This window comes from Acidovorax sp. DMC1, assembly GCF_056314325.1.
The window spans coordinates 111,304-165,422 of record NZ_JBQUYO010000008.1 but is presented as its reverse complement, the minus strand read 5'-3'; the positions used below and the strand labels follow the sequence as shown (position 1 = coordinate 165,422).

Genomic DNA, 54,119 nt, shown 5'->3' with positions numbered 1-54,119 from the left:
CTGCCCCAGTGGCTGTGGACGCACACCAGCCTGCTGCTGGGCACGCTGGGCTATGTGCTGTTCTGGGCCAGTGTGCGGACCCTGAGCGGGCGCCGGCGGGTGCCCCTGCCGCTGCTGGTGGCAGTGCCGGGCGGCTGGCTGGCGCTGGGCATTGCCACGCAGTTTCCGCTCGACAACCTGCTGCGCGCGGGCGCCTTCCACCTGACGGCCGCGCTGGCGCTGGCGGCGGCCGCCCACGAGGTCTGGCGCGACCGCCACACCGAGCCCCTGCCCTCACGCGGGCTGCTGGCCGGGCTGTTGCTGACCAGCGCCGGTCTGTTTGCACTGCAGCTGTTTCTCATCGCCACGCACGCCACCAGCCCGGTCGGTTTTGCCCGGGCGTTCTACGCACAGATGTTCTGCCACTTTGGCGTTGCACTCATGGTGTCGTCCTTGTCCAACGAGCGGGCCGAGGTGCGGCTGCAAAAGGTGGCCCAGACCGACACGCTCACCGGCATCGGCAACCGCCGCTGGCTCATGTCCATGCTGCCGACGCAGCTGCCGGTGGGCAGCGCCATCGCCCAACTGGACCTGGACCATTTCAAGCACATCAACGACCGCTTTGGCCATGCAGCGGGCGACCGCGTGCTGCGCGCAGCGGCCGAGGCCCTGGGCGGCGAGTTGCGGGGGTCGGACCTGCTGGCCCGCTGGGGCGGTGAAGAGTTTCTGGTGTACCTGCCCGATGCCAGGCCGAGCACGCAGCCGCCGTGGCCAAGCGCCTGTGCCGCGCGGTGCAGAGCATCCGCCTCACCGAAGCCGGGGAGGACATCTCTGTGACCATGAGCATCGGCATGGTCTGCGTGACCTCTGGCGGCGGGAGCTGGGCCGAATGGCTGGCCGCGGCCGACCAGGCGCTGTACGACGCCAAACATGCAGGCCGCAACCGCGTGGTGGTGGCCGCTGGGCGCAAGACCTGAGCCCCACCTGCCGCACAATCCCGCCCCATGCCTGCCGCCCACCAAGCCCCGTTGAATGAAGCGCTGGAACTGGCGTTCAACCTCGCCCCCGTGGGCATGTGCGTCACGCGCGAGCGCCACATCGAGATCTGCAACGAAGCCTTTGCCCGCATGTTTGGTTATGAACAGGCCGAGCTGCTGGACCAGCCGCTGGCGCCGCTGTATCCGTCGCTGGACGAATTCACCCACACCGGCAACCTGGGCCTGCCCGCCATGATGGACACCGGCAGCTACAGCGACGAGCGCGTCATGCGCCGCCGCGACGGCACCCTGTTCTGGTGCCATGTGGTGGGCCGGGCGCTGGACCGCGCCCAACCGTTTGCGCGGGCAGTGTGGATGTTTGAAGACATCTCGCACCGCCGCGTGGTCAGCACGCCGCTCACGGTGCGCGAGCGCGAGGTGGCCCAGCACATCGTGACCGGCGCCACCAGCAAACAGATTGCCCGCCACCTGAACATCAGCCACCGCACGGTGGAGGCCCACCGGGGGCGGATCATGCGCAAGCTGGGCGCCACCAGCACCGGCGAATTGGTGGCCCTGCTACTGGGCATGCCCTGACACCGGGGGCCATACGCCCCCGCACACGCCCCTGCACGCCCCCCTCGCACGCATCCGCAGCCCACATGCCGCCCGCCCTGCCCCGCCTTTTTGCCCCTGCCCGGACCGTCCCCCCGCCCGTGGGCTGGGCAGGTCTCGCGCTGCTGATCTTTGCCGCCTGCCTGGTGGGCATCTTTGCGCGGCCCATCGGCTTTTTGTCGGCGTTCTGGCCTGCCAATGCACTGCTGCTGGGGCTGCTGGTGCGCTACCCGCATCTTGCGCGGCCGCCCGCCTGGGCGGCGGCCGCAGTGGGCTATGTGGCGGCCGACCTGGTCACCGGCAGTGCCTGGGGCATGGCCCTGTGGCTCAATGCCGCCAACCTGCTGGGCGCCACTGCCGGCTGGCTGGTGCTGCGGGGGCTGGACGAGCGCATCCTGCGGCTGCAGCGCACTGTGGCGGCGCTGTATCTGCTGCTGGCAGCCCTGGCGGCCAGCGCGGTGGGTGCGCTGGCAGGCTGCGGCGCGGCACCGGTGTATTTCGACTCCCCGTGGACGGACCTGCTGTCGCTGTGGTTCAGCACCGAGCTGATGAACTACATGCTCATCGTGCCCGTGGTGCTGGCCGCACCGCGCGCGGCAGATCCCCCCTCGCACACCCAGGACACCCCCCTGTTCTGGCGCGTCGCACCCGTCAGTTCGCTGGTGCTGGCCGAGGGCATCCGCACGCTCATCGGCGGGCCCGGCATGCTGGCTTTTGTCGTGCCGGGGCTGCTGTGGTGTGCGCTGAGCTACAGCGCCTTCACCTCCAGCCTGCTGTCGCTGGTGGTGTGCCTGTGGACCATGGCGGGTGTGGCCACGGGTGTGCTCAATTTCACGCCGGCCCATGCGGGCGATGTGTTCTCGCTGCGTGTGGGCGTCACGCTGCTGGCCTTGGGGCCCCTGGCCGTGGCCTGCGCCAGCGCGGCACGCGCCGAGGCCCTGCGCCGCCTGCACCATGCCGTGCGCCATGACGACCTGACAGGCGTGCTGGCACGCCGCGCACTGCTCAAACAAGGCGATCGCCTGCTGGAGCGCTACCAGCGCGAATCCACCGGGCTGGCGGTGATGATGGTGGACGTGGACCACTTCAAACAGGTGAACGACCAGCATGGACACGGCGCAGGCGACCGGCTGCTGGTCAGCATTGCGCAGACCATGGCGCGCGCACTGCGCGCCGACGACGTGCTGGGCCGCATGGGGGGCGAAGAGTTTGCCGCCGTGCTGCCCGGCGTGTCCCCCACCGAGGCCCAGGCCATTGCCGAACGGGTGCGCAGCGCCGTGGAACGGCAGGCGCTGGACGCGACGCTGGGCGGCCCCCAGCGGGCCACCGTCAGCATCGGCCTGGTGCACAGCGCCACACTGGGCGCAGAGGCCGATATGGACACCCTGCTGCTGGCCGCCGACACGGCGCTGTACCGCGCGAAGGCCGAGGGGCGCAACCGGGTGATGGTGGGCTAGGCCAAGCCCCGCATTGGCCGCACCGCGGCCTGCCTCACTCCTGCGCCAGCTTCACACCCGCCCCGGTGCCGCAGGCGTGGCAAAACCGTGCAAACGCGCTCTTGCGGGTGTTGCAGTGGCCGCAGTGGTCGAACAGGCCGATGCCGCAGTGCGGGCAAAAGTCGATCTTCTCGTTCTTCAGGTCCACGGGCCGCTCGCAGCCGGGGCACACGCTCTTGGCCAGGCGGGCCAGGGCCACGTCATAGCTCAGCTCCTTGCGGCGCTCCTGGTCGGGCAGGGCCTCGGCCAGCTTCTGGCGCTCCAGGTAGCGGTTGAGCGCCTGGATGGCGTAGCGCCCCACCACGGCCGTCACGGCAATGCCCACCACGTAGCGCACGTAGCCGCCGTAGCTGGGCAGGTAGGGCACCAGCTCCACAAAGAAGGCAAACAGCGCAAAGAAGATGAAGCCCCACACAAACGGCCAGTAGGTGCTCTTGCGCTTCTTGACGAACAGCCAGCCGGCGGCGGCCAGCAGCGGCAGCGTGAGGGCCAGGCGGTACAGGAACACGCGCAGCTCGACCTTGCGGCGCTCGGCCGCGAGCTTCACATAGCCGTCAGACTCCATCTGGTTGAGCTGCTCCTGCCGGGCGGCTGCCGCCTGCCGGGCATCGAGTGCGGCCTGCTGCTGCGTCTCCACCGCCTGCTGGGCCTTGCGCTCCACCAGCTTGAGGGCATCGAGCGCCTGGGTGCGCGCGATCACCTCGGGGTCCTGGTCGGCGCGCTGCGTGGCGCTGCGCGTGGACAGCCAGTTGTTGAAGCTCTCCCGCTCAGCCTGCACCTCGCTGCGCACCTTGCTGCGCTGCAGCTGGGCCTGCTCCAGCGCGGTCTGCGCGTCCTGCTCGGCCTGGCGCGCCGTTTTGACCTCGGCGCGCAGCTTGTCGGCAGCGGCCTTGTCCAGAAAGTCGTCCACCCGCAGCGGGGTCTCGACCTTGGGCAGATCGCCCACGATGGTGCCGCCCAGCCCGATGAGGAAGCTGGCAAACACCAGCGCTACCAGCCACAGGCCACGACGGAACCATTTTTCGGACAGTCTCAGGGACTTGCTCATGTTCTTCTCCTCGGTGGCGCTGTGCGCCGGGTTGGGTGCGCGCGGTAGCGCACCGGCAAATGCTCTTCTTTTTATAGCTGCTAGCGCATATATTGATTGCGCCTGCTGGCATTTTGATTCAATTTTTGATCGCCAGCACCACCGGTGCGGCTGCCAGCTGGGTGCGCTGCATCCAGGCCAGCACCGAGTCAACGGTCACGGTCTCGATGCGGTCCGAGAACCGCTTTTCGTTCGGATGGTCGTCAAACGCAATGTTGGCCGACCCGACCCGCCCGCCCATGCGCGTGAGCGGCCCCAGCCTGAGAGTCGTGGGCTCGTAGCCCTTGAACTGCAGCCAAGCCTGCGCCTGGTCGCGCGAGCGCACGGTGGCGGGCTCCATGGCCATCGCCAGGGTCTCCAGCGCCCACTGGTTGGACTGCTGGTATTTGCGCCCCCACGCGTAGCTGACCATGCTGTAGGGCAGGTGCTGCAGCGTCTTGGTGCGGCCCTTGTCCTGCAGCACCGCCAGCAGGCGCTGCTGCACCTCGGGCGTGGGCACTGCGTACACGGCCTCGTAGCGCCACAGGTCGTCCAGAAAGAACTCGCCCAGGCCCTGGCGATACAGGTGGCCCACGGCTGTGCCACATTCGTTGAGCTTGTGCGCCACGCGCCAGGGGCCTTCGGCCGTCTTGTAGGCCCAGCCAAAGTGCGAATAGCGCAGGCCGTATTTGGAGAGGTCCTGCCCCGCACGGGCCAGGGCCACCACCTGCACGCCCGACTTGGCGTGCTCGGCATCGAGCGCGGCCAACGTCTGCTCGGCCAGCTTCATGCCGCGCTCGATCACCTGCGGCGGCACGGGCTTGCGCGATTCGCACGAGCGGCCCGCGTGGGCCGGGGTGGCTGCCAGCAGCGCGACCCCTGCGAATAACACCATGCCCACCACGGCAGGGATGCGCTGCGCGGGGTCGCGGCCAAGGTTCAGGGCTTTCACCATCGTGCTACTCCTCATAGCCGCTCGTTGTGCAACAAAGCGCGGCCAATGGCATTGGGTACGAAGGCAATGGCCTCGCCCGCCGCCGACAAGATCACGCCCGTACCGATCACGCTGCAGGTGACCACTGTGCCCACCGCGTAGGCCGAGCCCGCCACACCGCGGCCGACCACCTCCACACTGACCTGGGCGCCGTCCGAGGCGCGCTCCAGCAAATACACCGTACCCACGGCCGAGGCTTCCACCGCCCGCACCGTCAGCACCGCGCCGCCCACCGACAGCGCCGCCGGCACTGTCACCACCGCACCGGCGGCCGCCGAGGCCACCGACGCTGTGCCCACCACCGAGGCCACCGGCAACATCGACAGCGCGGCAGAAGCCTCGCTCTGCGCCCGGGCCGGTGCAGCGGCCACCAGGGCCGCACACACCACACCGGCCGCCAGCAGGGCGCGGGGCAGGCGCGCCGCAGAGCCCCACGAAGAAAACACGGCATTCATCATCATTCACTCCTCAGGGTACGGCCCGCCCACACACCCCAGGTGCGGGACAGACCGGGTCGAAAGACCAGAAAGAACCAGAAAGAAACTCGTCCAGAAGGGTGGCGGGTTGCCACCTGTGCCCACCGGGTGCGATCAGTTCGCGCTGCTGTTCTGGGCGGCAACTTGGGCCGCTTCGCGGCGGCCTTGCAGGCGGGCTTCGAGCAGGTCGGCCTCATGGCGGTCGCGCAGCATCTTGGCCAGCGTGAAGGCGGTGGTGATGAGGTACAGCCAGCTCACGCCCAGAAACGCCTTGTAGGTCACGTTGATGTCCATGCTCAGCAGGCCCCAGCCTGTCAGGCCCATGGCCACCGCAAAGCCACCCCACACCACCAGCTTCCACATGGGGGTGTCGCCACCGCCACGGCGCGAAGCGCTTTCGTTGTCCCGCACAAACTTGGCCAGCACAAACGCGGCCGAGAGGCAGAACACGTAGCCCATCACCATGAACGCCTGCTCCAGTTGCTCGCCGGGCAACCATGCCAGGCCCACGGCGCACAGAAAAACCGCGATGCCGAACGAGACCCACACCTGCAGCTGCCAGGCCTTGGTGTCACGCTGAACAACGATGGGAGAAGAAGACATTGCTGTGGTGCCCGAAGGGCGTTGGTTGAACACGGAGCGAATGGTGCCCAGACGTAACTTGCGTGTCTGCATTGAACCGTAACAGTGGCCACCGGCAGGCCAACCGGTATCGTTTTGCGATACTTTTTCTCAGAAAATGGGGAGCAAGCCGTTGTTCAGGCCCTACGCGGCCCTCGCCATGCACCTGCGCGACAGAGGCAGCAGGCAGGGCCACAGAGAATGGCGGCCTCTCCGGGCAAGGCAGCTTCTGCCTGCCCCAGGACCTTGCACTTTTGACGGACGGAGCTCCCACCATGACCAAACCTTTTGACCTCGTCGTCCACGGCGCCACCGGCTTCACCGGCCGCCTGGTGGTCGAGTACCTGCTGCAACGCTACCCCGCCGGCAGCGGCCTGCGCTGGGCCATGGGGGGCCGCAATGCCGACAAACTCGCCGCCGTGCGCGACGAAGTGGGCGCCCCGGCCGACACCCCGCTGGTCGTGACCGACACCAGCAACCCCGCCAGCCTGCAGGCGCTGATGGACGCCACGCGCCTCGTGCTGACCACGGTGGGCCCGTACCAGCTGTATGGCAACGAACTGGTGGCCGCCTGCGCAAAGGCCGGGGTGGACTATGTGGACCTGTGCGGCGAGCCCGCCTGGATGCGCCAGATGATTGACGCGCACGAAGCCGCCGCCAAAGCCAGCGGCGCGCGCATCGTGTTCTCGTGCGGGTTCGACTCCATTCCGTTCGACCTGGGCGTGTTCCTGCTGCAAAAGGAATTCCGCCACCGCTTCGGCCACCCGGCGCCCCGCGTGCGCGGCCGGGTGCGCAAGATGAAGGGCACCTTCTCCGGCGGCACGGCCGCGAGCCTCAAGGCCACCATGGCGGCCGCTGCCAGTCAGCCCGGCGTGCTGGACCTGCTGAAAAACCCCTTCTCGCTCACCCCCGGTTTTGAAGGCCCACGCCAGCCCTCGGGCAACAAGCCCATGGTGGACGAAGCATTGGGCGATGGGGTGTGGGTCGCACCTTTCGTGATGGCCGCCATCAACACGCGCAACGTACACCGCTCCAACTTCCTGCTGCAGCACGCCTACGGCACCGACTTTGTCTATGACGAAATGCTCATCACCGGCCCCGGCGAAAAGGGCGAGGCCATCGCCAATGCGGTGGCGGGCGACAAGTCGCTGGGCTCGGACAAAGGCCCCAAGCCGGGCGAAGGCCCTTCGCGCGAGGAGCGCGAGAACGGCTTTTACGACGTGCTTTTTTTGGGCACCGACGACGCAGGCCGCACCCTGCGCGTGGGCGTGAAGGGCGACCGTGACCCGGGCTACGGCTCCACCTCCAAGATGATCACCGAAGCGGCCGTGTGCCTGCTGCAGGAAGCCACGGAAACGCCTGGCGGCATCTGGACCACCGCCCCGGCGATGGGCGACCGGCTCATCGCGCGGCTGCAAGCGAATGCGGGCCTGGACTTCGCGGTGGAGACGCCTTGAACGCACCCCAGGCCGACGCCCGCATCGGCTGAGGGCGCGGCGCGTCACGGGAGCGCTGCAGCACGCGGCGCCGCCCACCAGTCCGGCGCCTGCCCCGCAGCGCGTCCCGTGGCGCGCCCTTTTTTGTCGCCCCCTACTTCACGCCCCCACCGCCCTGCAACCCGCCCAGCACGCGTGTGACCAGGGACTGCAGCGAGCCGTCGTTCTGAAAACCGGCAGCCTCCGCGCGCGGCGTGTGCAAGGCGGGCAGGCGGCCGAACAGCGTTTCGATGGGGGTCTCGGGCGCGTACCCAATCCACTCGGCCGGATCGGCATCCACCGCGCGGGCAATTGCCTGCACGACCTCCTCCACCGACGCGCGCAGCACCGGGGGTTGCCAGCACCGTTCGGCCGGCATGCCCTCTGTGGGCAAGCGTGCGGCATGCACCAGGTTGTCCAGGCAGCACTCCAGCGACATCCACCACGCCGTGGCCCGCGCCGACACGGGGCAGGTGTACGCCTGCCGTGCCCGCAGGGCATGGAAGATCTGGCTCATGAATGCGGAGCCATGGCCCGTTTCTGCCGGGGGCCGCGCCACGATGCCGGGCAGCCGCAGGCTGCGGCCATCGATGTCGCCGCGCCGGGCGTAGTCGGCCAGCAGCAGCTCCACCATCCACTTGTGCACCCCGTAGCTGAGCGTGGGCTGCGGCCACTGGCCCTCATCGACCGCCTGAGCGCCCAGCGCGCCATACACCGCCACCGAGCTGGCAAACACCAGCCGCGGGACGGGCGCCCGGCCTGCGCGCACCGGGCGCGCAAGCCCTTCGCACAGGGCCACGGTATCCAGCAAATTCGCCTGCACGCCCAGCGCCGGCTCACGCTCGGCCAGCGATCCCGGGACACTGGCCAGGTGGAATACGCAGTCGGGCGGATGGTCTTTCAGAGCGTCGAACAATGCGCAGTCGGCAAAGCTACCGATGTGCCAATGTACGCCCGGTGCGCAAGGCGCAACAGGCCCGACGCGGTCCACCAGCGTCAGGCGCAAGGGCGTGCCGGGCACGAGCGGGGCGGACTGCAAGCGCTCGGCCAGGGCGGCACCAATGAACCCGCCAGCGCCGGTGACGACCACATGCATCAACGTGCCCCCGTGCCTGCAGCCACCACACGCTGGTGCACCACACCAAAAGGCCCCTCACGCCCATCGGGCCAGCGCGCCTGCATACGCACGGTATCGCCGTAGCGGATGAAGGGCGTCTTGGCGGTGCCCTCGTCCAGGATTTCGATCACACGCCGCTCGGCCAGGCAGGCAGAGCCCGCATCGCGCGCCTGGTTGGACACGGTGCCCGAGCCGATGATGGTGCCTGCCGTGAGCCGCCGTGTGCGGGCCGCGTGGGCAATGAGCTGACCAAAGCTGAAATTCATTTCGCCGCCATGGGGGTGACCAAACCACTGGCCGTTGGACTCCACATGCAGCCGCAGATGCACCCGCCCACCCTGCCAAGCATCGCCCAGTTCGTCGGGGGTAACTGCCAGCGGCGCAAAGCTGGTGGAAGGCTTGGCCTGCAAGAAGCCAAAGCCCGTCTTCATCTCGTGCGGGCCCAGCGCGCGCAGGCTCCAGTCGTTGATCTGCACCACCAGGCGCACGCTGTGGATTGCCCCTTCAGGCGTCACGCCCATGGGCACCGGTCCACAGACGACGCCGAACTCGCCTTCAAAATCGATGCCGTCGGCCTCGCTGGGCATCGGAACGTCGTCGTGCGGGCCCAGAAAGTCGTCGCTCGCGCCCTGGTACATGACCGGGATGGTGTCGAAGTGCGGAATGGGAGGGGTGTTGAACGCGCGCTCCATCAAGCGGCCATGGTTGAGGAAGGCTGATGCATCCAGCCACTGCGGGCTGCGCGGCAAAGGGGCGCTGCAGGCCACAGGGTCGAACGCCAAGACACCGGCCGCCGTGCCTGCCTCCAGCGCTGCAGCGCGCTCGCGCAAGGCGGGCTCAACAACCTCCCAGTTCTGCAAGGCTGCCAGCAAGTTGGTTGCTATCGGGGCGGCATCGACGGCCTGCAAGCCGGTGGAAGAAACCAGTACCAGGCGGCCGTCCAGGCTGCCATCTTTCAACGTTGCAAATCGCATCGCCAGTCCTATCAAGAAGAAGGGGTTTCCAGTCGCAGCCCCGCCGCCCGGATCACGCGGGCATAGCGGTCGGTCTCTGCCGTCAGAAATGCGCCGAACTCGCGCGCACTCTGGGTGGGGGCATCGGCACTGCCCAGCAGGGCCAGCTTTTCGCGCAGCTCGGGCTGGGCCAGGATGCGAACGCATTCGGCGTTGAGCCGCGCGATCGCCTCGGCGGGCAGGGCAGCAGGCGCCAGCAGGCCAAACCAGCCGGTGACCTGAAAGCCTGCCAGGCCCGGTGTTTCGGTCACCGTGGGCAGATCGGCGGGCAAGGCGGGCGAGCGCTGTGCGCCCGTCTGGGCCAGCAGGCGAATGCGCCCATCCTTGACCATCGGGGCCACAGACAGGGCGCTGTTGAACATGAGGTTGACCTGCCCGGCCGCCAGATCATTGAGGGCGGGCGCCGCGCCTTTGTAGGGGACATGCAGCAACTGCACACCGGCCTGCTGCGCCAGCATCTCGCCCGCCAGGTGCAGCACATTGCCAACCCCGGCCGATGCGTAGCTGACCTGCCCGGGCTTGCGCCGGGCCAGATCCATCAGATCGGGCAGACTGCGCACCGGCAGAGCTGCTGGCACCGCAATCACCATGGGTCCGGGGCTGGCCACCAGGGCTACGGGGGCAAAGTCGCGCTGGCTGTCATACGGCAGCCGGGGGTAGAGGCTGGCGTTGATGGCGTGAGCGGCGCTGACCCACAGCAGCGAATGCCCGTCGGTGCTACGGCCCACGGCCTCCGAGGCAATGATGCCGTTGGCACCCGCGCGCGACTCCACCACCACCGGGCTGCCCAGGGCCTGGCCCAGCTTGTCGGCCAGCAGGCGAGCCACCAGGTCGGAGCTGCCTCCGGCCGCGAAGGGCAGCACGATGCGCAGCGGCCGCGTGGGCCAGGTGGCGGCCCAGGTGCTCATGGGCAGTGCCAAGGCACTGGCCACCAGGGTTCTTCGGTTCAGGATGCCGTGCATGGTGTCAACTCCCATCGCTGATGGTGGTGCCGCCATCCACCACCAGGTTGTGTCCGGTCACAACAGCCCCGGTGGGGCTGGCCAAAGAGACTCATTCGACCTTGATCCCCGCTTGGCGAATGGCCAAGCCCCACCGCTGCGATTCGCTCTGGATGAACTCGCCGAATGCAGCGGGCGCCAGCGGCGCAGGCTCCAGGCCCAGCGGGCGGTAGCGGCCCAGCACCTCGGGGGACTCCAGCGCGGCCACCACCGCCTTGTGCAGCAATTCGACCACCGGCGCAGGCGTGCCCGCGCGCACCATCACACCGTTCCAGCCCGGGATGTCGAGGTCCGCATGCCCGGCTTCGGTCAGCGTGGGCACCTGGGGCAGCACCTGCAAGCGCTGCTCGCTGCCCACGCTGACCAGCGCGCGCAGCTTGCCTTCGCGCACCAGCGGCAGGCTGGATGCCACCACATCGCACATGAAGTCCAGGCGCCCGGCCATCAGGTCCTGCAGCGCGGGCGATGCGCCCTGGTAGGGCACATGGGTCATGCGCGAACGCGTCTTGATGCGCAGCTGCTCGGTCCACACGTGGGGCTGGCTGCCCTGCCCGTATGAGCCATAGTTGAGCCCATCACCCGCAGCCGCCACGCGCAGCAGGTCGGCCAGTGTCTGGAACGGACTGCCCGCAGGCACAACCACGACCAGCGGCGACTTGAACAAGCGCGTCAGCGGCGCAAAGTCCTTGAGGGGGCTGAAGCTCAGCTTGGCGTACAGCGCCGGGTACATGGCCAGCGGGCCGATGTCGGCATACAGCAAGGTGTGGCCATCGGCAGGCTGCTGCTTGACGTATTGGGCCGCCAGTTGCGCGGCGCCGCCGGGCTTGTTTTCCACCACCACGGCTTGCTGCATGCGCTCGCCCAGCTTCTGCACCATCAGGCGCGACATCGCGTCGCCAAAGCCCCCGGCCGGGTAAGGCACCACCCAGCTCAACGGTCGCGCGGGATACGGGGCCTGCGCCCAAGCCCAAGGGGCCACCGCTGCGGACACTGCAGCGCCCAGCCATTGACGGCGCGTGCTCATGAATGCTCCTTGGCAGGTGCGGCCACCGACGCATCAAAGCGCCCGTCCACCAGCACAAACAGCATGCGACATGGCGCGCCCGAACGGTTGGCCCAGGCGTGGTTGGTGCCACGCTGCACCACCACGCTGCCAGGGCGTAGCTGCACTTCGCCTTCGTCCAGCACCAGCGTCAGCTCACCTTCGATCACCACGCCGTAGTCCACCGATTCGGTGCGGTGCATCAGCGGGTGGGGGGAATCGGCCTGCACCGTGGAGGCCGCCGCATCGCCAATCTGGCTGAAGGCGTCGTGCATGTGCTCGGCACCCCGCGCGAGGAACTCTGGCGTATCGGGCGGAATGTCCACGAACCGGATGCGTGTGCCGCTCTGCGGGGGCGGCAGCACGAGGGGCCCAAGCGTCGGGTCCGGGCCGTTGTCCACGACAGCGGGCGACTGTGCGGTGCTCCAGACCTCATGGAACACCGTACCGGGAATGGCCGCAATCTCGACCACGGTGGGCAGCGGCCCCTCGCTGGAGACCACGGCACGGCCTTGGGCGTTGTGGCCAGTGACCACGCGGTGGATGGATGGAAAACCCATGAACGGACTCCTCAGTCTTCAAAAATGGCGACCGCGCGCGTCCAGCCTGCCGAGGCGCCGCGGATCTTGTGCGGAAAGCAGCTGATGGTGAAACCCGTGGGCGGCAGCGCCTCCAGGTTGTGCAGTTTTTCCAGGTGGCAGTAGCCAATGTCGCGGCCCGCCTTGTGGCCCTCCCAGATCAGGGCCTTGTTGCCCGTTTCGGCCACGCGCTGGGCGGTGTACGAAAACGGCGCATCCCAACTCCAAGCGTCGGTGCCCGTGAGGCGCACACCGCGCTCCAGCAGGTACATGGTGGCCTCGTAGCCCATGCCACACCCGGCGCCCAGGTAGTCCTTGTGCCCATAGCGCGAACCTGCGCGGGTGTTGACCACCACGATGTCGAGCGGCTGCAGCGTGTGGCCGATGCGGGCCAGCTCGGCCTCCACATCGGCGGCGGTGGCGACATAGCCATCGGGCAGGTGGCGAAAGTCCAGCTTCACACCCGGCTGAAAGCACCATTCCAGCGGCACCTCGTCAATGGTGATGGAGGGGCGGGCACCGCCATTCTTAGCATCCTGCGTGGAGTGGAAATGCCACGGCGCATCCAGGTGGGTGCCGTTGTGTGTGGTCAGCGTGACCCATTCGGCGGCCGCTGCTTCGCCGTCGGGGTAGTCCTCGGGCTGGGTGCCCGGGATCATGGCCATGAATTCGGGCAGCGTGTCGGCGTGCTTCTGGTAGGTGATCTTGGGCGCCAGGGGCGGTGGATCGGAGAGGACATCGTTTTCCAGGTAGATGGAAAGGTCCACAAAGCGGCGTTGGGGTTTGGTCATGGCAGTGGGTGCACAGCTCACTCGGGCACCACACCCACGGTGCGGGCGAGGGCCTGGTGGATCTGGATTTCGGATTGGTAGAACTGGTCCAGGGCGGGCAGCGACAGCGGCTCCTGGGGCTCGGTGCCATTGGCACGCAGAAAGCTCTGGACCTCGGCGTCGCGCAGGGCCACACCGAAGGCCTGGTGCAGGCGATGCACCGCCGCATCGGGGGTATGGCGCGCCACCAGCAGCGCACCCCAGGCGGTGTATTCAAAGCCTTTGAGCGCCGCAGACTGCTGGCTCAAGGGGGCAACGTGCGGCAGCAGCACAGGCGCTTTGGCGGCGGTGCTGCTGAAGGCGCGCAGCTTGCCAGCCTCCAGCATATTCAGCGCGGCGCCGCCCAGCGGCACAAAGGACAGATCGATCTGATTGCCCATGAGGTCTTGCACGACCGGCGGCACGCCCCGGTATGGCACATGCACCAGCGGCACGCCACACAGGCGAGCCCACTGCGTCCCCATCAGGTGAATCATCGAGCCTTGCCCGATGTGCCCAAAGGTCAGCGGCTTGCCAGCGGCCGCCGCTTGCCGCGCCATGTCCAGCAGCTGCGCATGGGTGGTGGCGGGCATGTCAGCCCGGCCTGCCAGCACGTAGCTGGTTCGCCCCAGCGTGCCGATGGCGCGCATCTGCTCGGGCTTGTAGCGCGCGCTGGCCAGTGCCAAGGGGGTGAGGATAGGCTCGGTCTGCGACGCCACGACCAGCGTTGCACCATCGGCAGGCGCGCTGAGCATGCGCTGCACACCGATGGAGCCCCCAGCGCCCGGCAGGTTCTCGATGACGATGGTCTGGCCCAGTTCCCGCTGCATCACCGTCTGGAGCTTGCGGGCGAACACATCGCTGGGGTTGCCCGCAGGTTGGGGCACGATGAAGGTGATGTGCCGCCCAGACTGCGCTCGGGCCCACGGCGCCGCCATGCCCGCTGCAGCCGCTACCAGGCAGGCCCGGCGGCTGAGCCCGGGCTGTGGCTGCAAGGGGGAAACTAGGCGGCTCATGCCATGCCTTTCGCTGTGGCTGCAATACCCGGAGCACGGTAAATGCGTGCGAATGCGTAGACCGCCACTGCGTCAATCACCAAAGCCGCCACACCCAGACTGCCATAGCCCCAGGCCTTGACCAGGGTACCCCCAAGGATGGGCCCAATGGCCGCACCGAACATGAGCATGGCAGGAGTCGCGGCCAGGGCACGGCCACTGGGGTCCAGCCGCGCCAGCACGCCAAAGGCAAAAGTGTGCGTGAAGATCATCACGGCCGCAAACACGGCGGCAGCCGCCGCATAGGGCGCGAACACGGGCGAGTTCATGATCACCACCACCATGAAAGCCTGCAGCGCAGGTCCCGCCAGCAGCACGTTGCGGGCTGCCCAGCGCTTTTCCAGCACCGCCGCCAGGGCCGCAGGGAAGAGGTTGACCACCCCCAGGGCAATGAGCACCCCGGTGACCGCCTGCATGCCATAACCACGGTCGCTGCCCACGCGCTCCAGAAAGCTGAAGGTCATGGACTGCACCAATCCCAGGGCCGCGATGCCTGCCACACCCCACCAGACGGCGGCAGGCAAGGGCGTGACAGGTGTCCGAGAAAGCGCCGCACCGCCCGCCATGTCAGGCGCAGGAAACGCCACTGCCGCAACCACCGCCCCCACGGCCATGACACCGGCAAATACATGGAACAGCGCCAGCCCGCCCTGCTGCGCCACCAGCACTGGCGTGCCGCCTAGGAACACGATGGCAAATACGCCCAGTGCCATGCCCACCAGCGCGAACAGGCCGTGGGGGTTCTGGCTGCGGGCAATGGTGCCGTGCGTCACGCTCAGGGCCGCGCCCGCCGCCACCCCGGCAACGCCGTGCAACAGTGCCAGCAAGGCAAACTGTTGCGTGGTGGAGGCTGCGGCAAAGGCCACGGCAGCGCAGGCAAACCCTGCGGTAGCCACGCTGCGCCCGCGCAGCAGCTGGAAGAACGGCGCTAGCACCAGGCTGGCCGCAACCGCCCCGGCCAGAAACAACGTGGCCAGCAGGCCCGCCTGCTGCGGGTCGAAGCGGTACACCGAGATCAGCGTGCCCACCCACACCGGCAACGCGACCAGATCGACCATGCCCGCGCAATGGCCCACCATCAGGGCCACACGGCCCCGCAGCGAATTGGTTGTGATCATGGCGACCTCGCTTCAGATGGGCTGGGCCAACGCCATGAGGGACTCCCGCATGATGCGCGAGTGCTCTTCCTTGTCGCCGCCGTCGATCTCGATCTCGCCCAGGCGCGCCGAGTTCTCCACCACCATGCGGCAGCGCTCCCAGCGGCGGCTTTCAAAGGCCGCCAACGCAGCCGGCACGTCGCCCGCTGACTGCGCCAGTTCATCGGCCAGCACCAGCGCATCCTCGATGCCGATGCAGGCGCCCGATGCCAGGTGGGGCGTGGTGGCGTGCACCGTGTCGCCGATCAGCACCACACGGCCACGCGACCAGGGGCGGGGCATGAGCAAGCCTTCCAGGGGCCGGTACACGATCTGCGAATCCGGGCCAATCTGGCTGCGGATGGCCTGCAACGTGGGGGCAGTAAAGCCCTCCAGCAGCGCACGCAAGGTGTCCACAAACGTTGCTGGATCGACATGGTCGTTGGTGGGTCGCGGCTCGGTGACGAAGAGGTACATCTCTGTCTTGGAGACCGGGTTCACGCCGGGCTTGATCTTCGGACCGAGCCACATCGTGGCCGTCTCGATCTCTGGCGGCCGGGGCAGCACGGCGCGCCACACCGCTTGGCCGCTGTAGCGCGGCCGAGCGGCGCTTTCAAACACGGCTTCGCGCACCTTGGAGTAGAGCCCGTCCGCGCCGATCACCAGGTCATAGAGCTGGCGCTGACCGTCGGTGAAAGTCACCTGCACCCCGTCGGCCTGCTGGTCGATGGCAGAGAAGGTGCAGCCCAGACGGACATTGGCGCCCGCTGCGCGGGTGGCCTCGGCGAGGATGCGGGCCAGCACCGGGCGCAGGATGGCGCCGCCGCCCGGCACATCGTCGCCCGCAATGCGGGGCGTGGGCAGCGTGGCCACCAGGGGGCCATGGGGCAGGTGCAGGTTGACGCCGTCCGAGGCGTTGCCCTGGGCCAGAAAGGCCTCCAGAACGCCCAGGCGCCGCAGCGCCCGCAGCGTAGCGCCGCCCAGGCTGATGCCGGCGCCATAGCTGCGCCAGCCGGGGTCGATCTCGACCAGGTCTACCTGGGCGCCTTGCTTGCGCAGCTCAATGGCCGCAGCCATGCCGGAAAATCCGCCGCCGATGACCAGGATGCGTTGGGAAGAAAGGCTCATGGGTTTGTCTCCTTATTCATTTTTTGGATTCGCCAGATGAACGTCGCCATTGGCTTGCAGGACCAGGGGTACGGGGGTGAGCGCATCGCCCAGGCACGGCCCCAGGGTGCACTCCCCGGTGGCGATGTCAAACAGTGCGCCATGGGCCGCACAGACGATGCGGTCACCGGCCGCGTTCAGATACCGGTCCTTGCGCCATGCCATCGGGACGCCATCGTGGGGGCAGACGTTGGCATAGGCATGCAAACGCAGGCCCTGCCGCACGACGATGACCGTGTCCTGGCCGTGGCCTGCGGGGTCAAAGCCCCGCGATGCACCGTCGGGCAGGTCGCTCCAGTGGCACAGCTTCATGGTGCCAGCTCAATGGTGCGCCTGCGCTGGCGGCGGGCCCGAGGGCGCCCACTTCTCGCGGTGCTGAAACAGGAACAGCTGCGAGGCATCGGCGCTCATCGGCACCTCCCGCGGCGCCCAGGTGTTGTCGTGCTGGTCCATGTCTGCGTCGTATTCGACATGGCAGCCCAGGGGCGAGTTGAAGTACCAGAACCAGTTGCTGCCGAACCGGTGGCGCCCGGGGCCCCAGAAGCTCTGGTAGCCCTTCTCCACAAAGCGGGTGCCGGCCAGCAGCAACTCGGTGGGGCCGCCCATGTGGAAGGTGAAGTGCTCGCAACCTTTCATGAACGGGGGCGTCTGGATCATGAACAGCGTGTGGTGGTCTTGCGTGCCAGCAGGGCGCAGGAAGGGGCCGACACCTGTGAACCGGTCTGTGCAGACAAAACCCAGGCGGGCATAAAACGCCTCAGCCTTGGCCGCGTCCGGAACGAAGTACACGACATGCGACAGCGAGCGGGGTCGCGCCACCAGGTCTGGCGGCAGACCCAGCGCGTTGGGAGCCCGCTGCGGCGCGGCCCCGGGGGCGTTGACGGATTCGGCAGGCAACGACAGAGGCTTGCGCACGGTGACCTGGAACGCGAGGGCAAAGCCCAGGTCGTCCGTGGTGCGCAGCACGTCGCCCTGGCGCACCACCACGCGGTCGCGGGTCAGTTCGGCCTCGATGGCATCGAGCGTGGCCGCGTCGGCTACGCCGTAGACGGTTTCGCGCAGCAGGCTGGCTGTGCCCAGCGAAGGCGGCAACGCCGGGTCGTCCTGAGCGCGTATCTCCACGGCTGTCCCGTCCAGTGCCTCGAAGCGCCCGCCCTGTGCCGTCACCCCGACCGGGGTCAGCCCGTAGTCCACCAGGTACTGCGCGCAGGCGGCGATATCGTCCACGCCAAAAACCAGCGCGTCGGGTCCAATGATGTTCATCTCTTGATCCTTTTTGTGGTGTCGGTGGTGCGGTGGGGCTTCAAGCCCTGCAGGCGGTGTGTCCGCCCAGGACTTCTGCCACCCAATCCGCGATGTAGTGGCCCGCATTGATGCTGTTGTCAAAGCTCGCGTGCTGCGAGCCGCCTTCGCGGTCGGTGAACACCTTGAGTTCTCGCCGGGGGCTGTTGACCAGCTGCTCGTAGGTGCGGTGCGCCCACTTCAGCGGGATTTGCGAATCACGCTCGCCGTGCGTGACCAGGAAAGGCACGCGGATCTTCTCGACCACGCCGTCCAGGTGCACGTTCTGCGCGATCCGCATGAAGTCGTCGATGTCCTTGGCACCCCATACCCAGCACACGTGGGCCCAGTAGTGCGGCACCGGGAAGTCGCCTTCTTTCTGCAAGCGGCGCTCTTGCACATCGCGCCAGTCGTGGTTCGCGCCCCAGGCCACGCCGCAAGCAAAGCGCGGCTCCATCGCCACGCTACGCGGGCAGTAGTAACCCCCCAGGGACACGCCTTCGCAGCCGATGCGTTTCGGGTCCACGGCGGGGTGTTGCTCCAGCCAGTCCACCACGCGGCTGGCCCAGTGCTCGGTGTCGTACCGCGCGGTCAGTCCGTGCAGGCGCAGGGCTTCGCCGGTCCCTGGCTGATCCACCACCAGGGAGGACACGCCACGGTGGGCCAGCCACGCAGGCAGTCCGACCAGGTGCTTCATTTCCTTGGTCGAGTCCAGCCCGTTGAGCTGCACCAGAATCGGCGCCCGCTGGCCCGGCCGGAGCCCCTTGGCCGGGTAATAGAGGGCAGAGAGGTGGGTTCTCTCGTACGGAATTTCCACGCGCTCCACCGGATCGCCCAGCAGGGCCGAGCCTTTGAGGAACAGCTCCAGTTCGCGGCGGTAGATGGCCAGGCGGCCCGGTGCGTTGTGCGCCTGCAGCCGCTCAGCGGTGATCAGGTAGCTCGCAGCGCGCCGGTACTTCTCACCGGCCGAAAGCATGCGACCCCGGGTTTCGTCTTCTTCAGCCAGTCCGCAGAGCTTGTCGGCCATGCGCACCCAGGTCTCGCGAAAAGCCTGCGTGCCAGCAGCATCCGGGGCCTTGGCGGCCTCTTGCAGGGGGGCGCACATCTCCTCGATTTCGCCAATGCGCGCGCCCATTTCAATGGCGAGATCAACGGACAGGTTCCAGACGTAGTTGGTGGGGAAATACTTGAACATCTATTTCAGACTCAGGGTTGGGAACTGCGGGGGCGCGGCGTGATGCCGATGCTGGCGAAGAAGCGGGCCGTGGCGGGGTCTGCGAAGTCGGGCACAAAGCGGAAGGCCCGGATTTGGCCGCCTTCGATGCGCAGCACATCGCTGCCGACGATGCGCTCCACGCCCGCCTTCTCGTACAGCGGGCTGCGCACCTCCAGCCGGGCGGTCAACTCACTGGCGCGCACCTCCACCGAAAGCACGGTGAGCCGTGCGCGCGGCTGCACCACGGTCTGGTCGATGTAGAGCGCCAGGCAGGCCGGGTTGTCCATCGGCGCAGTGCAAGCCGGGTAGTCCGATCGATCTACATCCGGGGCGATCAGCGCACGCACCGCACCCATGTCTGCCGCGTGCACGGCCTGCACATAGCGGTCGAAAACCGCCTGCGGCTCAGCGGGCGCGGCGGCACGGGCCAGCGCGCAGGCAGCAAGCAGGGGCAACGCCATCAGAGATTTGTGGGTCATTGTGCGCAATGCGAATGTGCGAGGTCAGTGCTTGATCCACAGCGGAATGGCGATCCCGATGCCCAGCACGTTGTTCTTGGTGGTATTGGCGGCGTAGATGCCCCGCTGGTAGCTCAGGCTCACGCTGAAGGGGCCGGCGTTGTAGTTGAGCGAGGGCCCCAGCGCAAAGCTGCGTGCGCGGTTGTCCTGGATGGTGGCGCCGCCTTGCTTGTCGTCCGTGAACTGGTGAAGGTACGAACCCACCATGCCCATCTTCCAGGGGCCGACGTTCCAGCCAGCGATGAATTCGCCCACATAGCCGCTGCCCGAGCGGTAATGGGTGGTGCTGTTTTCACGGTTCACCATCAGGCGGTTGATGAGGCCAATATCCAGGCCACTCGGATCGGTGTGACGAATCCCGAGCACCGGCTTGACCGAGGTGTAGCCGGTGGACACGCTGGGCCGGTGCGGGTCGTAGGAGCCATTGGGCAGCGCGATGTCCAGGCCCGCCACGGCATAGGTCTTGTCTGTCAGGCTCCAGCGCAGCACGGCGGGCGAGACGGTGATGTTGGCCACCCCGCTGTGCCGCTCGCTGTGGCCGGCGACGTCGGTGCGCAAGGAGACGGCAGGAATCACCAGCTGCGAATACAGCCGTGCGCCCAGCACCGTCATGTCGTAGGCCGCCAGCAGCCGCGTGGTGGCCGAGGTTGCGCTCAGCTTGAACGGGATGGGTCGCGTGTCGCCGTGGTTGTCATACAGACCGCTGGAGGTGGTGTGGTGCACCTGCTCCAACACAAACAACCCGGGAATGGGCGGCAGGCCAGCCACGTATTCGCCGGTCGATCCGACCGGGAAGGGCGACACGCCCCCTTCGAAAGCCTGGGCCTGGGGTGCGCTGAGCAGGCTCAGCAACATGCAGCCCGCCGCCTGCCCGGCGCGGGAAAGTACCGTCTTCATCGTTGTCTCCTTGTTCTACGCATCCAGCCAGGCTGGGCGTTTTTTCGCTTTGCTCGACAGGGCCTCGGTAGCACGGGTGGGCCCCTCATCGGGTCTGCCAGTTGGCAGGACGGGAGCGAGATTAAGATCGGCCTTAACTTAGATCAAATGGATTGATTCCATTCGCAGTATTGATCCCATGAATAGTTCAGGGACTCTGCGGGCCCCTGTTGCATCTGGCTGGGAGCGCGGAAGAAACCACATACCGTCATCGATGCCTGCTGCCCATGCGCTTTAACAAACTGGACCTGAACCTGCTCGTGGCACTGGACGCCCTGCTCACCGAACGCAGCATCAGCCGCGCCGGGGAGCGCCTGCACCTGAGCCAGCCCGCCACCAGCAACGCACTGGCGCGCCTGCGCACCTATTTCGACGATGAGCTGCTGGTGCAGCAAGGCCGCACCATGGTGCTGACGCCGCGTGCCGAGGGGCTGCTGGACCCCGTGCGCGAGGTCCTGATGCGCATCGACAGCACCATCGCAGAAAAGCCCCGGTTCGACCCCGCCACATCCACCCGCAGCTTCACCCTGCTCGTGTCGGATTTCACGACCACGGTGCTCATGCAACCGCTGATCGAGCAGCTGTTTCAGGAAGCGCCCGGGGTGCAACTGCACCTGCGTGCGCAGAACAACCGGCCGGTGGAGCAGTTGGAGGAATACGGGGCCGACGTCCTCATCATTCCGGAGCAATACGCCTCGCCCAGGCACCCGAGCGTCACGCTGTTCGAGGAAACCTACCTGTGCATCACCTGGGAGGGGAACCCCCACATCTCCGAAGCGCTGAGCTTTGAAGACTACTTGGCCGCCGGCCATGTGGTGGCCGACTATTCGGGCGCGCGGCACATCCCGGCGTTTGACGGCTGGTTTCTCGAACGCTTTGGCGTCAAGCGCCGCATCGAGATCTCGGCCCCCACCATGGCCGCCCTGCCCAGCCTGGTGATTGGCACCCACCGTGTGGCCACGGTGCACAAACGCATCGCCCTGCGTGCCGTTCAGCTCGGCCTGCCCGTGCGCATCTGGGAGCCGCCCCTGGAGATTCCGCCCATGCGCCAGAAGCTGCAGTGGCACCGGCACCGCGACAAGGACCCTGGGCTGGAGTGGCTGCGCGAGCGGGCCATGGCCGTGGCCGCGCGCATCTAGCCCACGCATGCCGCTGCGCTGCAGTGCGGTGCGTGGGGGGGGTGCGCAAAATGTCCCGTTTTGATCGGAAACCTGGCCGAACACCGCCGCCATAGCCGAGGTGTGCAAGCCACAATCGGAGCCCGTCCACGGCCACTTCCGCAACACCATGCCCTCTTCCCTGCGCCCCCGCGACCTCGCCCTGGCCCTGCTCGTCATCGTGGTCTGGGGCCTCAATTTCGCCGTCATCAAGGTGGGCGTGGCCGGTGTGCCGCCCCTGCTGCTGGGAGCGCTGCGCTACCTGCTCGCAGCCTTCCCCGCACTGCTGTTTGTCAAGCCGCCCAAGGTGCCGCTGAGGCTGTACCTGCTGTACGGCATGACCATGGCGGTGGGGCAGTTTGCGCTGCTGTTCACCGCCATCCACATCGGCATGCCCTCGGGCCTGGCGTCGCTGGTGTTGCAGTCGCAGTCGTTCTTCACCCTGCTGCTGGCCGCGTGGTGGCTGCGCGAGAAATGGCACGGCAACCAGGTGGCAGGCCTGGCGCTGGCGGGCTGCGGGCTGGTGCTGATCGGCAGCGCGCATGGCGCCTCCATGCCCCTGGCAGGCTTTGCGCTGACCGTGGCGGCGGCGGCGATGTGGGGCTGCGGCAATATCGTCACGCGTGCCGTGGGGCGGTATGGGCCAATGAACCAGTTTGCATTCATCGTCTGGTCCAGCGTAGTGGCGCCGCTGCCTTTTGTGGCGCTGTCGCTGTGGCTGGACGGGCCCGCCACGGTGTGGGCGGCCGTGCAGCACCTGTCCTTCCAATCGATGGCCGCCGTGGCCTATATCGCGTGGATTTCGACGCTGCTGGGCTTCGGGCTGTGGACCTACCTCATGTCGCGCTACCCCGTGAACCGCGTGGCGCCCTTCACGCTGCTGGTGCCCGTGGTGGGCCTGACCACGGGCTGGGTGGCGTTTGGCGAGCAGTTGCTGCCCGTGCACTTTGCAGGCGCCGGGCTCTTGATGGCGGGCTTGGTGGTCAACGTGTTTGGCGGCCCGGCCTGGGCGGCCATGATGGGACGGCTGCGCGGCGCCCAGTAGACGGTCGGTCGGACGCAGGCCGCTACACCGCCAGCGGCAACTCGGTGGTCGAGAGCACGTTGCGCAACACCATGAACGAGCGCACCTGACGCACGCCCGGCAGATAGAGCAACTGCTCTGCATGCAGGCGGTTGAAACTGTCGTTGTCGCGCGTGCGCACCAGCATGAAGTAGTCGAACTCGCCGGTGACCACATGGCATTCCATGCAGCCGGATACCTTGGCAGCCGCCTTTTCAAACTCGGCAAACGACTCGGGCGTCGAGCGGTCCAGCACCACCCCAATCATCACCAGCATGCCCGCACCCACCGCCTGGGGGTTGAGCAGCGCCACCACCTTGTCGATGAGTCCCAGGCGCCTGAGGCGCTCCACCCTGCGCAGGCAGGCGGGCGGGCTCAGATGCACCTTCTCGGCCAGCGCGACGTTGGACAACGACGCATCACGCTGCAGCTGGCGCAGGATGGCTTTGTCGGTACGGTCCAGCTCGGCCGAGACATCAGCCTGCGGCGCATTCTTGGGACGAACTTTTGTTGCGCTCATAGGTCACCCAGAGAAATATTTATCCCTGACATTCTGATCCATCAACCTGAAACACTGAAATTTGGGAAAATTTTGCAACCACTTGACGCGCGTGTTTTTCTACGATGAAGGCACTGCAAGCCCCCCCCGCTTGCGCCCCCTCTTCATCGACCGGAACACCGCCATGAACCTGCAGAAATTTGCCCGCCACCCGCTCACCTTCGGCCCCTCTCCCATCACGGCGCTGCCGCGCCTGTCGACCCACCTCGGCGGCAAGGTGCACCTGTACGCCAAGCGCGAGGACTGCAACTCGGGCCTCGCCTTCGGCGGCAACAAGACGCGCAAGCTCGAATACCTGATCCCCGAGGCCATCGCAGGCGGCTACGACACGCTGGTCTCCATCGGCGGCATCCAGTCCAACCAGACGCGCCAGGTGGCCGCCGTGGCTGCACACCTGGGCATGAAGTGCGTGCTGGTGCAAGAGAACTGGGTGAACTACTCCGACGCGGTGTACGACCGCGTGGGCAACATCGAGATGAGCCGCATCATGGGCGCCGACGTGCGCCTGGACGCAGCGGGCTTTGACATCGGCATCCGCCCCAGCTGGGAGCAGGCCATGGAGGACGTGAAGAAGGCCGGTGGCAAGCCCTTCCCCATCCCCGCAGGCTGCTCCGAGCACCCGTACGGTGGCCTGGGCTTTGTGGGCTTTGCCGAGGAGGTGCGCCAGCAAGAGAAGGAGCTGGGCTTCCAGTTCGACTACATCGTCGTGTGCTCGGTCACGGGCAGTACGCAGGCGGGCATGGTGGTGGGCTTTGCCGCCGATGGCCGTGCGCGCAAGGTGATCGGTATCGACGCCTCCGCCAAGCCCGAAAAAACCCATGCCCAGGTGCTGCGCATCGCGCAGAACACCGCCAAGCTGGTGGAGCTGGGCCAGGAGATCACGGCCGAGGACGTGATCCTGGACACCCGCTACGGCGGCCCCGAATACGGCCTGCCCAACGAAGGCACGCTCGAAGCCATCCGCCTGTGTGCGCGCCAGGAGGGCATGCTGACCGACCCGGTGTACGAGGGCAAGTCCATGCACGGAATGATCGATATGGTGCGCAAGGGCGAATTCCCCGAAGGCTCCCGCGTGCTCTATGCGCACCTGGGAGGGGTGCCGGCGTTGAACGCCTACAGCTTTCTTTTTCGCAACGGCTGATGCGTCCAGCGAGCAGCGACGGCTGGCACAACTGGCCGGGCTGTCGTTGATCTGAGCACCTGTTCAAAGGGCCCTTGACCGCCAGGCAAGGGCCCCGCCCGTTCCCCCAATCCAAGGAGCCCCCATGAAGTGCTTGCAGCTTGTCAGTCGGCGTAGCGTGATCCTCGTGGCGGCAGCCGTCGCAGGGCTGGGACTCGGCACGTTACGGCTCGCCCATGCCGACGGTTATCCCGCCAAGCCGGTGCAGTTGGTCGTGCCCTTTCCGCCAGGGGGCGCCGTGGACATCGTGGGCCGCACCATCAGCAAGAAGCTGGGCGACCGCCTGGGCCAGCCCATCGTGGTCGAGAACAAGGCGGGCGCGGGCACCGTGGTGGGTGCGGCGTATGTGGCCAATGCGCCTGCCGATGGCTACACGCTGCTGATCAGCTCCGGCTCCACCTTCACCGTAAACCCCGCGCTGAACGCCAAGCTGCCCTACGACCCCGTCAAAAGCTACGAGCCCGTTGGCCTCGTCGCCCGTGTGCCCCTGATTCTGCTGGCCCACCGCGATGTGCCGGTCAACAACCTCCGGCAGCTGATCGCTGCCGTTCAGCGCACGCCCGACAAGTTCTCCTACGGCTCGTTTGGCAACGGCACCACGGGGCATTTCGCAGCCGAGCTGACCTGGTCGGCCGCGGGCATCAAGCTGATGCACGTGCCTTACCGGGGCAGCGCCCCCGCCATGGCCGACCTGATGGGCGGGCAGATTCCCTTCACCATCGACACCGTGGCGGCAGCGCTGCCACAGCTCAAGGCAGGCAAGATCAAGGCCATCGCCGTCACGGGCGCCACGCGGGCCACGCAGCTGCCCGACGTGCCCACGGTGGCAGAAAGTGGCTTACCGGGGTTCTCGGCCGATTCCTGGCTGGCCGTGGTCGCGCCGCGCGGCCTGCCCGCCGAGGCCAAGGCCAAATTGCACAAGGCCCTGGCCGAGACCCTGGCGGACGCCGAAATCCGCAGCAAGCTCATCGCCGCAGGGCTGGAGCCGTCTTACGCCACGGGCGATGCCGTGCTGGCGCAGATCGAAGACGAGTTGCCACGCATGCGCGCCATTGCCCAGCGCGCGCAGATCAGGGCGGACTGAGCCCGCCCAGCCACGGGCGGCTCGCACGCCCCTCGGTCAGGCCGTCAGCAGCTTTTGCACCCGCTCGCGCAGCAGCTTGGGCTGCACCTCGGTCGGCGCGACGGCAGAGCCCACATTCAGCCCCACGCGGCTATAGAAGCCCCGGCGGAACGGCCGCACCATGGCGCCGCCCTTTTCAATGCGGCTGAAGTACGAGCCCCACAGGTTGGTCAGCGCCATGGGGATCACCGGGGCCTCGACACCCTCGGCCTTCGCCCGTTCGATGATCTTCATGATGCCGCCCTTGAACTCCTGCAGCTGTCCGTCCTTGGTGATGCCGCCCTCGGGGAAGATGGCGAGCAAATCACCCTCACGCAACACCTGGGCAGCGCGGTCAAAGGCGGCTTCGTAGGTCTTCGGGTCTTCCTTGTACGGCGCAATCGGGATCGCCTTGGCCAGGCGGAACAGCCAGCCCAGCACGGGCACGCGGAAGATGCGGTGGTCCATCACAAAGTAGATGGGGCGCGGGCTGGCGGCCATGAGCAGCACGGCGTCCACAAAGCTCACGTGGTTGCAGGCCAGGATGGCGGCGCCGGTGGACGGCAGGTTTTCATCGCCCTGCACCTTGAAGCGATACACGAACCGCGACGACACCCACGCGATGAAGCGCAGCAGGTACTCGGGCACCAGCATGAAGATGTAGAACGCCACCACGGCGTTGGCCAGGCCGGTGAACAGGAAGATCTGCGGCACCGTGAAGCCCGCGCCCAGCAGGGCGCCGGCGATGAGCGAGCTGCCGATCATGAACAGCGCGTTGAGGATGTTGTTGGCAGCGATGATGCGCGCGCGGTGTGTGGGCTGGCTGCGCATCTGGATCAGCGCGTACATGGGCACGCTGTAGAGGCCCGCAAACAGGCTGAGCAGCGCCAGGTCCAGCATCACGCGCCAGTGGGCGCCCTGGGCCATGAAGGCGGCCAGGCCCATGATCTCGGAAGGCGGCAGGCTGCGCGATGCAAAGTACAGGTCGATGGAAAAGACGCTCATGCCGATGGCGCCCAGTGGCACCAGGCCGATCTCGACATGGCGGCGCGACAGCACCTCGCACAGCAGCGAGCCTACACCGATGCCGATGGAGAACACCACCAGCAGCAGCGAAGCCACCTGCTCGTTGCCATGCAGCACGTTCTTGGCCAGGCTGGGGAACTGGCTCAGAAACACCGCGCCAAAGAACCACATCCAACTGATGCCCAACAGCGAGCGGAACACCACGATGTTCTCGTGCGCCAGCTTCAGGTTGCGCCAGGTTTCGGTGAAGGGATTCCAGTTGATGGTGAGCCCCGGGTCGGTGGCCGGCACCGAGGGAATGAACTGCGCCACCGCGCGTCCCGCCAGGGCCGCCACCACACAGGCCACGGCCACGGTGGTGTGACCGATGCCGGGCAACGCCACCAGCAACCCACCGGCCACATTGCCCAGCAAGATGGCCACAAACGTGCCCATCTCGACCATGCCGTTGCCGCCCGTCAGCTCACGCTCGTTGAGCACCTGGGGCATGTACGCAAACTTGACCGGGCCAAACAGCGTGGAGTGCACGCCCATCAAGAAGGTGCACAGCAGCAGGATGGGGATGTTGCCCGCGATGAAGCCCACGGCCGCCACCAGCATGATGGCGATCTCCAGGTTCTTCACGAAGCGGATCATCTTCGTCTTGTCGTACTTGTCGGTCAGCTGGCCCGATGTGGCCGAGAACAGCAGGAACGGCAGGATGAACAACGCGCCAATCACCAGCCCCGCCATCGCGGGCGGCAGCCAGTCCACACTGAGCTGGTAGGTCACCATCACCGTGAAGGCGAACTTGAAGAGGTTGTCGTTGGCCGCGCCGGAGAACTGGGTCCAGAAGAATGGCGCAAACCGCCGCTGGCGCAGCAAGGCAAACTGGTTCGGGTCCTCGTGCGTGGGCGCGGGGGCCACGCTGGTGGAGGCGGTGTCGGGGCTCATGCGTTTCTCCTCGTTTCCGATGGGTTGGCTTGTTGGAATTTTCCGGACCTGCGCTTCATGCGCCGGATCTGCGGGCGACACCCACGGCGTGGGCGCCATTCTGCCCGGACGGCATGACCAGCGGCATCGCCGCCGTGTCACTGTGGCGCAAAGCCACCAGCGACCCCAGTGCCGCCAGCACCGGCCAGGCCGCGCCCGCCGCCAGCACATGTTTGAGGCTGTGGCCTGACACCCATCCGCCCGTGGCCTCGAACACCGAGTGGTCTGCCGTCTCCAGCAGCTTGGCCAGGGCGTACAACAGCACCACCACGCCCAGGTGCAGCGCCAGACCATCGACCCGGCGTGGAAGGCATGCCAGCCCCAGCACCACCAGCAGACCGCCCAGTTGCACCACGGCCCAGGGCAACAGGTTGCCGGTGTGCACCCAGACCCAAACCGCCATCGGCCCGGCCAGCAGCACGGTGCCAGCGGCGGCCACGCCCGCCCGCGCGCTCACCCGGGTGGCAGCCGCCAGACCCAGCAGCCCCGCAAAGGGCAGGACCATGCCCAGACGGTCCCACAGCAAGCCTGCGTCCTGCGGTTGCCAGTGGTACAGCGCCGAGCCTGCGGCAGTGCATAGCAGCCCACCAAAGAACAGCGCTGCCAGCGCACGGGAGGTGGCGTCCAGCGCGCCCGGCGGCACACGGCGCAGCTCCCACCAACCCCATGCACCTGCCAAGGCAAAGGCCAGGTTGCTCAACACATCGAGCGCACAGGGAATGCCCCACAGCGTGCGCTGGTCGGCAAAGTCATGCTGGTGCTGACTGGCGGGCAGCCCCGGGCCAAACAGCGCCAGCGCGAGCAGCGTGGCCACGCCCAGCAGCAGGCCGGTTTCCGCACAGGACAGGCGCGGCAGCGTTGGCAGGCCGCGCAAACGAAGAGGAGTCACAGAAGCAATACGCATCACACACACCGTAGAAAGTGAACGATGCCGCGCAGTGTGGGCAGCGGCGCCATCGGCCGCCTTAAAAAGTCGCGCAAGGGGCTACCCGCGCACCTTCGGGTATTGATAATTGATACCCAGGAGCCCCGCACCATGAGCACGACCGCCGACCTCGTCACCGCCCTGAAAAAAGAACTCAAGACCGCTCAGATGACCTACGCCGACCTGGCGCAGGCGCTGGGCATGGCCGAGTCCAGCGTCAAGCGCATGCTGGCCAAGGGCGACATGCCGCTGTCGCGCATCGACGCCATCTGCCGCGCGCTGGCGCTGGACTTTGCCGACCTGGCGCGGCGCGTGGCCGACGAGCAGCCCTTGCTGAAAGAGCTGACCCACGAGCAGGAAAAGGCCGTGGTGGCCGACAAGAAGCTGCTGCTGATGGCGATCTGTGTGCTGAGCCAGTGGACGCTGGAGCAGGTAACGGACTACTACCGCCTGACCGAGGCCGAGGGCATCAAGTACCTGGCGCAGCTGGACCGCATCGGCATCATCGAGCTGCGGCCGCTCAACCGCTACCGCCTCAAGCTGGCCAAGACCTTCCGCTGGCGCCCGCATGGGCCAGTGATGAACTACTTCCGCGACCATGCGCTGCTGGACTACTTTGCGGGCGGCTTTGACGGACTGGGCGAAGGCGTGCTGCTGGTGCACGGCAACATCAGCCGCAGTCTGGCGCCCGCCTTCATGGAGCGCATGCAGCGCGTGGCGCAGGACTTTGCCCAGCAGCACCTGGCCGACCAGAAGCTGCCCGACCGCGAGCGCGAGGGCTACACCCTGCTGCTGGCCATGCGCAGCTGGGAGTTCGAGGCGTTTGCCAGCATGCGGCGGTAGGCCTCCCGCCGATTTCGCGGGCCCCTGCAAGCAGCAGCCGTCGCTGCCAGCCAACTTCTGCCTTTGGTTGAGCGCAGCGGCCGCCTCACAGGTGCAGGGACTGGCCGCAGCGCCATGAACCAGCCTCCATTTACTATCTTTTTGATAGCTATCAGCGCATGAAATACATGCACTTGAGGCTAAAAACGCCTCAAAACCCCTGCTTGCGCCTGCCAAGAGGTGGCTTGACGCCATAAACAGAAATAACTATTCTTTAAATTGCAAATTTAATCAATTTAAGAATAGTCAAATGAAAACCACCCGCCAGCAGCAAGACGCCACGCGCCGCCAGATCGTGGCCAGCGCGGTGGACCTCATGACCCGCCAGGGCTTTGACGGCACAACGATGAAAGACATCGCACGCGCCGCCGGCATTGGCGACGCCACGATCTACAAATACTTCCCCACCAAGGACCGCATCGTGCTGGGCTACCTGGACGATGTGGCCCACCAGGCGCTGGCCGACACGCTGCAGACGCCGGGCTTTGCGGGCTACGGCCTGCAAGAAAAGCTGCAGCGCTTGACCGATGCCGTGCTGGAGCGCCTGCTGGCCGACCGCGAGTTTGTGGCCCAGGTGCGCGGTCTGGCGCGGCGCTCGCCGCTGTCGATGCTGGCCGAGCCGCTGGCCGCGCGCCAGAACCTGCGCGAGGCGGTGGCGAGCTTTCTGGAAGCGGCCGAGGCCAGCGGCGAGATTGAGCCCTGCGACTTCAAGGGCCTGGCAGGCAGCCTTTACACCGACTACCTCGCAGGCGTGGTGACGTACTGGCTGGCCGACACCTCCGACGAATTTGCCGACACCACGCAGCTGGTGGACCTGTCGCTGGGCGTGCTGGTGCAGGCGCTGCGCGGCGGGCTAGTCAACCGTGTGCTGCAACTGGGCGGCTTTGTGCTGCGCAGCCAGATGGCCCGCATGGTGCAACACGGCAGCAGCCTGATGGGCATGCTGCACATGGCCCAGCAGGCCATGGCCAGCGCGCCCACAGCACGGGCATCGCAGCCCCCTGCCGGTAGAGCCGGGGCCGAAGGCCTCGCCCCGAAAACTGCGCAGCCTACGCGCGCACCCCGCAAACCCCGGGCGACCACCGGCCCCACGAAGGACCCCGCCGCCCAGCGCCCCGCCACGCCCCGCAAAAGAAAGAGCGCCCCATGAATGCGTCCTCTGCCCTCGCCGCCCCCACCACCGCGCGCGCAACCCAGGTGCCGCCCGGCACGGCCATCCACGCCACGCTGCCCGGGGCCGATTTTTTTGATGCCTACGAAGTGGCCGACCGGCACCCCGCGCGCTCAGCCCTGCAGTCGTGGCTGGACGTGGCGGCCCGCACCCCGGCGTGGACACGCGCCCTCATGTTCGTGCGCAACAAGGCCGTGCGCCTGGTGGGCCTGAAGGACCTGGGCCAGCTGGATGACGGCCACCCGCCCGCCAGTGGCCGATCCCTGCGCGACGCGCGCAGCTACCGCGTGGGCGACCGCGTGGGCATCTTCCGCATTCGACACCTGAGCGACACCGAGGTGGTGATGGGCCAGGACGACAAGCACCTGGACGTGCAGGTGTCCATCTGCAAACAGCCCGCCGCCCCCAGCACCGCGCCCCGCGTGGTGCTGAGCACGGTGGTGCACATCCACAACAAGCTGGGCCATGCGTACATGGCGGTGATCACGCCGATCCACCGCGTGATTGCACGCGGCACGGCGCAGCGCCTGGCAGACCATGGCCCAAACTGACGCAAACGCACCCCGCACCGGCAAGCTGGCGCGCAGCGCCATCACGGGGCTCGCTGCTGCGCGCATCGGCATGGCCGAGCTGGGACACCGCACGCGCAAGCGCTCGGCCCAGGCGCAGGCAGAGCACGAGGCAGCGCTGGGCCGCATTTTGTTTGGTGCGCTGGGGCAGCTGCGGGGCTCGGCGCTCAAGGTGTCGCAGCTGCTCAGCATGCACCCGGGCCTGCTGCCCGACGGCGTGCGCAGCGAACTGGCACGCGCCCACCACCAGGCCCCGCCGCTCAACCGCGCGCTGGTGGGCCGCGTGTTCCGCCAGGCCTTCGGGCAAGAGCCCGAGACGCTGTTCGACCAGTTCGAGCCCACCGCGTTTGCGGCCGCCAGCCTGGGCCAGGTGCACCGCGCGCAACTTGCTGGCCACGGCACGGTGGCCGTGAAGGTGCAATACCCCGGCATTGCCGCCACCATTGCCAGCGACATGCAGCTGATGCGCGCCGCGCTGCGCGCACTGGCCCACACCGACATGCCGCTGCCCACCGATGCCGTGCTGGACAGCGTGATGACCGAGATCGAGGCCACCCTGCTGCGCGAGGTGGACTACCTGCAGGAGGCCGAACAGCTGCAGTGGTTTGCCCAGCACGCCGCACAGCCGGGGGTGGTGATGGCGCAGCCCATCCTGTCGCACACGCGGGCCCAGGTGCTCACGCAGCAGTTTGTGCCCGGGCTACCGTTGCAAGCCTGGCTGGCCACACAGCCACACCAGGCGCTGCGCGACCAGGCCGGGCAGCACCTGTGGGATTGGTTCATGCACTGCATCTTTGTGCTGGGGCGGGTGCATGCCGACCCGCACCCGGGCAACTTTCTGTTCGCGCCCGATGGCACGGTGGGTGTGCTGGACTTTGGCTGCACGCGCGCCCTGCCCAACGCATTCCGTGCGCAGGTGGTGCAGGCGTGGTCTGCCCTGCTGCGCGCCCCTACCGACCCTACACGCGATACACAGGTGCTGCAGGCCTACCAGGCGCTGGGGCTCTTGCGCAAGGACCTGACCGTGCAGGCCTACACCACTGAACTCGCCCCCGCGCTGGCCGAGATGCAGGCCTGGCAGATCGAGCCCTTCACCCAGCCGGTGTTTGACTTTGGCACCAAAACACCGCCGCCCATCACCCCCAGCCAGCACCAGCGCGTGCTGGGCCAGCACCTCGCCCAGATCCCCGGCGAGATGCCCGCGTTCGAGCGCATGTGGATGGGGCTGATGCACCTGCTGACGCAGCTGGGTGCCCAGGTGCACACCCGCGCCCACAAGGCGTTGGCCGTTCACTAATGACAAACACCGCGTTGACCTTGGCGGCAGCCGGGCTGGCCCTGGTGGGTGTGGCGCACTCGGTGCTGGGAGAGCTTCTGCTGTTTCGCAGGCTGCGTACGCAGGGGCACCAGACAGCGGGGCGCGCGGAGGTTGGCACGGCGCAGCAGTTGCTGCACACCCCGCACCTGCGCATTCTGTGGGGCACCTGGCATGTGGCTTCGGTACTGTGCTGGGCACTGAGCGCTCTGCTCTGGCGCCTGGGCACCGCACCTTGGGACGCGGCCCTGGGCGCCTGGGCCGCCGACGCGGTGGGCATTGCCACCCTGGCCAGTGGCGTGCTGGTGTTCTTTGCCACGCATGGCAGACACCCGGCGTGGTGCGCGTTGCTGGTGTGGTGGCGCTGAAGCAAGCCATCGCGGGCGGGTGAATGGAGACGCCGACGCCGAATGCCTGAGCAGGCGTGACAAAAATCACACGGCAACCGTTTGCCTCCGAAGTCGGCAACACAACTTCACAAAGCTTCGCAATTGGCCTACACCGGCTTGACGCAGCGTGCGCACCATGAAGTCTCCGGTTCCGCAAGGAATCACATCTGAGGAGAACCTTATGGCCCGCAAAGCACTTGCCGCTGTGTCCATCGCCCTGCTGTCGCTGGGCGCCGCGAGCGCGGCGCAGGCGCAGACCAGCGCCACCGTTGTCATCCAGGCAGGTACGCCTGTCTACCAGCAACCCGCCCCGGTGCGCGTGCAGTACCAGGCGCCGCCCCCACCCCGCTACGAGGTGGCGCCACACCCGCGCCGCGGCATGGTGTGGGTGCCCGGCCACTGGGAATGGCGTGGCCACCGCCACGTGTGGATGCAGGGCTACTGGGTGAAAGCCCGCCCCGGCTACCACTACCGCGAGCCCCGTTGGGTAGAACATGGCGGTCGCTGGAACATGCAGCCCGGCGGCTGGGACCGTGATGGCGATGGCATCCCCAACCGCCGCGACCGGGACCGTGACGGAGACGGCGTGCCCAACCGCTACGACCAGCGCCCGGACAACCCGTACCGCCGCTGATCCCCCTTGGTGGGACCGCTGCGCGGGCCGACATGCAATGGGCAGCCCGGCTGACAGACGCCCCACCACCCACCGGCCACGATGAGGCCACAGACGCAACACCCGGCCCGACGCAGGCAGTGCCTGCGGTCGGCCAGACACGACAAGGAGTTCACCATGACCCACGCCACTTTCTTGCGCAACACCTTCACCGCAGCGGCCTTGGCCGTGACAGCGCTGACGGCGCTGACAGGGGCCATCACACCGGCACAGGCCGCCACGCAAGCCACTGTCATCGTGCAGTCGGGCCCACAGCAGGGCATCGTCATCCCGGCACCCCCACCACCCCGCCGCGAAGCCGTTCCGCACGCCCGCAAGGGACAGGTGTGGGTGCCTGGCTACTGGGACTGGCGGGGCCACCGCCATGTGTGGGTGGCAGGCCACTTTGAAAAGGTGCGGCCAGGCTACCGCTATCGCACACCTCAGTGGGAGCAGCGCGACGGGCGCTGGGAACTGCACCGGGGCGGCTGGGACCGCGATGGCGACGGCATTGCCAACCGCAATGACCGCGACCGTGACGGCGACGGCGTGCCCAACCGCCGCGACCACCAGCCGGACAACCCGCGCCGCAACTGATCGTTGATCGACGCTCCGCTGGCTAGCCAGGGCGCCAGGCCCTGTGCCTTTATGGCAGGTGCAACACCGCCTGCCCCAGCCCTGGAAAGTCGACCACCACCTCAGCCCCCGGCGCCACCAGCACGGTGCCGGTGCATGACCCGGTGGTGACCCAGTGCCCCGCGCGCAGTCCACCCAGGCTGCGCGCGCCTTCGTTGGCCAGCCACACCAGCAGCCGCAGCGGATCGCCCGCCGGGTTGCCCCAGGTGGCATGTTGCACGGCCACGGCCCCGTTCACCGACAAAGTCACCGCTTGCGCCAGGGGCTGTGCGGTGGCCACTTCGTCGGTGCCAGTCCCCACAACCAGCGCCCCGTGGCACGCCTGGTCAGCCAGGCGGCTCCACTCGCCCTGCTGCGCCCAGGCAGCAAAGCGGGTGTCGCACACCTCGATGGCGGCCCGCACCGACACCACGGCCGCCAGCACTTCGGCGGCGCTGTAGGGGGTGGCGCGGGCGGGCAGGTCGGCCCCCAGTTCGTAGACCAATTCCGCCTCCACCCCCATCACGGCAAAACCAGATGCAGCCAGCAACACGGGCTCGCCCGCTGCAGCCACCCACACCGAATCCCGGGTGAGCGCGGCGCGTGCCGGTTGCGCCTGGGGCGATGCAGCCCCGACCTTCCAGCCAGCGATGGGGCCACGCGCGCGCACCACCACGTCTTGCACGGCATAGGCCTCGGTGGCATCGCGCGGGCGCAGCCCTGCGGGAAAGTCCAGCGGGCGGGGCGTGCGCCCTTCCCGGGCCTGGGTGATGACGGCGGCGCTGGCGGAAGGGTCCAAAGCGGTGGGGGACATGGCAAAAACTCTCCGTGGTGCAAGGGTCGGCGGGATTATCGGCACCTTGTCCCATCGGCCCCGCCCGCTGCATCAGCAACGATTGCGCCCCATTAGCCGCCGGAGTTGATCCGGCGCACAGGCTTGCCCCCTAGAATCGGCCTCGCAGGAGAGCACGGCAGGCACAGGCCACCGCTGCACCGAAGGCGCAAACTCCCATACACGCTCAGGTCCCGTACTGCACCATTCATCAAAGCCGTCTGGAGAGCCGCCTCGCGCAACGCGAAGCGCACCGAAGGAGCAAGCCGCAGCCCGGGTGGGTGGCGGTGAATCTCTCAGGTACCAAGGACAGGGGGAGCGGCAGCCAGGGCATTCATGCGCCAGCTGCACGCTATTGAATTCATAGCTGCCTGCGCATGTTGTTCTAGCGCCAGAGCCCAGAAAGGCTTTGAAAATCATGCGCGTGATCGTTTTGGGCGCCGGCTTGCTCGGCGTGACTTCGGCTTATTTCCTCTCACAACTGGGTCACGAAGTGACCGTCATCGACCGCCAGGGCTCGCCCGGCGCCGAAACCAGCTTTGCCAACGGCGGCCAGATCTCGGTGAGCCACGCCGAGCCCTGGGCCAACCCCAGTGCGCCGCTCAAGGTGCTGCAATGGCTGGGCAAGGAAGATGCGCCCCTGCTCTTCCGTCTGCGCACCGACATGCGGCAGTGGCTGTGGGGCCTGTCCTTCCTGCGCAACTGCACACCCGCACGCATGCGCCACAACATCGAGCAGATCGTGCGCCTGGGCACCTACAGCCGCGACACGCTGCAGCAGCTGCGCGCGGCCACCGGCATCCAGTACGACCAGCGCACGCAGGGCATCCTGCACTTCTATACCAACCAAAAGGAGTTTGACGGCGCCCTGGCCCCGGCCGAGCAGATGCGCGCGCTGGGCTGCGAGCGCCAGGTGATCAGTGCTGACGAGGCCGTGCGCATCGAGCCCGCGCTGGCCCACATCCGCCCGCAGCTGGCGGGTGCCACCTACACGGCCGAGGACGAATCCGGCGACGCCAACCAGTTCACGCGCGAGCTGGCCAAGCTGTGCGAAGCGGCTGGCGTGCAGTTCCGCATGGGCCACCACATCACCGCGCTGCGCGAGGTGGGTGGCCGTATCGACCATGTGGAAGTGACCAATGCCGAAGGCCGCTTCGAGCGCGTGCGCGGCGATGCGTTTGTACTGGCCATGGGCTCGTTCAGCCCGCTGCTGGCGCAGCCGCTGGGCATCCAGCTGCCCATCTACCCGGCCAAAGGCTACTCGGTGACCATGCCGGTCAAGGACGCGGCCAAGGCGCATCAGGTGAGCCTGACGGACGACGAGTTCAAGCTCGTGTTCTCGCGCTACACCAGCGAGCGGGGTGACCGCCTGCGCATTGCGGGCACGGCGGAATTGAATGGCTATGACCGCCATCTGAACCAAGTGCGCTGCGAGGCCATCGTGCGGCGGGTGGAGCAGCTCTTCCCCGGCGCGGGCGACACCACCCAGGCGCAGTTCTGGAGCGGCCTGCGCCCCGCCACGCCCAGCAACGTGCCGCTGATCGGCAAGACCAAAGTGGGCAATTTGTTCCTCAACACCGGCCACGGCACGCTGGGCTGGACGCACGCCTGCGGCTCGGGCAAGGCGCTGGCCGACATCGTGAGTGGCCGCGTGCCCGAGGTGGAGTTTGCGTTCCAGGGGCTGCAAGGGCGCGCAGCCGGGTCGGCGCTGGTGCCGTCGCGCACGGCGGCCTGAAGCAGCGCGCGGTTGCAGGCGGTTGCAGCGAGGCCACGCTGCAACCGGTGCAAAAGGCTGCGCCTACTTGGCCGCGCCCGTGGCGTGCGCCACAAACTGCGCCACGGCCAACATGTCGTTCTCGGTCATGCGCTCTGCATAAGACGGCATCACGCCGATGCCCGCCTTGAGCGCGCGCAACACGCGGCCCGCGTCGGGTTTCAGCTCATCCAGCACCGGGCCGACCTGGCCCTCGGCACCGGCAGCCTGCAGCGTGTGGCACACGGCACAGGCGGGCTGGATCTTGGTGAACAGCTCCTTGCCGCGCGCCAGTTCGGCGGGATCGGCGGCCGCAGCCGACGTACAGGCGCCAGCGGCCCACAGCGCCGCTGCAAGGCGGCGCGCTCCGTTGCTCCCCCCCATCTCAGGCTACGGTCACGGTGACAGCGTGGTCACGCCAGCTGGCGTTGTTGTAGCCACCCAGGTTTTCCTCGCGCTGCTCGGCCTGCACATTGCCCGCCGTGTCGGTGGCGCGGCTGGCCAGCACATGGGTGCCCGCCTCCAGCCGCACGGGCAGTGCAAACTGCCGCCAGGCAAAAGGGCCCAGGTCCGGGCCGATGAGCTTGGCCGCCTGCCAGGTCTTGCCGCCGTCGGCCGACACCTCCACGCCCTTGATGCCGCGCGTGCCGCCAAAGGCCACGCCATGCACCTGCACCTGGCCGGGCTTGAGGGGGCCCTTGTCGGCCAAGGGGCCGTTGATCCAGGACTTCACGCCCATCTCCCACACCGAAGGCTGGTCAGGGCTGGCCTTGGAGCCGGGTGGTGACATGCGGTAGCCGTGCGACATGATGCGCGCCTGCGACTGCGCGCTGCCGAAGGCCACGCGCTTGACGTACTTGATGTTGTTCACGCCCTGATAGCCGGGCACCACCAGCCGCAGCGGGCCGCCATGCGCCAGTGACAGCGGCTCGCCATTCATCTCCCAGGCCAGCAGCGCATCGTCCATCGCCTTCACGGGCACCGAGCGCTCCACCAGCACCGACAGCGGGTCCACCCCCTCGGGCAGCTTCTCGCCGCCCGTACCTGTCAGGTAGGTCGCGCCGTCGGCCAGCCCGCCCAGGGCCGCCACCACGTTGCGCAGCGGCACGCCACTCCAGACCACGCAGCCCGCGGCGCCTACCGACCAGGGCGTGCCGCTGGGCTTGCTGGGGAAAAAGCCCCGGCCGTTGCCCGAGCACTGCAACACGGTGGCCACGGTTTCCACGCCCAGCGTCTTGAGCTCGGCCAGGGTCAGGCTGCGCGGGCTTTTGACCCCTTCGATGGACACCGTCCACGCGTCGCGGTTGTCCAGGATGGCCGCGTCAGGCGCGGGCAGGTTGTTGCGCACGTACAGCTGGTTGGACGGCGTGATGACGCTGGTGCCGAACGCGGAGCGCCGCGTTTCCAGGGTGCTGCTGCTGTGCACGATCAGCGCATCCGGCGACTTCCACCCTGCATAGGCGGGCAGCGGCTTGGCTGCGGGGGCGGCGGCTTGCTGGGCGCGCGCACTGCCCGTCCATCCGGCCAGGCCCAGCGCGCTCAAGGCGGCAGCACTTCCGGCCAGCATGTGGCGGCGCGGCAGGGTCATCGAATCTTTCATGCGAACGTCTCCAAAGAGTGGGTGAACAAAACCTTTCGCCCCCGATTCCCCTCGCAAGCGCAGGGCATCGGGCCAGCCCGCATTCTGTGCGGCAGCCCCTCGCATCGCACGTGCGGCGTCGTTAGCAGAAGTAACAAGAACAAAACATCGGAAACATTCGTACGCAGGTGCGGAGGCCGTGGGCATATTCGCGCTTTGTTGTGGGGAGAGGAAAAGCGCTATGAACATCATCAAAAATCGATCCTGGCGACCACTCGGGCTGCTCCTGCTCTGGGGCCTGGGTTGCAGCACCGCGCTGGCCCAGTTGACGGCGATCGTGGTCGTGGAGCCCACGGCCCGCAAGGCCGCGCACTCCATCCTGCGCACCTCGGCCGAGTCGGGCCTGTCGAAGGCGGCGGGCCAATCTGTGGCGCTGACCACCAGCGACGACCTGTCCGACGTGATGCGCGCCACCCGCAGCGCGGGCTATGACATCTTCATTGCGCCAGCCCAAGTGGCAGCATCTGCACTGCAACGCGGCTACGAACTGGTGGGCGCCACGCACAAATCGGACAAGTACCTGCTGGTCGGGCTACAGCCCATCGCCGCCGTGCCCGCCATGAAAGGCCGGCGGCTGTACCTGCCCCAGCAGGACTCGGTCTACACCTACATGGCGCGCGGCATGCTCAATGAGGCGGGGCTGTCGTTCCAGGATCTGCGGGCCGTGCAGTACGAAAAATTCCCCCAGGCGGGCCTCACGGCCCTGACCCTGGGCACGGCCGATGCCACCGTGGTGCGCGAGGACGACTGGGCCGAATGGTCGGCGGCGCACCCCGGTATCGCGCGGGTGCTGGCTACGTCGCAGCCCGTACCGGGCGGGTTCTCCATCGTGGTCAAGAAAGACCTGCCTGCGGATGCGCGCAGCAAGCTGGCCCAGTGGTTCAGCACGTCGTCCTCGGCCAGCGGCCTGCCGCTGGTCTCGGTGCGCCCGGAGGCGGTGGAATACCGCCGCGTGGCCGAGCTGGGGCTGTTCACCCCCACCAGCCTGCCTGGGGTGAACCGCATCACCGCGCGCGAAGCGCAGACCCTGCTCGCACAGGGCGCCACGCTGGTGGACACGCGCACCGAGAAGGAATTCAAGACCAAACGCATCCGGGGCGCCGTGTTTGCGGCCTACGTGGAAAAGAGCCTGAAGGACGTGGCCTTCAATGCGGCGCAGGACGACTTCCAGGCGCTGGACAAGCTACCAGGGCTGGACAAAGCCAAGCCGGTGATTTTTGCGTGCAATGGCGCCGAGTGCTGGAAGTCCTACAAGGCCGCCAAAGTGGCCACTACCAAGGGCTTCCAGTCGGTGTACTGGCTGCGCGGGGGGCTGCCCGAATGGGACGAGACCGGCTTGCCCACAGAAGGTGGTTAGGAACCTGCGCGGGGCCACTGGGCCCCTGTCCTTACAATGGGTTGCTTATCAACACCCAAGGGCGCGTAAGGCGCCCTTTGTATGGAAATAGCAATACTGTTCGCCCTCATCTTCCTCAACGGCCTGTTTGCCATGTCAGAGATCGCTCTGGTCACGGCCCGCAAGGTGCGGTTGCAAAAGCTGATTGATGAGGGCGATAGCGGTGCCGCCGCTGCCGTGAAGCTGGGCGAAGACCCCACGCGTTTTCTCTCCACCATCCAGATCGGCATCACGTCGATCGGCGTGCTGAACGGTATCGTGGGCGAGGCTGCCCTGGCAGCGCCGCTGGCATCGTGGCTGGAGCGCCTGGGCGTGCCCCTGCCCTACGGTGGCTACGCGGCCACCGGGCTGGTGGTGGTGCTGATCACGTACTTCTCCATCGTGGTGGGCGAGCTGGTGCCCAAGCGCATCGGCCAGTCGTACCCCGAGACCTTTGCGCGCCTGGTGGCGCGGCCCATCAACTTTCTGGCACTGGCCACCAAGCCGTTTGTGCTGCTGCTGTCCACGTCCACGCGCACCCTGCTGCGCCTGCTGGGCGTGAAGGAAACCAGCGGCAGCCCCGTGACCGAAGAAGAGATCCACGCCATGCTGGTCGAAGGCACTACGGCCGGTGTGATCGAGTCGCACGAGCACACCATGGTGCGCAACGTGTTCCGCCTGGACGACCGCCAGATCGGCTCACTGATGGTGCCGCGCGGTGATGTGGTGTGCCTGGACATCGATGCTCCGTTTGAAGACAACCTCAAATGCATCGAAGAGTCCGACCACGCGCGCTTCCCGGTGGTGCGCGGTGGCATGGACAACATCCTGGGCGTGATCAATGCGCGCCAATGGTTGTCGCGCACCCTGCGCGACAAGGCGCGCGGCGGCCTGGCCGACCAGCCACTGCAGACGGCGCTGTATGTGCCCGAGACCATCACGGGCATGGAGCTGCTGGACAACTTCCGCCTGTCGGACGTGCACATGGCGTTTGTGATCGACGAATACGGCGAGGTGCAGGGCATCGTCACGCTGCAGGACCTGATCGAAGCCATCACCGGCGAGTTTCAGCCGCGCGACCCCGAGACCTCGTGGGCATTGCAGCGTGAGGACGGCAGCTGGCTGCTGGACGGCCACATCCCCGTGCCCGAGCTGAAAGACCGCCTGAACCTGGATGCCGTGCCCGAAGAAGAACGCGGCCGCTACCACACGCTCAGCGGCATGATCATGCTGCTGACCGGCCGCCTGCCCAAGGTGACCGACACCGTGCAGTGGGAGGACTGGAAGCTGGAAGTGGTGGACATGGATGGCAAGACCATCGACAAGATCCTGGCCACGCGGCTGACGCCCGAGGAAAAAGCGGAGTCCGACGAGAACGGCGCGGGCTGACCGAACCCACCGGGGAGGACTGCTTGCCGGCAAGCCCCCTCTTTCCTCTTCTACATCAGGACGGTGAGGGCTCGCCGTCCACAAACACCGTCAACACGCCGGTGTAGCCGTACAGATGGTGGTGAGCAATTTCGCCCCCCGCAAAGAACCCCGCCAGAGGCACATCGCCCAGCGCATGGCGCACGATCTGCAGCTCAGCGCTGGGCCCGCCAAAATGCGGGCCGCCCCGGCCCGAGCAGCTCACATAAATCGCGCCACAGATGCGCCGCCCGATGGCCAGTTGAGCGCCAGCGGGCGTTGCGGCTCCCGGTGCGGCATCGAGGCCGCCGGGGGCATCGGACGACAGCATCGGCGCAGGCTCCAGCTCTTCGGGCGATAGCTCCTCCCGAATTTCGGCGCAGATGCGCATGAGGTCGGCACGTGCGGCCGCCACGTTGCGCTGGCAGAACGCCAGATGCATGCCGGGCTCCACATGGTCGGCCAGCGCCACGCCCCGGCGAGAACCGTCCAGCCCCAGGATATGGCGCACGCGCGTGTCGGCGCCAAAGTGGCCCGTGCGGCGCTGCCCCTGCGGTTGTTCACCGGCGTTGACCAGCCCGGCCAGCGTGGCGCGCACCTTGCGCAGCGCGGGCTGCGGGTCGCCCCCGTCGAGCGAGACCTGCAGCGTGTCGAGCAGCACATCGAGCGCGGGCTCGCCGTCGAGCGCGAGCACCACGTTGTCCTGCGCGGCCGTGATGGTGTGCAGCGCGCCCACGGGCTGGCAGCCCTGCGTGACGCGCGACACCAGCGACACGCCCGCGCCAAACGCCACGCCCGAGAGGCCGCCGTCAAACACCCCACTGGCACCGCCTTGCCCGGCGATGTTGCCGTCGCCGCCCACGGCAAACTGCACGCTGGCCGTGCGGCTGGCGCTGAGGCCGCCAAACAGATAGCCCGTGTCGGTCCGCGCAGCCATCTCGGCGAGCAGTTCGGTGAGGTCCGGCGTGTGGCCGTCGGCATGCACCAGCGCGGTGTGGGCCACAAAGCCCGTGCCGGCGTGCGGCGCATGGGCAGGCAGCGGCGCCACACCCGAGAACACGCGGTACTGGTCGGCCGGCACATCCAGCAGCATGACCGAGAGCGCGGGCTCATCAAAGTATTCGGCATTGTTGGCCGACACGCCCACCCCCACGGTGCCGCTCCAGTCGGTCACTTCCGGCAGCTCGCCGCTCAGGTAGTCGAGCAGCGCCTGGGCTTCGTTGGCGTAGTGGTCGGTGATGTAGAGCAGGCCCAGGGTGGGGGCCGATGCGTAGTCGGGCAGCGCCATCTGGGCGCGCAGCTGCGCCAGCACCAGCGCAGCGGCCATGCGCCACTGGGGGTGGGTGGCGTGGCCGGTGGGAAAGAGTTTCATGGTGAGTGTCTCCGTGCCGGGGCGGGAGGTGATGCAACGTGGCACCACCCGCGTGCTGCCGCACCCGCCCGCGTTGGCGTCAGCCCGCTCGCTTGCGGGCAGCCGGGCTGCGGGTGCCGCCGGCCTTCTTGGCGGCGGGCTTCGTAGTGGTTTTGCGGGCTGCGGGTTTCTTGGCCGCAGCTGTCTTTTTTTCGGCGCCTGCGGATGACGCCGCCGCGCGCTTGGCACCGCCCTGCATGGTCTGCATGCCCTTGGCGGCAAACTGGCTGGCCATGCCGGTGGCTGTCTTGAGGGCTTCCTTGGCCAGGCCGGTGGCCATGTTCTTGGTGGTGTCGATGGCAGTCTGCTTGGCCGCGTCCTTCATGGCGTTGGCCGCGATCTGCTGAAACTGGCTGGTGAGCGCACCCCACCACTGCATCGGGTCCACCACGGCGGGCTCGGCCGCAGCCGCAGTCTTGCCCTTGGCTTTGGGCTTGGCCTTGGCAGCCGGTGCAGGCTCGGCGTCGGCCTCGTCCGGGGTTTCCTCTTCAGCGGCGGCGCGGCCTGTGACGCGGGCCGCCGCGCCAGCCACGGCCTCGGCGGCGCCAGTCACGGTGTCGGCGGCCTTTTGCACGCCACTCATCACCGTGTCGGCGGTCTTGAGCTTGAAGGCGTTGGCCACATCGCCCATGCTGAAGTTCATGCCCTTGAGCGTGGCCAGGGTCATCTTCTGCACCTCCAGCGCCTGGATGGTGGCGGCCAGCGCGCGCGAGTTCTGCTCCAGCCAGAACTGCACGGCCTTCAGCTCTTCAATGCGCTTTTCCAGCTCTTCCACGCTGATGGTGGGGGCCACCCAGTTGGAGAGGTTGGGCAACTGCGGAATGCTGCTGGACGCCCCCTTGGCCAGGCTTTGCAGAAAGTCAAAACCGGGGACGAATTTGCCGAAACCGAAGTTGTTGGATGTGTCGCTCATGGCCGCTCCGCGAGAGGTGGGTCGTTGGAACCTGCTCCAGGTTCTTGAGGAGGCACAGCTTACTCCAATGCGTTGCGCCCGCGAAGGCGCTGCGGCCGCGGGGATCTCAGTGTTTGTGCCCATCCATCATGCTGCCTGCCGTGGCGCCGCCGGGTGCGGAGGTGCCCACGGGCACCGTCAGGTTCAGCTTGCTTTCCACGCCCTTGGCGTCCTGGAACACCAGGGTGAGCGGCACCGTGCTGTCCTTGGCCAGCGGCGCCTTCAGGTCCAGCAGCATGACGTGGTAGCCGCCGGGCTTGAGCTCCACCGTCTTGCCCGCCGGCAGGTCCAGCGCGGGCACGGCGCGCATCTTCATGATGTCGCCTTCCATCTTCATCTCGTGCACTTCGGCCAGGCCGGCTGCGGGCGACTCGGCGCGCACCAGGCGTGCGCCGTCCTTGGCCGTGAGGCGCATGAACGCGCCCGTGGCCTTCTGGCCCTGCACGCTGGCGCGGGCCCAGGCGCCTTCGACCTTGACGGCGGCGGTCTGCGCCCATGCAGGGGCGCTGAGCAGTGCAGCAACGATAGCGGCGGTGTGAAGCAGTGTTTTCATGGTGAATGTCTTTCGGTTGGCTCAAATAAAAGAGGGATAGAGGGGGATGAGGGGCTGGGCCCGACTGTCAATGATTGTGGGCAGCCGCGCCACCGCTGGGCAGAATCTCCAGCGCTGCCGCAGGGGACTTGAGGTCTGACAGCTTCTGGCCCGCCTGGGGCACATCCACCCAGTCGTTGCGGCCTTCGGCGCAGACCTGGCGCACGGGCCAGTACACGGTGCCTGCTTGCTCGGGGGCAGTGGCGACCAGCACGAACTCGTCGTAGTGGGCGCTCTGCAGCATGTCGTCTGCGGTCTTGGCCGTCCAGGTCACGCGCACCACGTCTTCGGTGATGCTGCGGCCATGGCTGGTGTACGGCTGTGCCAGCTTGTCGCGCTGCACGTCGAGCGTCCAGCCCGGCTTGGGCATGGGGCGCGCGCCGCGCATGCCTGCGGGGATGTCCACCACCACCTGCCGCGTGGGCGATGCGCCGCAGCCGTGGCCCACCTTGAACGCGGCCTTGTAGCTGGCGCCGGCCGGTGCCACCTGGTATTCGAGCACCACATGGGCCGATGCAGTGCCAAACAGGGCGGTAGCGCTAGTCAAACATGCGGCAGTAGCTATCTTTTTCATAGTATTCAACAACATGGGAAGTATTCCTTTCAGAGGGAGACCTTCAACTCAGCCATGTAGCTGCGCTGCGGGTAGGGGTGGAAGTTCCAGAACTGGTAGTTGTTCAGGTTGTCGATGCCCACGGCGGCGCTGACCGCTTTGGTGATCTGGTAGCGCACGCGCACATCGGTGGTGAAGTAGCTGCTCGCGCCCTGGTAGGCAAAACCGTTGGGGTCGCTGTTGTCGAGCGTGCTGTATTGCTTGCCGCTGTAGCGCGCGCCCAAGGTGTACGACCATTTGTCGTCGGGCCGGTAGGTGGCTACGGCGGTGGCGCGCCACTCGGGGATGCGTGGCTGCCATTTACCGACGCTGGCCGGGAACTTGTCGTTCTTCGTGATCTTGGAGTCCGTCCAGGTCAGGCTGCTGCCCAGCTCCAGCCCGCGCACGAAGACGTTGGTGGCCTGGTACGACAGCTCCAGGCCCTTGGTACGAATCGCGTCCACGTTCTGCACATTGGTCACGTTGGGGGTCACGAGCACATTGGTCTGCGAGTACAGCGCGTCCTTGGTGCGCTCAAAAAACGCGGTCAGGCGCAGCAAACCGCTGCCTAGGTCCCGCTCGGCCGTCAGCTCGGTGGTCCAGCTCTTTTCGGGGCGCAGGTTGGGGTCGTTGTTGATGAGCGTGCCGCTGCCGCTGATGCCGCCCTGGTACAGCTCAGACACCGTGGGCATGCGTACGGCGCGGCCTGTCGATGCCTTGAGCACCCACAGGTCGCTGGCCTGGTAGGCCACGGCCGCCTTGGGCGAGACATAGGTCTCGTTGCGCTCGGGGTGACCCACGGTGGTGGTGGCGTTGCCCGTCTGCCCGTTGCTGGCGCTCCAACGCTCGGCGCGGGCGCCTAGTACGGCCTTCCATTGGGGTGCGATCTTCCAGGTGTCTTGCGCCCACAGGCCCAGCAACTGGGTGTCGCCATTGAAGGCCTGGTTCCGGGCGCCTGCGGCTCCGTTGATCCAGTTCGTCGTGGCGTTCTCCACCGTGCGCAGCTGGTAGCTGTCGCGCTGCAGGCCAAAGTCCACGATGTGCGCGCCCAACACCCCATCGGGTCGCCAGGTGCCCTTGGCAGCCAGCGTGTTCCAGCCCGTGCCCTTGCTGTTGACGATGCGCCCTGCCCCGCCGTTCAGCGCCGCAGGCAGTGCGACGGTGGCGGCGCGCAGGGTGTCGGTCTGGTAGTCGTACAGGCTGGCGGCTACCTCCCAATCAAACACGCCTTGCGTGCGGCTCTTGACCGACAGGCCGTGCATGAAATGCGTGAGGTCTTCGTTGGAAACGTTGAAGTCCGTCGGCGTGAGCGCAAACGAGCGGCCATTGATATTGACCGTGCCGCTGTAGACCGCATTGCCGTTGGCATCGCGCAGGTAGCTGGCGGGGCGCCCTTCGGATTCGTTGTGCCACCAGCCGAAGGTGTAGGCGGCCCGCACAGTGGGCGAGAAGTCGTAGAAGATCTTTGCCTTGATATGGTCTTGCTGCGTGTGGTATTGCGTGGCGGTGCCCAGCAGATACCAGGGCTGGTTGCTGCGGTTGTTGTCCAGCACCGCGCCCGTCACGGGTGTGCCCGCACTGCCCACGGTGCCTGCGGACACGAGGCGCGTGGGGAAGGTGAGCGGCTGGCCTTCGCTGTCCGTCTTGTTGAAGTTGAGGAACCAGGACCAGTCGCCATTTTTATTGCCCACCGAGGCGCTGACCTGCTTGCCGCCGTAGGTGCCGTTGGTGTTGTACAGGTCAAACGGCTGGTGCTGGTAGCTGACCTGCCCGTGGGCCTCGAACTTTGTGGGCATGCGCGTGACGTAGTCCACCACCGCGCCCACCGAGTTGCCCGCGTACGCTGCTGAGAAGGGGCCGTAGAGCACGTCCACGCGCTCGATCTCCTCGGGCGTGACCAGCATCCAGCGTGGAGCGTTGGTAGGGCCGTTGCCCAGGTAGTTGGAGAGCAAGATGCCGTCGGCAAACACCATGGACCGCGCCGGGTTGCCCGTGCCCGATGCGCGGGTGGACAGCACGGCGTGGTTGTAGTCGCCGATGTAGCGCTTGCGCACCAGCAGGCTGGGCAGGTACTTGAGCGCGTCTTCGCTGTCGGTGGCGTTGATCGAATGCTCGATCTGCTCGCGCGTCACGCCCTCGATGGTGGTGGGGATCTGCGTGGGCAGTGAGGTGGGCTGGCCAGCGCTTATGGTGACCACGCCCAGTTCCTTGACCGGGGCATGGCTGGTAGTGCTGCTGCCATTGCTGTCAGCGGTCTGGGCGAATGCGGAAGAAGCCCCGGCATATGTGATGCCCAGGACGATGGGAAAGGCACTGGCCACGGCCAGCGCCATGCGGCTTTTGCGCATGGAAACTCCTGAAAATCAAACCAAATAGGCCGCAAGCGCATGTGAATAATGCGCAAACAGCTATCGAATCAATAGCGATTTCAGGAGAGCGATGGGGGCCCGCGCGGCGGCAGCGGCGCGGCAGTGCGCGCTGCAATGTGCGCGGCAGGGATGGGGCGCAGGGCATGCGCCAGGGGGTGAACCACAGGCAGCTGGGCCTGGGAGGCAGGAGGGGGAGCGCCCACATGCGCACACAGCGGGCAGTCCAGCGTGTGGCTGGACAGTTCCTTGGCGCCGTCATCGGTCTTGACCAGCACTTTGATCGCTCCCGAGCCCGAGCAGATCAGCTCCATGGCCTGCGGATGCACCAGTGGCGACGCCACAGCCACGCCGATCGACAACACAAACCACGCCAGCACCAGGCGGGCGAGCCAGCGAAGGCTGCGAAGGGTTTGCAAGGACGGCAACGACATGGAGGCGCCATTGTAGGTGCGCAGCTCACGCCGACCGGCACGCGGGTCATCTGCGTGACCGCTTGGCGCCACCCACCGACCTAGGATGTGCGCCTGCCAACACCACAAACTAGGAGACACCCCATGCTCACACTCTGCGGCTTTTCGGCCAGCAACTACTACAACAAGGTCAAGCTGGCCCTGCTCGAAAAGGGCCTGCCGTTCACCGAAGAACTGGCCTGGGTGGGCGAGACCGACCGCAGCGCCAGCCCGCTGGGCAAGGTGCCCTACCTGCGCACGCCGCAGGGACCGCTGTGTGAGTCTGCAGTGATGGCCGACTACATCGAAGCCGCCCACCCCGAGCACCCGCTGATCCCGGCAGACCCCTACCAGGCCGCCAAGGTGCGCGAGCTGATCACCTTTCTGGAACTGCACCTGGAGCTGGTCGCGCGCAACCTGTATCCCCAGGCCTTCTTTGGGGGCACTGTGAGCGACACTGCCAAGGAAAAGGTCGGCGCACAGCTGCAGAAGAACATTGCCGCCTTCGGCCAGCTGGCCCAGTTCAGCCCCTACGTGGGCGGCGACACCTTCACCATGGCCGACTGCGCGGCCATCGTGCACCTGCCGCTGGTCAGCTCGGCCACCAAGATCATCTATGGCAAGGACTATCTGGCCGACCTGCCCGTGCGCGACTACCTGGCCCGCATGGCCGAGCGCCCCCATGTGCAGCGCGTGAACGCGGACCGCAAGACCAACACCGCCGAAATGCTGGCGCGCCCGCCCAAGCGCTGAGCCCGCCCCGCAGCGGTGTCACCCGGGCAGTGACACCGCGCGCCATCCCTTGACCTTGGTCAACCCACCGCGCCGCGCACAGGCGCACCATGCAGGTATCCGATCACCCCGAGGAGACCCCGCATGGACAAGACCCAAGCCGCCCCATTTCGCCAGCAGTTGCTGAACCAGCAGTCCGAGTTGCTGGCCCAGTTGGCCGCACAGCGCGGCGGCGTCATCGGTCGCGCCGAAGTGGCCGCTGAACACTTTGGGCAACCGGAAGACCCACGCGCCCAGGTGGCCACCGAGCGCGAACTGGAATTTGCCCTGGGCGAACGCGAAACCGCGCACCTCGCCGCTGTCGAAGCCGCCCTCGCCCGCATCGAAGCGGGCACCTATGGCGAGTGCACGGACTGCGGCGCCCACATCACCGCCGCCCGCCTGCATGCCCAACCCGAGGCAGCGCGCTGTGTGCAATGCCAGGAAAAGGCCGAGCAACACCCGCGTGCTGCGTGAGCAGGTTCGCCCGCTCCGCCCCTCTTCCTTCCCGTTTTTGTCATCACTTCAAGAAAGCCGATTCATGAGCACTTTTCACGCCGTTGTCTGGATGGACCAATCCGAAGCCCATGTGGTGATGTTCGACCGCGAACACGCCGAGGCCCAGCGCATCAAGTCCCGCAGCCACCACAAGCACCAGGGCAAGGTCGAAGACCTCGCGCCGTTTTTTGCCGAAGTGGCGCAGGCCCTGACCCACACCCGCGAGGTGCTGCTGGCCGGCCCAGGCCTGGTGCGCAACCAGTTCCGCGACTGGGCCGCCAAGCACCATGCGGCCGTGGCCGGTGTGGTGGTGGACTCGGTGGCCGCCGACCATCCGACAGACGCCCAGCTGGTGGCCATGGCGCGCCAGTACTTCAAGAAGTTTGACAACATGGCCGCCGATCCGTCGGTCGCCTGACCGAGCTCCCGCCCCCCCCACGGCGTGGCCCCTGGCTGCTATCCTCTGCGGGATGCGCAGCCTCTTTCACCTCGCCTTTCACGTCACCGACCTGGACGCCGCCCGCCACTTTTATGGCGGCGTGCTGGGCTGCCAGGAAGGCCGAAGCACCGACACCTGGGTGGACTTCGATTTTTTTGGCCACCAGATCTCGTTGCACCTGGGTACACCGTTTGCCAGCGCCCACACCGGGCATGTGGGGGACCACCTGGTCCCCATGCCGCATTTCGGCGCCATTTTGGAACTGCCCGACTGGCATGCACTGGCCGCGCGGTTGAAGGCCGCCGGCACTGCCTTCGTGCTGGAGCCGCAGGTGCGCTTTGAAGGCCAGCCCGGCGAGCAGTGGACGATGTTCTTCCACGATCCCAGCGGCAATCCGATCGAGATCAAGGGATTTCGCTCGCTGGACGCGGTGTACGCAACGTGAGCTACACTTTCGCGTCGGCCACCATCCTGCTCCTGCTGATCACCGATCCGCTGGGCAACATCCCCATCTTTGCCAATGCCCTGCGGGGTGTGGCGGCCGAGCGCCGTGCTCGGGTGATCCTGCGGGAGGTACTGATTGCGTTTGCCCTGCTGCTGGTGTTCCTGTTCTTCGGGGCAGAGTTTCTGCGGGTGATGAACCTGAGCGACCTGTCGCTGCAGATTGCCGGCGCCGTGGTGCTGTTTCTGATCGCGCTGCGCATGATTTTTCCGTCGGCAGACGGCCCGCAGGCAGAGCTTCCGGGCGAGCCGCTGATCGTGCCGCTGGCCATTCCTGCGCTGGCAGGCCCGTCGGCACTGGCCACCGTCATGCTGCTGGTGGCCCAGGCGCCGGAGCGGCGATGGGAATGGGTGGGCGCGCTGTGCGTCACCATGGCCGTGTGCGCTGTCGTGCTCTTGCTGGCCGAACGCATCCAGCGCCTGGTGGGCGAACGCGTGGTGATGGCGTTTGAACGCCTGATGGGTCTGATCCTGGTTGCGATCTCGGTCGAGATGCTGATCCGGGGCATCAAGCAGCTCGCACACCAGTTGTAACGTAGCCGTCGGCAGCCAGGCAGCCTGCCGCTGCGCCAGCCTCGGTGGGCTTGGCGCCGCACCCGACGCCTTGCACCACCGCAGGGTCCCTTCGCCTCAGCGGCGCTGCAGGATCGGCATGCTCCCCAAGGCAAACACCGAGTTGGGCACATTGACCCGCGCCATCAGTGGACGGGGCTTGGGCGCCAGGGGCAGCTTGGTCCGGGCAGCCGGGGCCTTTTCCTCCACCACCGTGCCCTGCTTCAGGGCCTGGTCCACCAAGTCCTGCAGCGTCACCGACTGCAGGTATTCCATCACGCGGGAGTTGAAGCTGGTCCACAGCTCGCCCGTCATGGATTTGACCTGCGCAGCCTGGCCGGCGCCCAGGTTCTGCAGCTCGTCGTTCTTGAGGTTCTCCACCGCCAGGATGATTTCGGCCACCGACACCTGTTCGGCCTGCCGCGCCAGCGTGTAGCCGCCGCCTGGCCCGCGGGTGCTGTCCACGAGGCCGGCACGGCGCAGCGCGCTGAACAGCTGCTCCAGGTACGAAAGGGAAATGCCCTGCCGCGCGCTGATGGTGGACAAGGGCACGGGCCGCAGCTTCTGGCGCAGGGCCAGGTCGGTCATGGCGGATACCGCCAGCTGTCCTCGGGTCGTGATACGCATCGTTGCTACTCCTTGTGAACACAGGCAGCTCTAGGCCGCGGCGCAGATCGCCACGGAAGCTGCCAAACGTCAATGTAGAGAGTTTCATACTTCGCGTATATTCGTTTTATCGTGTTTTTTTCTTCGATTTTTTCGAAGCTTTGAGGTCTTCATGAATTTCAAGCACCTGCGTTACTTCTGGACGGTGGCCAAGGCAGGCGGCGTGATGCGGGCGGGTGAGCAGCTGAACACCACACCGCAAACGCTGTCTGGCCAGATCAAGCAGCTGGAAGAATGGCTAGGCCACGACCTGTTCCGTAAGCGGGGGCGCGGCCTGGAGCTGACCAGCGAGGGCCGCGTGGCACTGGGCTATGCCGAGCAGATCTTTGCACTGGGGGACGAGTTGGAGAAGTCCATCCGGCTGGCGCGCGGGCACGAGAAGCCCCTGGAGTTCCGGGTGGGCGTGGCCGACTCGATTGCCAAATCCGTCGCCTACCACCTGCTGGAGCCCGCGCTGGGGATGCCGCAGCGCGTGCACATGACCTGCCATGAGGGCAAGTTTCCCGAACTGATTGCGCAGTTGAGCCTGCACCGGCTGGACCTGGTGCTGGCCGATGAGCCGGTGTCCAACAAGATCGGCGTCAAGGCGTTCAACCACCCGCTGGGCACCAGCAGCATGAGTTTTCTGTGCGCCCCTGCCTTGCGGGCGCAGCTGGAGGGACCATTCCCACAGTGCCTGCACGGCGCGCCCATGCTCATTCAGGGGCCCATGTCGTCCGTGCGCCAACAGCTCGACCATTGGCTGAACAAGCACCAACTGCAGCCCCGTCTGGTCGGTGAGTTCGATGACAGCGCATTAATGAATGCGTTTGGACGTGAAGGCCGAGGCATCTTCACCTCTCCCTCCGTGCTGGACGAGGAGACCACGGCCCAGTTTGGCGTGGAAGTCATAGGGCGCTCCTCCGAACTGGTGGAGGAGTTCTTTGCCATCTCCGTCGAAAGGCGCATCACCCACCCTTGTGTGGTGGCCATCACCAAAGCCGCGAAGGCGGATCTTTTTGCCCATTGAGCCCGTCGGAAACGTCGCGGTAGTCGGGCACCTCCACGGCAGTCTGAACAGGAGACCGCGAAGGCAATCCACCCTTGGCAGCGCCTAGCGCGTCAACCATCGGGCGCACAAACAAAAACGCCCACTGGGTAGTGGGCGGTTTGCTTTAGCAAGGATTGCTATGTTTTGGTTGCGCGAGAAGGATTTGAACCTCCGACCTTTGGGTTATGAGCCCAACGAGCTACCAGACTGCTCCATCGCGCGGTAAGAAGTAAATTATACCCTATTATTCAGCTGCTGCCGAATTATTTTCGGTTTCTGCAGCACGGTCGACCAGTTCGACCAGGGCCATAGGCGCATTGTCGCCCACGCGGAAGCCCATCTTCAGGATGCGGGTGTAGCCACCAGGACGCACCTTGAAACGGGGGCCCAGGTCGTTGAACAGCTTGGTCACGCTATCACGGTCGCGCAGACGGTTGAAAGCCAGGCGGCGGTTGGCCACGGAGTCTTCCTTGGCCAGGGTGATCATGGGCTCGATCACGCGGCGCAGTTCCTTGGCCTTGGGAACGGTGGTCTTGATGACTTCGTGCTCGATGAGCGAGTTCATCATGTTCTGCAGCATCGCGAGGCGGTGCGAGCTGGTGCGGTTGAGTTTGCGAAGGCCGTGTCCGTGGCGCATGGTGCTTTCTTTCTACTGTCTATGTAATTAAATCGGGCAGCCGGATCAGGTACTGTCCGAGGCACTGTTCCCCATGGGGAACGAAAAGTCCCCCTTTCGGGGGACATCAAACCGGGCGCCCAAACTTTGGGCAGCCTTCGATTATAGCTTTGGCTTAACGCTTGTCCAGACCTGCTGGAGGCCAGTTCTCAAGCTTCATGCCCAAGGTGAGGCCGCGCGATGCCAGCACTTCCTTGATTTCGTTGAGCGACTTGCGGCCCAGGTTAGGCGTCTTGAGCAGCTCGTTCTCGGTGCGCTGGATCAGGTCACCGATGTAATAGATGTTCTCCGCCTTCAAGCAGTTGGCAGAACGCACGGTCAGTTCCAGCTCGTCCACGGGACGCAGCAGGATCGGATCGAACGTCGCATTGCCACGTGGGCCTGCAGGCGCATCGAACGCAGCCAGTTCGCCGCCTTCGAGCTGTGCGAATACCGCCAGCTGCTCCACCAGAATCTTGGCCGATGCGCGCACAGCGTCTTCGGCAGTGATCGCACCGTTGGTTTCGATCTCGACCACCAGCTTGTCCAGGTCGGTACGCTGCTCCACACGGGCGCTTTCCACGGTGTAGCTCACGCGCTTCACGGGGGAGAACGATGCGTCCAGCACAATGCGGCCAATCGACTTGGTCGATTCGTCGGCATAGCGGCGCAGGTTACCGGGCACGTAGCCGCGACCCTTCTCTACCTTGATCTGCATGTCCAGCTTCCCGCCAGCAGACAGGTTGGCAATCACGTGATCCGGGTTGACGATTTCCACGTCGTGAGGGGTCTGGATATCACGGGCGGTGACCACACCTTCGCCGTCTTTGCGCAGGCTCAGTGTCACTTCGTCACGGTTGTGGAGCTTGAACACCACGCCCTTGAGGTTCAACAGGATGTTGACCACGTCCTCTTGAACGCCGTCGATGGACGAATACTCGTGCAGAACGCCTGCAATCGTGACTTCCGTCGCTGCGTAACCCACCATGGACGAGAGCAGGACGCGCCGGATGGCATTGCCCAGCGTGTGGCCGTACCCACGCTCGAACGGCTCCAGTGCGACCTTGGCACGATTGTGGCCAAGCTGCTCGACATTGATCGCCTTGGGTTTCAGCAAATTGGTTTGCATTCAGACTTCCTCTCAATACCCCCAGCTCGTTACACCGGTAAGGCTGGTGAAGCACCTAAACCGCGATGCCTCGCGGTTCAGGGACGGTTTGCTTGAAATACTTCCGTACTCTACGGATTAACGCGAGTACAACTCAACGATCAGCGATTCGTTGATGTCAGCGCCGAACTCGTCGCGGTCGGGCACCTTCTTGAACACGCCTTCAGCCTTGTCGGCGTTCACTTCCACCCAGGCAGGCATGCCCACTTGGGCTGCCAATTGCAGAGCCTCGACCACGCGGGCTTGCTTCTTGGACTTTTCGCGGACAGCCACCACGTCGCCCACCTTGACCAGGTACGAAGCGATGTTCACCGACTTGCCGT

General features: G+C 66.7%; 57 protein-coding genes, 1 tRNA gene, 1 pseudogene and 1 riboswitch (2 of these 60 only partly in view). Of the genes and pseudogenes, 24 read left to right on the top strand and 35 right to left on the bottom strand.

What is annotated here, in order from left to right; genetic code table 11:
• The 3 genes and pseudogenes from ACT531_RS17045 to ACT531_RS17035 form a co-directional block, all read left to right on the top strand.
• Positions 1–956: pseudogene (locus tag ACT531_RS17045) on the top strand (GGDEF domain-containing protein); it begins 186 nt to the left of the window's first position.
• A gap of 27 nt (positions 957–983) precedes the next feature.
• The gene (locus ACT531_RS17040) at positions 984–1,553 is read left to right on the top strand and encodes a PAS and helix-turn-helix domain-containing protein (protein WP_121941150.1); all 570 of its coding nucleotides are present in this window, start codon (positions 984–986) and stop codon (positions 1,551–1,553) included.
• A gap of 119 nt (positions 1,554–1,672) precedes the next feature.
• On the top strand, positions 1,673–3,028 hold the full coding sequence (locus ACT531_RS17035; protein ID WP_476018182.1) for a GGDEF domain-containing protein: 1,356 nt from the start codon (positions 1,673–1,675) through the stop codon (positions 3,026–3,028).
• A gap of 34 nt (positions 3,029–3,062) precedes the next feature.
• Here the strand turns inward: ACT531_RS17035 and ACT531_RS17030 are convergent, their stop codons facing one another.
• From ACT531_RS17030 to ACT531_RS17015, 4 genes are all read right to left on the bottom strand, one after another.
• Positions 3,063–4,115 carry a zinc ribbon domain-containing protein gene (locus ACT531_RS17030; RefSeq protein ID WP_056065517.1) on the bottom strand — a complete coding sequence of 351 codons (1,053 nt, stop codon included), beginning with the start codon at positions 4,113–4,115 and terminating at the stop codon, positions 3,063–3,065.
• A gap of 118 nt (positions 4,116–4,233) precedes the next feature.
• The gene (locus ACT531_RS17025; protein ID WP_476018250.1) at positions 4,234–5,028 is read right to left on the bottom strand and encodes a DUF2145 domain-containing protein; all 795 of its coding nucleotides are present in this window, start codon (positions 5,026–5,028) and stop codon (positions 4,234–4,236) included.
• A gap of 71 nt (positions 5,029–5,099) precedes the next feature.
• Entirely contained in the window at positions 5,100–5,585 is a 486-nt protein-coding gene (locus tag ACT531_RS17020) for a hypothetical protein (protein ID WP_476018181.1), read from the bottom strand.
• A 132-nt stretch (positions 5,586–5,717) separates the two neighbouring features.
• Positions 5,718–6,206, bottom strand: a complete 489-nt coding sequence (locus ACT531_RS17015; protein WP_476018180.1) for a YiaA/YiaB family inner membrane protein — start codon at positions 6,204–6,206, stop codon at positions 5,718–5,720.
• A gap of 293 nt (positions 6,207–6,499) precedes the next feature.
• Here ACT531_RS17015 and ACT531_RS17010 point away from each other — a divergent pair, with 293 nt between their 5' ends.
• Positions 6,500–7,681, top strand: a complete 1,182-nt coding sequence (locus ACT531_RS17010; RefSeq protein ID WP_476018179.1) for a saccharopine dehydrogenase family protein — start codon at positions 6,500–6,502, stop codon at positions 7,679–7,681.
• Between the two features lie 133 nt (positions 7,682–7,814).
• On the opposite strand, the gene ACT531_RS17005 is transcribed toward ACT531_RS17010, so the two are convergent.
• From ACT531_RS17005 to ACT531_RS16940, 14 genes are all read right to left on the bottom strand, one after another.
• Complete coding sequence (locus ACT531_RS17005; protein WP_476018178.1) at positions 7,815–8,795, bottom strand: NAD-dependent epimerase/dehydratase family protein; 981 nt, start codon at positions 8,793–8,795, stop codon at positions 7,815–7,817.
• The gene (locus ACT531_RS17000; protein WP_476018177.1) at positions 8,795–9,790 is read right to left on the bottom strand and encodes a fumarylacetoacetate hydrolase family protein; all 996 of its coding nucleotides are present in this window, start codon (positions 9,788–9,790) and stop codon (positions 8,795–8,797) included. The genes ACT531_RS17005 and ACT531_RS17000 overlap by 1 nt, the downstream gene beginning before the upstream one ends.
• Before the next feature lie 11 nt (positions 9,791–9,801).
• Complete coding sequence (locus tag ACT531_RS16995) at positions 9,802–10,791, bottom strand: tripartite tricarboxylate transporter substrate binding protein (protein WP_476018176.1); 990 nt, start codon at positions 10,789–10,791, stop codon at positions 9,802–9,804.
• A 91-nt stretch (positions 10,792–10,882) separates the two neighbouring features.
• Entirely contained in the window at positions 10,883–11,854 is a 972-nt protein-coding gene (locus ACT531_RS16990; RefSeq protein WP_476018175.1) for a Bug family tripartite tricarboxylate transporter substrate binding protein, read from the bottom strand.
• Positions 11,851–12,432, bottom strand: a complete 582-nt coding sequence (locus ACT531_RS16985) for a cupin domain-containing protein (protein WP_476018174.1) — start codon at positions 12,430–12,432, stop codon at positions 11,851–11,853. Before ACT531_RS16985 ends, ACT531_RS16990 begins: the two co-directional genes overlap by 4 nt.
• Positions 12,433–12,443: 11 nt before the next feature.
• On the bottom strand, positions 12,444–13,241 hold the full coding sequence (locus ACT531_RS16980; protein WP_476018173.1) for a cyclase family protein: 798 nt from the start codon (positions 13,239–13,241) through the stop codon (positions 12,444–12,446).
• A gap of 17 nt (positions 13,242–13,258) precedes the next feature.
• Complete coding sequence (locus ACT531_RS16975; protein WP_476018172.1) at positions 13,259–14,275, bottom strand: tripartite tricarboxylate transporter substrate binding protein; 1,017 nt, start codon at positions 14,273–14,275, stop codon at positions 13,259–13,261.
• On the bottom strand, positions 14,272–15,432 hold the full coding sequence (locus ACT531_RS16970; RefSeq protein WP_476018171.1) for an MFS transporter: 1,161 nt from the start codon (positions 15,430–15,432) through the stop codon (positions 14,272–14,274). The genes ACT531_RS16975 and ACT531_RS16970 overlap by 4 nt, the downstream gene beginning before the upstream one ends.
• A gap of 12 nt (positions 15,433–15,444) precedes the next feature.
• Positions 15,445–16,578, bottom strand: a complete 1,134-nt coding sequence (locus tag ACT531_RS16965) for an FAD-dependent oxidoreductase (protein ID WP_476018170.1) — start codon at positions 16,576–16,578, stop codon at positions 15,445–15,447.
• A 12-nt stretch (positions 16,579–16,590) separates the two neighbouring features.
• A complete protein-coding gene (locus ACT531_RS16960) occupies positions 16,591–16,929 on the bottom strand; it encodes a Rieske (2Fe-2S) protein (RefSeq protein ID WP_476018169.1) in 339 nt (112 codons plus the stop codon).
• Positions 16,930–16,938: 9 nt separating this feature from the next.
• Positions 16,939–17,880, bottom strand: coding sequence for a VOC family protein (locus ACT531_RS16955; protein ID WP_476018168.1), 942 nt, complete (start codon positions 17,878–17,880; stop codon positions 16,939–16,941).
• 40 nt (positions 17,881–17,920) lie between these two features.
• Positions 17,921–19,093: an alpha/beta hydrolase family protein gene (locus ACT531_RS16950; protein ID WP_476018167.1), complete on the bottom strand. Its 1,173-nt coding sequence runs from the start codon at positions 19,091–19,093 to the stop codon at positions 17,921–17,923.
• Positions 19,094–19,104: 11 nt separating this feature from the next.
• A complete protein-coding gene (locus ACT531_RS16945) occupies positions 19,105–19,593 on the bottom strand; it encodes a hypothetical protein (RefSeq protein ID WP_476018166.1) in 489 nt (162 codons plus the stop codon).
• 24 nt (positions 19,594–19,617) lie between these two features.
• On the bottom strand, positions 19,618–20,529 hold the full coding sequence (locus tag ACT531_RS16940) for a SphA family protein (protein ID WP_476018165.1): 912 nt from the start codon (positions 20,527–20,529) through the stop codon (positions 19,618–19,620).
• 266 nt (positions 20,530–20,795) lie between these two features.
• On the opposite strand from ACT531_RS16940, the gene ACT531_RS16935 reads away from it, so the two are divergent.
• Positions 20,796–21,707: a LysR family transcriptional regulator gene (locus ACT531_RS16935; protein ID WP_476018164.1), complete on the top strand. Its 912-nt coding sequence runs from the start codon at positions 20,796–20,798 to the stop codon at positions 21,705–21,707.
• Between the two features lie 160 nt (positions 21,708–21,867).
• Positions 21,868–22,770, top strand: coding sequence for an EamA family transporter (locus ACT531_RS16930; protein WP_436076993.1), 903 nt, complete (start codon positions 21,868–21,870; stop codon positions 22,768–22,770).
• Between the two features lie 22 nt (positions 22,771–22,792).
• Here the strand turns inward: ACT531_RS16930 and ACT531_RS16925 are convergent, their stop codons facing one another.
• On the bottom strand, positions 22,793–23,308 hold the full coding sequence (locus tag ACT531_RS16925) for an Lrp/AsnC family transcriptional regulator (RefSeq protein WP_056065461.1): 516 nt from the start codon (positions 23,306–23,308) through the stop codon (positions 22,793–22,795).
• Positions 23,309–23,471: 163 nt separating this feature from the next.
• On the opposite strand from ACT531_RS16925, the gene ACT531_RS16920 reads away from it, so the two are divergent.
• Both ACT531_RS16920 and ACT531_RS16915 read left to right on the top strand, forming a co-directional pair.
• Positions 23,472–24,488 carry a 1-aminocyclopropane-1-carboxylate deaminase gene (locus tag ACT531_RS16920; RefSeq protein ID WP_476018163.1) on the top strand — a complete coding sequence of 339 codons (1,017 nt, stop codon included), beginning with the start codon at positions 23,472–23,474 and terminating at the stop codon, positions 24,486–24,488.
• A 124-nt stretch (positions 24,489–24,612) separates the two neighbouring features.
• Complete coding sequence (locus ACT531_RS16915; RefSeq protein WP_476018162.1) at positions 24,613–25,611, top strand: Bug family tripartite tricarboxylate transporter substrate binding protein; 999 nt, start codon at positions 24,613–24,615, stop codon at positions 25,609–25,611.
• A gap of 36 nt (positions 25,612–25,647) precedes the next feature.
• On the opposite strand, the gene ACT531_RS16910 is transcribed toward ACT531_RS16915, so the two are convergent.
• Both ACT531_RS16910 and ACT531_RS16905 read right to left on the bottom strand, forming a co-directional pair.
• On the bottom strand, positions 25,648–27,588 hold the full coding sequence (locus ACT531_RS16910; RefSeq protein ID WP_476018161.1) for an MFS transporter: 1,941 nt from the start codon (positions 27,586–27,588) through the stop codon (positions 25,648–25,650).
• Between the two features lie 55 nt (positions 27,589–27,643).
• The gene (locus tag ACT531_RS16905; protein ID WP_476018160.1) at positions 27,644–28,531 is read right to left on the bottom strand and encodes a hypothetical protein; all 888 of its coding nucleotides are present in this window, start codon (positions 28,529–28,531) and stop codon (positions 27,644–27,646) included.
• Positions 28,532–28,663: 132 nt separating this feature from the next.
• On the opposite strand from ACT531_RS16905, the gene ACT531_RS16900 reads away from it, so the two are divergent.
• The 7 genes from ACT531_RS16900 to ACT531_RS16870 all read left to right on the top strand — a co-directional run bounded on the left by ACT531_RS16900 (position 28,664) and on the right by ACT531_RS16870 (position 34,127).
• The gene (locus ACT531_RS16900) at positions 28,664–29,395 is read left to right on the top strand and encodes a helix-turn-helix domain-containing protein (RefSeq protein ID WP_476018159.1); all 732 of its coding nucleotides are present in this window, start codon (positions 28,664–28,666) and stop codon (positions 29,393–29,395) included.
• A gap of 289 nt (positions 29,396–29,684) precedes the next feature.
• Complete coding sequence (locus tag ACT531_RS16895) at positions 29,685–30,584, top strand: TetR/AcrR family transcriptional regulator (RefSeq protein WP_476018158.1); 900 nt, start codon at positions 29,685–29,687, stop codon at positions 30,582–30,584.
• Positions 30,581–31,156 (top strand): DUF2867 domain-containing protein, encoded by a 576-nt coding sequence (locus ACT531_RS16890; protein WP_476018157.1) that lies wholly within the window; start codon positions 30,581–30,583, stop codon positions 31,154–31,156. The genes ACT531_RS16895 and ACT531_RS16890 overlap by 4 nt, the downstream gene beginning before the upstream one ends.
• On the top strand, positions 31,143–32,471 hold the full coding sequence (locus ACT531_RS16885) for an ABC1 kinase family protein (RefSeq protein ID WP_476018156.1): 1,329 nt from the start codon (positions 31,143–31,145) through the stop codon (positions 32,469–32,471). The genes ACT531_RS16890 and ACT531_RS16885 overlap by 14 nt, the downstream gene beginning before the upstream one ends.
• Positions 32,471–32,857, top strand: coding sequence for a hypothetical protein (locus ACT531_RS16880; RefSeq protein WP_476018155.1), 387 nt, complete (start codon positions 32,471–32,473; stop codon positions 32,855–32,857). Before ACT531_RS16885 ends, ACT531_RS16880 begins: the two co-directional genes overlap by 1 nt.
• Before the next feature lie 202 nt (positions 32,858–33,059).
• Positions 33,060–33,512 (top strand): YXWGXW repeat-containing protein, encoded by a 453-nt coding sequence (locus ACT531_RS16875; protein ID WP_015015990.1) that lies wholly within the window; start codon positions 33,060–33,062, stop codon positions 33,510–33,512.
• 156 nt (positions 33,513–33,668) lie between these two features.
• Positions 33,669–34,127 carry a hypothetical protein gene (locus ACT531_RS16870; protein ID WP_291444243.1) on the top strand — a complete coding sequence of 153 codons (459 nt, stop codon included), beginning with the start codon at positions 33,669–33,671 and terminating at the stop codon, positions 34,125–34,127.
• Positions 34,128–34,176: 49 nt separating this feature from the next.
• Here the strand turns inward: ACT531_RS16870 and ACT531_RS16865 are convergent, their stop codons facing one another.
• Positions 34,177–34,959 carry a 2-keto-4-pentenoate hydratase gene (locus ACT531_RS16865; protein ID WP_476018154.1) on the bottom strand — a complete coding sequence of 261 codons (783 nt, stop codon included), beginning with the start codon at positions 34,957–34,959 and terminating at the stop codon, positions 34,177–34,179.
• A 229-nt stretch (positions 34,960–35,188) separates the two neighbouring features.
• Positions 35,189–35,300, top strand: a riboswitch (glycine riboswitch).
• 95 nt (positions 35,301–35,395) lie between these two features.
• On the opposite strand from ACT531_RS16865, the gene ACT531_RS16860 reads away from it, so the two are divergent.
• The gene (locus ACT531_RS16860) at positions 35,396–36,712 is read left to right on the top strand and encodes a D-amino acid dehydrogenase (protein WP_476018153.1); all 1,317 of its coding nucleotides are present in this window, start codon (positions 35,396–35,398) and stop codon (positions 36,710–36,712) included.
• 63 nt (positions 36,713–36,775) lie between these two features.
• Here the strand turns inward: ACT531_RS16860 and sorU are convergent, their stop codons facing one another.
• Together sorU and sorT are read right to left on the bottom strand one after the other, a co-directional pair.
• Positions 36,776–37,114: a SorU family sulfite dehydrogenase c-type cytochrome subunit gene (sorU, locus tag ACT531_RS16855; protein WP_476018152.1), complete on the bottom strand. Its 339-nt coding sequence runs from the start codon at positions 37,112–37,114 to the stop codon at positions 36,776–36,778.
• A gap of 1 nt (position 37,115) precedes the next feature.
• Positions 37,116–38,330: a SorT family sulfite dehydrogenase catalytic subunit gene (gene sorT, locus ACT531_RS16850; RefSeq protein ID WP_476018151.1), complete on the bottom strand. Its 1,215-nt coding sequence runs from the start codon at positions 38,328–38,330 to the stop codon at positions 37,116–37,118.
• Between the two features lie 220 nt (positions 38,331–38,550).
• On the opposite strand from sorT, the gene ACT531_RS16845 reads away from it, so the two are divergent.
• Complete coding sequence (locus tag ACT531_RS16845; protein ID WP_476018150.1) at positions 38,551–39,726, top strand: rhodanese-like domain-containing protein; 1,176 nt, start codon at positions 38,551–38,553, stop codon at positions 39,724–39,726.
• 81 nt (positions 39,727–39,807) lie between these two features.
• Complete coding sequence (locus tag ACT531_RS16840) at positions 39,808–41,133, top strand: hemolysin family protein (protein WP_015015997.1); 1,326 nt, start codon at positions 39,808–39,810, stop codon at positions 41,131–41,133.
• 55 nt (positions 41,134–41,188) lie between these two features.
• Here the strand turns inward: ACT531_RS16840 and ACT531_RS16835 are convergent, their stop codons facing one another.
• The 6 genes from ACT531_RS16835 to ACT531_RS16810 form a co-directional block, all read right to left on the bottom strand.
• Positions 41,189–42,523, bottom strand: a complete 1,335-nt coding sequence (locus ACT531_RS16835) for an FIST signal transduction protein (RefSeq protein ID WP_476018149.1) — start codon at positions 42,521–42,523, stop codon at positions 41,189–41,191.
• 79 nt (positions 42,524–42,602) lie between these two features.
• The gene (locus tag ACT531_RS16830; RefSeq protein ID WP_343735661.1) at positions 42,603–43,475 is read right to left on the bottom strand and encodes a PhaM family polyhydroxyalkanoate granule multifunctional regulatory protein; all 873 of its coding nucleotides are present in this window, start codon (positions 43,473–43,475) and stop codon (positions 42,603–42,605) included.
• A 106-nt stretch (positions 43,476–43,581) separates the two neighbouring features.
• Positions 43,582–44,067, bottom strand: a complete 486-nt coding sequence (locus ACT531_RS16825; protein WP_110961802.1) for a copper chaperone PCu(A)C — start codon at positions 44,065–44,067, stop codon at positions 43,582–43,584.
• Positions 44,068–44,134: 67 nt separating this feature from the next.
• Positions 44,135–44,695, bottom strand: coding sequence for a YcnI family copper-binding membrane protein (locus ACT531_RS16820; protein ID WP_476018148.1), 561 nt, complete (start codon positions 44,693–44,695; stop codon positions 44,135–44,137).
• 14 nt (positions 44,696–44,709) lie between these two features.
• Positions 44,710–47,046, bottom strand: coding sequence for a TonB-dependent receptor (locus ACT531_RS16815; protein ID WP_476018147.1), 2,337 nt, complete (start codon positions 47,044–47,046; stop codon positions 44,710–44,712).
• Between the two features lie 80 nt (positions 47,047–47,126).
• The gene (locus ACT531_RS16810) at positions 47,127–47,498 is read right to left on the bottom strand and encodes a DUF2946 family protein (RefSeq protein ID WP_209820522.1); all 372 of its coding nucleotides are present in this window, start codon (positions 47,496–47,498) and stop codon (positions 47,127–47,129) included.
• A gap of 123 nt (positions 47,499–47,621) precedes the next feature.
• Between ACT531_RS16810 and ACT531_RS16805 the strand changes: the two genes are divergently transcribed.
• The 5 genes from ACT531_RS16805 (at position 47,622) to ACT531_RS16785 (ending at position 50,259) form a co-directional block, all read left to right on the top strand.
• Positions 47,622–48,269 carry a glutathione S-transferase gene (locus tag ACT531_RS16805; protein WP_110961800.1) on the top strand — a complete coding sequence of 216 codons (648 nt, stop codon included), beginning with the start codon at positions 47,622–47,624 and terminating at the stop codon, positions 48,267–48,269.
• Positions 48,270–48,392: 123 nt separating this feature from the next.
• Positions 48,393–48,764, top strand: coding sequence for a TraR/DksA family transcriptional regulator (locus ACT531_RS16800; protein ID WP_476018146.1), 372 nt, complete (start codon positions 48,393–48,395; stop codon positions 48,762–48,764).
• Positions 48,765–48,828: 64 nt separating this feature from the next.
• Positions 48,829–49,203 carry a hypothetical protein gene (locus ACT531_RS16795; RefSeq protein ID WP_476018145.1) on the top strand — a complete coding sequence of 125 codons (375 nt, stop codon included), beginning with the start codon at positions 48,829–48,831 and terminating at the stop codon, positions 49,201–49,203.
• Positions 49,204–49,255: 52 nt separating this feature from the next.
• A complete protein-coding gene (locus tag ACT531_RS16790; RefSeq protein WP_476018144.1) occupies positions 49,256–49,669 on the top strand; it encodes a VOC family protein in 414 nt (137 codons plus the stop codon).
• Positions 49,666–50,259, top strand: a complete 594-nt coding sequence (locus ACT531_RS16785) for a MarC family protein (RefSeq protein ID WP_476018143.1) — start codon at positions 49,666–49,668, stop codon at positions 50,257–50,259. The genes ACT531_RS16790 and ACT531_RS16785 overlap by 4 nt, the downstream gene beginning before the upstream one ends.
• A 96-nt stretch (positions 50,260–50,355) precedes the next feature.
• Here the strand turns inward: ACT531_RS16785 and ACT531_RS16780 are convergent, their stop codons facing one another.
• Positions 50,356–50,904, bottom strand: a complete 549-nt coding sequence (locus tag ACT531_RS16780) for an Rrf2 family transcriptional regulator (RefSeq protein ID WP_295944058.1) — start codon at positions 50,902–50,904, stop codon at positions 50,356–50,358.
• A 151-nt stretch (positions 50,905–51,055) separates the two neighbouring features.
• On the opposite strand from ACT531_RS16780, the gene nhaR reads away from it, so the two are divergent.
• The gene (nhaR, locus tag ACT531_RS16775; protein WP_476018142.1) at positions 51,056–51,952 is read left to right on the top strand and encodes a transcriptional activator NhaR; all 897 of its coding nucleotides are present in this window, start codon (positions 51,056–51,058) and stop codon (positions 51,950–51,952) included.
• A gap of 166 nt (positions 51,953–52,118) precedes the next feature.
• Here the strand turns inward: nhaR and ACT531_RS16770 are convergent.
• From ACT531_RS16770 to rpsD, 4 genes are all read right to left on the bottom strand, one after another.
• Positions 52,119–52,195 (bottom strand) — tRNA-Met (locus ACT531_RS16770).
• Positions 52,196–52,217: 22 nt separating this feature from the next.
• Positions 52,218–52,610 (bottom strand): 50S ribosomal protein L17, encoded by a 393-nt coding sequence (gene rplQ, locus ACT531_RS16765; protein WP_008906513.1) that lies wholly within the window; start codon positions 52,608–52,610, stop codon positions 52,218–52,220.
• 154 nt (positions 52,611–52,764) lie between these two features.
• Complete coding sequence (locus ACT531_RS16760) at positions 52,765–53,757, bottom strand: DNA-directed RNA polymerase subunit alpha (protein WP_005793666.1); 993 nt, start codon at positions 53,755–53,757, stop codon at positions 52,765–52,767.
• A gap of 117 nt (positions 53,758–53,874) precedes the next feature.
• Positions 53,875–54,119 carry the end of a 30S ribosomal protein S4 gene (gene rpsD / locus ACT531_RS16755; protein ID WP_015016011.1) on the bottom strand. 379 nt of this gene lie beyond the right edge of the window, so 245 of the gene's 624 nt are visible here — the last part of the coding sequence; its start codon lies off the right edge, out of view — the gene reads right to left on this strand; it ends in the stop codon at positions 53,875–53,877.

Bases quoted from the DNA above. Each gene is read 5' to 3' on its own strand.
- ACT531_RS16960 (WP_476018169.1), bottom strand. From the start codon at position 16,929: ATGAAGCTGTGCCACTGGAGCGACCTGCCCGACGGTGCATCGCGGGGC.
- ACT531_RS16980 (WP_476018173.1), bottom strand. From the start codon at position 13,241: ATGACCAAACCCCAACGCCGCTTTGTGGACCTTTCCATCTACCTGGAA.
- ACT531_RS16840 (WP_015015997.1), top strand. From the start codon at position 39,808: ATGGAAATAGCAATACTGTTCGCCCTCATCTTCCTCAACGGCCTGTTT.
- ACT531_RS16870 (WP_291444243.1), top strand. From the start codon at position 33,669: ATGACCCACGCCACTTTCTTGCGCAACACCTTCACCGCAGCGGCCTTG.
- ACT531_RS16780 (WP_295944058.1), bottom strand. From the start codon at position 50,904: ATGCGTATCACGACCCGAGGACAGCTGGCGGTATCCGCCATGACCGAC.
- ACT531_RS16940 (WP_476018165.1), bottom strand. From the start codon at position 20,529: ATGAAGACGGTACTTTCCCGCGCCGGGCAGGCGGCGGGCTGCATGTTG.
- nhaR (WP_476018142.1), top strand. From the start codon at position 51,056: ATGAATTTCAAGCACCTGCGTTACTTCTGGACGGTGGCCAAGGCAGGC.
- ACT531_RS16890 (WP_476018157.1), top strand. From the start codon at position 30,581: ATGAATGCGTCCTCTGCCCTCGCCGCCCCCACCACCGCGCGCGCAACC.
- ACT531_RS17020 (WP_476018181.1), bottom strand. From the start codon at position 5,585: ATGATGAATGCCGTGTTTTCTTCGTGGGGCTCTGCGGCGCGCCTGCCC.
- ACT531_RS16985 (WP_476018174.1), bottom strand. From the start codon at position 12,432: ATGGGTTTTCCATCCATCCACCGCGTGGTCACTGGCCACAACGCCCAA.
- ACT531_RS17030 (WP_056065517.1), bottom strand. From the start codon at position 4,115: ATGAGCAAGTCCCTGAGACTGTCCGAAAAATGGTTCCGTCGTGGCCTG.
- ACT531_RS17015 (WP_476018180.1), bottom strand. From the start codon at position 6,206: ATGTCTTCTTCTCCCATCGTTGTTCAGCGTGACACCAAGGCCTGGCAG.
- ACT531_RS16945 (WP_476018166.1), bottom strand. From the start codon at position 19,593: ATGACCCACAAATCTCTGATGGCGTTGCCCCTGCTTGCTGCCTGCGCG.
- ACT531_RS16995 (WP_476018176.1), bottom strand. From the start codon at position 10,791: ATGCACGGCATCCTGAACCGAAGAACCCTGGTGGCCAGTGCCTTGGCA.
- ACT531_RS16790 (WP_476018144.1), top strand. From the start codon at position 49,256: ATGCGCAGCCTCTTTCACCTCGCCTTTCACGTCACCGACCTGGACGCC.
- sorT (WP_476018151.1), bottom strand. From the start codon at position 38,330: ATGAAAGATTCGATGACCCTGCCGCGCCGCCACATGCTGGCCGGAAGT.
- ACT531_RS16875 (WP_015015990.1), top strand. From the start codon at position 33,060: ATGGCCCGCAAAGCACTTGCCGCTGTGTCCATCGCCCTGCTGTCGCTG.
- ACT531_RS16900 (WP_476018159.1), top strand. From the start codon at position 28,664: ATGAGCACGACCGCCGACCTCGTCACCGCCCTGAAAAAAGAACTCAAG.
- ACT531_RS16970 (WP_476018171.1), bottom strand. From the start codon at position 15,432: ATGATCACAACCAATTCGCTGCGGGGCCGTGTGGCCCTGATGGTGGGC.
- ACT531_RS16915 (WP_476018162.1), top strand. From the start codon at position 24,613: ATGAAGTGCTTGCAGCTTGTCAGTCGGCGTAGCGTGATCCTCGTGGCG.
- ACT531_RS16865 (WP_476018154.1), bottom strand. From the start codon at position 34,959: ATGTCCCCCACCGCTTTGGACCCTTCCGCCAGCGCCGCCGTCATCACC.
- ACT531_RS16760 (WP_005793666.1), bottom strand. From the start codon at position 53,757: ATGCAAACCAATTTGCTGAAACCCAAGGCGATCAATGTCGAGCAGCTT.
- ACT531_RS17010 (WP_476018179.1), top strand. From the start codon at position 6,500: ATGACCAAACCTTTTGACCTCGTCGTCCACGGCGCCACCGGCTTCACC.
- ACT531_RS16860 (WP_476018153.1), top strand. From the start codon at position 35,396: ATGCGCGTGATCGTTTTGGGCGCCGGCTTGCTCGGCGTGACTTCGGCT.
- ACT531_RS16935 (WP_476018164.1), top strand. From the start codon at position 20,796: ATGCGCTTTAACAAACTGGACCTGAACCTGCTCGTGGCACTGGACGCC.
- ACT531_RS16845 (WP_476018150.1), top strand. From the start codon at position 38,551: ATGAACATCATCAAAAATCGATCCTGGCGACCACTCGGGCTGCTCCTG.
- ACT531_RS17005 (WP_476018178.1), bottom strand. From the start codon at position 8,795: ATGCATGTGGTCGTCACCGGCGCTGGCGGGTTCATTGGTGCCGCCCTG.
- ACT531_RS16925 (WP_056065461.1), bottom strand. From the start codon at position 23,308: ATGAGCGCAACAAAAGTTCGTCCCAAGAATGCGCCGCAGGCTGATGTC.
- ACT531_RS16820 (WP_476018148.1), bottom strand. From the start codon at position 44,695: ATGTTGTTGAATACTATGAAAAAGATAGCTACTGCCGCATGTTTGACT.
- ACT531_RS16955 (WP_476018168.1), bottom strand. From the start codon at position 17,880: ATGAACATCATTGGACCCGACGCGCTGGTTTTTGGCGTGGACGATATC.
- ACT531_RS16895 (WP_476018158.1), top strand. From the start codon at position 29,685: ATGAAAACCACCCGCCAGCAGCAAGACGCCACGCGCCGCCAGATCGTG.
- rplQ (WP_008906513.1), bottom strand. From the start codon at position 52,610: ATGCGCCACGGACACGGCCTTCGCAAACTCAACCGCACCAGCTCGCAC.
- ACT531_RS16880 (WP_476018155.1), top strand. From the start codon at position 32,471: ATGACAAACACCGCGTTGACCTTGGCGGCAGCCGGGCTGGCCCTGGTG.
- ACT531_RS17000 (WP_476018177.1), bottom strand. From the start codon at position 9,790: ATGCGATTTGCAACGTTGAAAGATGGCAGCCTGGACGGCCGCCTGGTA.
- ACT531_RS16830 (WP_343735661.1), bottom strand. From the start codon at position 43,475: ATGAGCGACACATCCAACAACTTCGGTTTCGGCAAATTCGTCCCCGGT.
- ACT531_RS16825 (WP_110961802.1), bottom strand. From the start codon at position 44,067: ATGAAAACACTGCTTCACACCGCCGCTATCGTTGCTGCACTGCTCAGC.
- ACT531_RS16990 (WP_476018175.1), bottom strand. From the start codon at position 11,854: ATGAGCACGCGCCGTCAATGGCTGGGCGCTGCAGTGTCCGCAGCGGTG.
- ACT531_RS16965 (WP_476018170.1), bottom strand. From the start codon at position 16,578: ATGAGCCTTTCTTCCCAACGCATCCTGGTCATCGGCGGCGGATTTTCC.
- ACT531_RS16800 (WP_476018146.1), top strand. From the start codon at position 48,393: ATGGACAAGACCCAAGCCGCCCCATTTCGCCAGCAGTTGCTGAACCAG.
- ACT531_RS17025 (WP_476018250.1), bottom strand. From the start codon at position 5,028: ATGGTGTTATTCGCAGGGGTCGCGCTGCTGGCAGCCACCCCGGCCCAC.
- ACT531_RS16795 (WP_476018145.1), top strand. From the start codon at position 48,829: ATGAGCACTTTTCACGCCGTTGTCTGGATGGACCAATCCGAAGCCCAT.
- sorU (WP_476018152.1), bottom strand. From the start codon at position 37,114: ATGGGGGGGAGCAACGGAGCGCGCCGCCTTGCAGCGGCGCTGTGGGCC.
- ACT531_RS16910 (WP_476018161.1), bottom strand. From the start codon at position 27,588: ATGAGCCCCGACACCGCCTCCACCAGCGTGGCCCCCGCGCCCACGCAC.
- ACT531_RS16835 (WP_476018149.1), bottom strand. From the start codon at position 42,523: ATGAAACTCTTTCCCACCGGCCACGCCACCCACCCCCAGTGGCGCATG.
- ACT531_RS16810 (WP_209820522.1), bottom strand. From the start codon at position 47,498: ATGTCGTTGCCGTCCTTGCAAACCCTTCGCAGCCTTCGCTGGCTCGCC.
- ACT531_RS16805 (WP_110961800.1), top strand. From the start codon at position 47,622: ATGCTCACACTCTGCGGCTTTTCGGCCAGCAACTACTACAACAAGGTC.
- ACT531_RS16920 (WP_476018163.1), top strand. From the start codon at position 23,472: ATGAACCTGCAGAAATTTGCCCGCCACCCGCTCACCTTCGGCCCCTCT.
- ACT531_RS16905 (WP_476018160.1), bottom strand. From the start codon at position 28,531: ATGCGTATTGCTTCTGTGACTCCTCTTCGTTTGCGCGGCCTGCCAACG.
- ACT531_RS16815 (WP_476018147.1), bottom strand. From the start codon at position 47,046: ATGCGCAAAAGCCGCATGGCGCTGGCCGTGGCCAGTGCCTTTCCCATC.
- ACT531_RS17040 (WP_121941150.1), top strand. From the start codon at position 984: ATGCCTGCCGCCCACCAAGCCCCGTTGAATGAAGCGCTGGAACTGGCG.
- ACT531_RS16885 (WP_476018156.1), top strand. From the start codon at position 31,143: ATGGCCCAAACTGACGCAAACGCACCCCGCACCGGCAAGCTGGCGCGC.
- ACT531_RS16975 (WP_476018172.1), bottom strand. From the start codon at position 14,275: ATGAGCCGCCTAGTTTCCCCCTTGCAGCCACAGCCCGGGCTCAGCCGC.
- ACT531_RS16950 (WP_476018167.1), bottom strand. From the start codon at position 19,093: ATGTTCAAGTATTTCCCCACCAACTACGTCTGGAACCTGTCCGTTGAT.